Raw genomic sequence first — 55,640 nt, 5'->3', positions numbered from 1 at the left:
TGCGACGGACTTCGCCGGCCGCATGCCCATCGCCCCTCCGGCAAGCGCCTGGATGCGCGACGGAGTGGCAAGTGCACTCTGCTGAACCTCGAGCATGTCACCCTCGTACTGCTCGAGCTTGATCTCGCTGCGAAGCCGCGTGGAGTCCATCGAGGCTTGCGCGGCCCGCACCGATAGCCAGATGCGACCGAATCCGAGCGCAGCGACGATTACAACCACCACGGCGAAGAACACGAAGGCCTGAGCGGCTGCTTCATTGGCGTTCGCACGCGAGCGCGTGGACTTCTTCGACGACGGTCGCGACTTCACGACTCTGAGGCGCGGTCCACGAGGCTGTGCCCGGTGCGTGTCGTGCTTCAGCGCAGGCAGACCCATGGTTTCGCGCCCCCTCTCATCTCTCGTGCCCGCCCCCGATAGGCGATGCTTCCATCAGATCTTCTCGGCGACCCTGAGCTTCGCGCTCCTGGACCGCGGATTCGTTTCAATCTCCTCAGCGCTTGGCAGGATCGCCCGGCGCGTGAGAACTCGGAGTACCGGCTCGTGCCCGCAGGTGCAGACCGGGAGGTCTGGCGGACAAACGCACCCCCGTGCGAGATTCTGGAACGCCTGCTTGACGATGCGATCCTCAAGCGAGTGGTAGCTGATGACCGCTATCCGCCCCCCGTGCGACAGCCAGCGAACGGCTGCTTCAAGCGAGGTCGCGAGGACGTCGAGTTCACCGTTCACTTCGATGCGGAGCGCTTGGAAGGTGCGCTTCGCGGGGTGACCGCCCTCGCGGCGAGCCGCAGCCGGTATCGCCGACTTGATGATGTCGACGAGCTGCGACGTGGTTTCGATGGGATGGTGGGCCCGCGCGGCTACGATGAATGCTGCGATGCGCGTGGCCCACCTTTCCTCACCAAAGTCGCGAAGTATCCGGGCGAGGTCGGCTTCGGAGTAGGCTGCGATGACCTCAGCTGCGGTTTGGGTCTGACGACCCGGATCCATCCGCATGTCCAGAGGCGCGTCCTCCCGATAGGAGAACCCGCGCTCAGGGACGTCCAGTTGATGCGAGCTGACTCCGAGATCGAAGAGAAATCCATCGATGTACGGAATGCCCGCCTGCGGGAGCAAACGATCGAGCTCGCTGAAGTTGCCCTTGAGCAGGATCGTGCTCTCTGAAAGTTCATGCTGGCCGAGGCGTAGTGTGGATGCTGCTGCGGCAAGTGCTGCGTCATCTTGGTCAATCCCGACGAGTAGTCCGCCGGGGGCCACGAGTTCTTGAAGCCGCTTCGCGTGTCCTGCCCCGCCTAAGGTGCAGTCACAGACTATCGAACCGGGTTGCGGCGAAAGTTGCTGCGTGACCTCGGCCAGCAAAACTGGGGTGTGCCGATATTCCATTTTCAAGCCCTAGAGCAGGCCGGCGGTCGCCAGCTTGCTCGCGAGGTCCTCGATCGAACCCCCGTCGTCGCCTATGTAGGTGGCCCACCGCTCTGAGTCCCAGATCTCGATCCGGTTCCCGTTGCCGGTGACGGCGACGTCCTTCTTCAGCCCCGCGTAATCGCGGAGCTGCTGAGTGAGCGAGATGCGGCCCGCAGAGTCCAACTCGACCTCCTGCGCGCCGGAAGTGAGCTTGCGACGAAGGCGCCGGACTTCCTCGTCGAAGTCCTGCTTGGCCATGAGTGCACCCACGTAGCGGTCGTACTCATCGGTCGAGTAGACGGCGAGACAGCCTTCGAAGCCCTTGGCTACGACGAGCTTGCCGGTGAGCTGTGCACGGAACTTGGACGGCAGCGAGACACGGCCCTTCGCGTCCATCGTGTGCTGGTAGTCCCCGAGAAACATCCGTGTCACCTCCCGCCCTCTCGCATGTCCTAGGGAGACACTGCGTGCCACTGCCCCCCTCTGCACGCCATCCTATGCCACTCTATCCCACTTCGCAAGCCTTTCATGGGAATCTGTGACACATGTACCCATTTGTCCACACCGAGCTAACACCCGGTTCTCCCGCCGACACTCGACGCGTGCGTGTGACCGCCATCGATCCGCCAGATTGTTGCTTCGGAAAGGGCCCGTGAACCACCGTCCGTGTCTTCGCGTCTGAGTGTTCGAGTGGATGGATTGCTGGGATGACAACCGAATAGGCACGCAATCTCCACGCGCAGTTTGCCGAGCGACTGAGAGTACGCGTAGAATCGGGGCGAATCGTATCGGCGACTCGGAGGTGGACGGTCACATGACCGCTAACTGGGCTGGAGCTGTAGTCAACGTTCTGATCCTCGGGTTCTTCATGCTCGCGATCATCGGCATCGCACTGGGTGCCTATGCAGCGAGTGCGCTGAAGAAGGCCGAGGGCAGGAACGAGGAGAAGGTCTCCCTGGAGTCCTAGTCCTCCCGTGCCTGTTCTGTTTGCCGAGCGTCCTTCCGCGCGACTGCGGTAGGGCGCTCGTCGTTTTCCTGCGGCGATGCGCACGACGATGGAGGTGTTCGTGATGAGATCACGTACGACGCTCACCGTTCGCTCGCTCTGTTCAATTGTTCTTGTAGTCTCGCTGCTCGCTCTCGCCGGCTGCGGCGGGGCCTCGACACGAACGGCAATGGACGTCGGAACCGGCGGGGCCGCCGTCTCCCCAAGCTACGACCCCGGGGCAGCCAAGTCAGATGTGGGTGGCGCGCCGGTCGCCGACGAACTAGCCGTCAGTAGCACTACCGAGCCGTCCCCTACAGGTGACATGCTCGTGATCACGAACGCGGGTATCGGAATCGAGGTCAAGAACCTCGAGGAAGCCGTCGAGTCGGTCCGCGCGATCGCCACCAAGCACGGTGCCCAGATCGCCAACCTGTCGGTCTACTCGGGCAGCGAAACGGTCGTCACCCCCGAGCCCTATCCGATGGCGTCGTCTGGCGACTACGTAGCGCCCACACCCGGCGGCGCGTCGATCACTCTGCGAGTGCCGTCGGACAAGCTACCCGCCGCCGAGCGTGAGATCGGCGCCTTGGGCAAGGTCACCTCGCAGACATCGAGCCAGGATGACGTCACGCAGCAGCACGTCGACCTCAAGGCGCGCCTGAAGAACCTCGAGGCTGAGGAGACTCGACTTCGCGCCTTCTTCACCAAGGCCACCAAGGTCTCCGAGATGCTCGCCATCGAGCAGGAGCTGGCGCGCGTTCGGGGCGACATCGAGTCGATGCGCGCGCAGATCGACTACCTCGAGCGCCAGGCAGCACTCGCAACCCTGACCGTCACCCTGTCGCAGCCGGGCGCACTGGTCAGCCCCGCCGCCGGCGGATGGGGCTTCGCGGCCGCGATCCGTGACGGCGTGCGCGGCGGTGCTGCCGTCACGCGGGGGCTCATCACGGTCCTGCTCGCAATGCTGCCGCTCATCGTGCTCGGCGTGCTTCTGTTCCTCGCGATCCGAGCGATGGTTCGTGGTCGTCGCAGGCGACACGCCGCCGCATCGGCAGACGACTACGCCGCACAAGAAGCAGCGCTCCCGGCAGAGCACACGGACGACTCGCCGCAGGCCTGAGCGTCCCGCATCACCGCCACACACAAGAGGGGCACCGGTCACCCGGTGCCCCTCGTAGCGTGACGATGCAGAAGTGAGTCGCTAGCCCTTTTCCTTGTACGGCTTGCCCACGGCGGCAGGTGCAACCGCCTTGCCCACGACACCCGCCAGAACGATGACGGTCAGCAGGTAGGGCAGCATCAGGAAGAACTGTGACGGGATCTTGATGATATCGCTGAACAGTTGCAGTTTGAGTTGAAGCGCATCGGCGAAGCCGAACAACAGCGACGCGAGATACGCCCCTCCGGGAGTCCAGCGGCCGAAGATGTTGGCCGCCAGCGCGATGAACCCACGACCGTTCGTCATGTTCTCGGTGAACGATCCCACCTGCTCAAGCGTGAGGTTTGCGCCCGCAAGGCCGGCCATCGCACCCGAAATCAGCACGGCGAACCAGCGACCACGCAACACGTTGACACCGACGGTGTCGGCCGCGCGTGGATGCTCTCCAAGCGCACGGAGCCGCAGGCCCCACCGCGTTCGGTACAGCGCCCACGTGAGGTATACGGCCAGCCCCATGCCCACGTACACCAGCGGCGTATAGCCAAAGAGCACCGTGCCGAGCCAGCGCCAGATCACCGGCGCATCGGGCGGAACCACGTACAGCGGTTGGATCGTCTTGACCGGATCGGTGGTTCCCGGGTGGCCGAACACCGTCTCCATAAGGAATCCGGTGATACCGAGTGCAAGTATGTTGACCGCCGTGGCTGAGATGATCTGGTCGGAACGGAGATTGATTGACGCCCATGCGTGGAGTGAGGCGAAGACGAGGGACGCGCAGACGGCCGCAACGACGCCTATCCAGGCGTTACCGGTGAACAGGGTCGCCGCAACACCGGCGAACGCCGCGACGAGCATGAGCCCTTCCATCGCGATGTTGGTCACGCCGGAGCGCTCACAAATCGACGCACCGACGGCCGCGAGTGCAATCGGTGTCGCAAGCCGTACGGCTGAAGCGAACAGTTCGGGAGTGAGGATCTCGGCCAACACGTCACTCACCCCCCTTCCTGCGAACCCGGGCGACCGCCCACGTCACGATGGTTTCGGCGCCGACAAGGAAGATGATGGTTCCCTGGATGATCGCGATGACCTTCTGCGAGACCTCGGCTTCGAGCTGCATCGTGCCGGCGCCCGCGGACAGCGAACCGAAAAGGATCGCGGCGGCGATGACGCCGAACGGGTTGTTCTTCGCAAGCAACGCGACCGCGATACCTGTGAAGCCGAACCCCGATGAGAACTGGTCGAACAAGCGATAGTGCACCCCCATGACCTCGGCAGCACCCGCGAGTCCCGCCAGCCCACCTGAGATACACAGCGAGGTGATCGTCGTGCGAGCGACAGAGATACCGGCGGTCTGGGCAGCCGCGGGGTTGAACCCGACCGCGCGCGCCTCATAGCCCATGACTGTGTACTTGAGCACAAGCCACACCACGAGTGCCGCAACCACGCCGAGAAGAATGCCCGTATGGGCCCGGCTCGAACCAAGGAACGGCAGCAGGTCGGAGATGCGCGGAAGCTGGCTGGTGACGGGCAGCTCGGTCGTCTGCGGGATGCTGCCCTCTGCGCGCAGCGGTCCGTTGACGAGGAACGACACCAGGTACCGCCCGATGTAGGTGAACATCATCGTCGTGATGACCTCATGCGCCCCCAGCCGTGCCTTCATGAGTGCCGGGATGAACGCCCAAGCTGCGCCCGCCAGAAACGCTGCGAACAGCACGATCGGCAACGAGACGAGAATCGGCAGCCCGGCGACGGCCAAGCCCACGAACGCGGCGGCGAGTCCACCAAGGAACAGTTGACCCTCGGCCCCGATGTTGAAGAGCCCGGCGCGGAAGCCGTAGGAGACCGCAAGACCCGTGAACACCAGCGGAGTCGCCCGTAGGAGGGTCTCGCCGATCTGTCGCCATCCGCCGAACGCGCCCGAGAACATAGCCGAGTAGGCGGCGACCGGGCTCTCGCCCGACGCAAGGATCACAAGCGACCCTACAAGCAGGGCGATGAACACCGAGATGAACGGGGTCGCCACCCGAATCGCTCGACGGGCGGCTTCTTGCTCGAGCGCGAAGCGCTTCTCGGCGTCAAGCTCTTGTTGGGGCGTCAGCTTGCCTTCGTCACTCATCGCCGCCACCCCCCTCGACCTGTGCGGCCCGAGTGGAAGAGCCACCTGTCATGTAGACGCCCAACTCCTCTTTGCTCACGGCGCCACCAGCGAACTCAGCGACGACGCGGCCTTCGTACATGACGAGGATCCGATCGGACAGCGACTCGATCTCCTCGAGTTCCATGCTCACAAGCAGCACACCCTTGCCGGCGTCGCGCTCGGCGAGAATGCGGCGGTGAACGAACTCGATGGCGCCTACATCAAGACCGCGTGTTGGCTGTGCGGCGATGAGCAGCTCGGGGTCGCGTCCGAGTTCGCGTGCGAGCACGAGCTTCTGCTGGTTGCCGCCGGAAAGGTTCGCCGCAAGCACGTGCTCGCTTGGGGTACGCACGTCGTACTCCGCGATGCGCTCGGCAGCGACGCGCTGCATGGCAGCGCGATCGAGGATGCCGAACTTCGCGAACGGTGCGCGATCGTGATCGCCCAGAATCATGTTCTCGACCAGATCGAAGTCGAGAACCAGTCCGCGGCGGTGCCTATCGGCGGGAACATGCGAGACCCCTGCCGCGATGGTCGCATCAGGCGGCGCATGGGTGATGTCTTTGCCGTTGAGCGTGACCGTGCCGGATGTGGGACGCCGTAGTCCGACTATTGCCTCGACCAGCTCGCCCTGCCCGTTGCCATCGACCCCCGCAATCCCAACGATCTCACCCGAGCGGACCTGCAGGGACACGCCCTTGAGCGCCTCGAGCTTGCGATCGTCGAGTACGTTTAGGTCTCGCACCTCGAGCCGCACATCACCGGGTGTGGAGGGCTGCTTCTCAACTCGGAGTACGACCTCGCGACCGACCATCATCCTCGCGAGACTCTGTTCGGTTGATTGCGAGGGGGTCGTCTCGCCGACGACGCGCCCCATGCGCATGACGACGATCTTGTCCGAGAACGCCATGACCTCGTCAAGCTTGTGGGTGATGATGACCACCGCAAGGCCCTCGGCGACGAGCTCACGAACGATCTCGAACAGCTCACTGACCTCTTGCGGCGTGAGCACCGCAGTCGGCTCATCGAGGATGAGGATGCGTGCGTCCCGGTAGAGCGCCTTCAGGATCTCGACGCGCTGCTGCATTCCCACCGAAAGGTCCATCACCCGAGCGTCGGGGTCGACCTTGAGGCCGTAGCGCTCCGAGATCTGGACAACCTTCGCGCGGGCGGTGGCGCGATCGATTGCGCCGAAGCCCTTACGCACCGGCTCCATGCCAAGCACGATATTCTCGGTCACGGTCAGCGGCTCTACCAGCATGAAGTGCTGATGCACCATGCCGATCCGAAGGTTGATGGCATCGCGCGGCATGCGAATCTGCACGACTTTGCCGTCAACCGCGATCTCGCCGGCGTCTGCCGCGAGCAGCCCGTACGCGACGTTCATGAGGGTCGACTTGCCGGCACCGTTCTCGCCGAGCAACGCGACGACTTCACCGGGCGAGACGCTCACCGAGACATCCTCGTTGGCGAGCACGCCAGGAAACCGCTTCGTGATCCCCCGCAACTCGAGCACCGGGGGCAGTGGAGCCTTGCTGGGCACCGCGTCGGACTCGAGACCGGGCTCGGTGGTCATCGTTTCTCCCGTCAGGCACGAATCGGCCGCCCCGGCGCGCGCATGGCACTCGCCGAGGCGGCCGACCGATCAGGATCAGATCATCGTGAAACTGGTGCGGTATTACTTGGTCTCAGGAACCGTGACCGTACCGGCCTTGATGTCTGCGGTCGCCTTGGCAACGGCGTCCTTGACCTCAGCCGGCATCTTGGCATCCCAGTCGTGGAACGGGGCGAGACCGACGCCGTCCTCGGCGAGACCGAAGACCTTGTTCTCCCCGCCCTTGACCGCGCCATCGACAGCTTCCTTGACCGTCGAGAAGACGGCGTTGTCGACGCGCTTTACGGCAGACGTGATGATCGTGTCGCCGATGCCCGGGATGGTGTTGAACTGGTCAGCGTCGACGCCGATGAACAGCGCCTTGTTGTCCTGGCACGCCTTGGCCGAACCGTTACCGGTCGAGCCGGCGGCGGCGAAGATGATATCGGCGCCACCCTCGATGAGGCTCTTACCGGCCTCGATGCCCTTCTGGGCGTCGGTGAACGTGCCGGTGTAGACGCTCTTGACCTCAACGGTGGGATCGACGGACTTGACGCCCGCGATGAAGCCGGCCTCGAACTTCTGGACCGGCGGAATCTCCATGCCACCGACGAAGCCGACGACCTTCTTGTCGTTGATACGAGGATCGACGTCCTTCATGGTGGTCAGCTTGCCCGCGACGACGCCTGCGAGATAGCCGGCCTCCTGCTCCTTGAAGTTCAGGCCGACCACGTTGGCGCCCGGCTTCTCGAAGAAGATGTCGATGCCGCCGAAGGTGACGTCAGCGAACTGCGGGGCGATCTTGTTGACCGTATCGGTCATGAGGAACCCGACCGCGAAGATCGGACCGTAGCCGGCGGTCGCCAGCTGGTTGAGGTTGTTCTCGTAGTCCGTCGGCTCCTTGGACTCGAGGACCTTGATCTCGGTACCGAGCTCCGTCTCAGCGCGCTGCAGACCGGCATACGAGAGGTCGTTGAAGGACTTGTCGCCCAGACCACCGACGTCGGTGACCATTGCGGCCTTCACGTCGGTCTTCGGCTTCTCGGCCGGTGCAGGAGTCGTCGGCTCCGGCGCCTTGGCACATCCGCCGGCGAACGCCGCAATCAGACCAATCACGAGCATCACCGCTACGAGCTTGACCCACTTCGATCTCACGGAGATCTCCCTCCTCTAGTTTGGGGACTACCCACTCCCCTGATTGTAGTCCAACCGCCGTCAGTTGGCGGACCAATTATGGAGCGAATCGCGAGCTCAGCGAACACGTGCCCTGGGGTGTGTGGAGAGGTACTCCTCCCGCACGTGACGACGGTCCACATGCGTGTAGACCTGCGTGGTCGAGATGTCCGCATGCCCGAGCATCTCCTGCAGTGCCCGCAGATCGGCACCACCCTCAAGCATGTGCGTAGCGAAGGAGTGCCGAAGGGTGTGGGGATGCAGCGACTCGATCCCGACGCGCGCCCCGTAGGTCTTCACGATATGGAACACGCCGCCTCGCGACAGACGCCCACCGCGCACATTGAGGAATACCGCAGACGCACCGCTGCCACCCAGTGATGCCTTCGGACGTAAGGACGACCGTCCGTGAGCCACGTACGCGTCCAGCGCGTGACTTGCCATGCCGGCGACGGGGACGACCCGCTCCTTGCCGCCCTTACCGAAGACGCGTACGAGTCCGGCCGACAGGTCGAGGTCGGTCAAGTCGAGACCTGTCAGTTCGCTGACTCGCAGCCCGCAACCGTACAGCGTCTCGAGCATGGCCCGGTCTCTTGAGCCTGCGGGTGAGTCGGGAAAGGGCTGGCCCAGCAACCTGTCTACGTCTTCGATGGAGAGCACGTCGGGCAGGCGCTCTGGGACTTTGGGCAGAGGGAGTCGCGCTGTGGGGTGATTCTCAGTCACACCCTCACGCACGAGGAACTTGTGAAACCCCTTGACCGCTGAAACCTTACGCTCGACCGACGAAGGCGACAGTCCGCGCTCCCTGAGGGAAGCAATGAAGGCCGTGACGTCGTCGCGTGATACCGAGTCCGGCTCGCTCACGCCCCTGCTCGCCAAGACGGCGTCGTACTCGGAAAGGTCGCGCCCGTAGGCGGCGATCGTATGTTGGGACGCGCCTCGTTCGACCGAGAGGTGACCGAGGTACTCTGCGATGAGACTTTTCACGGACCCAGTATAGGTGCGCGGCTACTGAGCGGAGCCCTCCGGCGGGACCTCTACCGATGGCTTCGGCGTCGGATCGACGATCTCGGGCGCCTCAGGCGCCGGCTTCGGCGCCGGTGCGGGTGCCGGTGTGGGTGCCGCTGCGGGCTCTGCCGTCGCCAACTGCTCCCGAATCGCCGCCTTGATCGCTCTCACCGACTCTGCCTGCTCCGGGTCAGCCGGAGCGAGTGGGTTGTCCGCCGAGCTGAGCTTATCGGTGGCGAGCAGCGTCATCAGCAGGTTGAACGCGTTGGCGCCCCCACCGTCGCCCTCACCACCGCTATCGCCCATCTGGACGTACGTGGAGGGAACGATCGGGATCTTCGCCGTCTCGATCGCCGTGGCCAGCTTGCCCATGACCTCTTGGATGAGCTGGAGCTGCGGCCCGCCGTAGGCGCGCACCTGCTCTTCGATCGCGATAGCGCGCCCGATACCGACGCGCGCCTCCTTCTCAGCATCGGCCTGCGCGATAAGCCTGACACGCGTTGCATCGCCGTCGGCAAGCAACTTCACGCGCTCAGAGTCGGCTGCTGCCAGCGTCTTCACGCGCTCGGCGTCTTGCGTGGCGCGCTGCAGCTCGGCGCGACCGGAGTTCTCCTGAATCCTGATGTTGATCTCGGACTGCGTAAGGATCGTCTGCTGCTCGGCGACGGCCGTCGCCTCCTTCAGTTCGCGCTCCTTATCGGCGGCCACGCGCTGCTTCTCGTAGGTCTCGAGCTTCTCGACCGCGACCTGCCGGTCACGAAGCTGCATGAGGATCTGCTCGATCTTGTCGTCGCCCGGCTGCGAATGCGGCGTGCCGATGAGCACCTCTTCAAGCTCGAGGTTGTAGTGCTCGAACTTGGCCTTCATCTCGGTACTCGAACGGGCCTGGATGTCGGCGCGCTGCTGGAGGAGCTGGATAAGCGTCATGGTCTGGCCGATGTTCTTGAAGTACGCCGAGACCATCGGGTCGAGCGTCTGGTTGACAAGCATCTTGATATCGCCGAAGCGCTGGATGACGAGCGGCGCCTTCTTGTAGTCGATGTGGATAACCACCGAGAGTGGCAGCAGCGGCTCGAAGGCGTCCTTGGTGATCAGGCTCACCTCGGCGAGATTCTCGTCGTAGTTGTGCTCACCACTCTGGCCGAGGATCCACTTGAGGATGATGTTGGTCGTGGGAACCATGCTGATGGAGCCTGCGTACGTGTTGAACGCGTACTTGCCCGGCATGAGGGCTTCGCTCCAGACGCCGCGGTTGCCCATCGCGACCAACTCGCCGTGGCGGTACTCCTCGCCGGAGGTGTCCACGCCCTTAGGCCCGTAGTACGACACCACGACACCCGTGTAGCCCACAGGAACAACGATCTTGTTGATGAGTTCGACGGTGGCGAACAGTCGGTTGACGAAGTACGTGCCCTCTGTGAGCACCTGATACTGACGACCACGGAAACCGCCGCCGGCGAGGAACGCCTCGGGGTTCTGGAAGTTGTTGTGGTAGTTGGGATCGCCCTGCTGATCGCCCACGTTGGGGGCGATGATGTCGCCCATGGGCAGCGACGGACCGTCGTTGACCGTCACAATGCCCGTCTTGTCGTCAGCACCCTTGATGACGATCGGGTTGAAGCCGTCCACCGATGAGAGGTGCTGGGCCATCATCTGAATGGTCGCCTGTTCCTGGGCGGTGGTGCCCATCGGCAGGTAGTAGATCTGACCCTCGGTGATGATCACGAACTGCGCGAGGTTGAACGCGTAGGTTCCCTCTCGCAGAATCTGCCGCTGCGGACCTCGATGACCGCCACCCTCGATGAACGCCTTGACGTCTTGGAATGTGTTGCCCGGTATGACCGCGCCGAGTGTCTGACCCGGAGGTAGCGGGACGCCGTCACGCGCGAAGACGTACCCGATCTTGCCCTGCGTGATGGTGACGAGCGGCATCACGTGAACGCGGTACATGAGTGGCGTGCGGAAGTGGATGCCGCCTCGTAGCACATCGGGCTGGTAGCCTGCTTGGCCGCCCAGGGCGATGATCGCATCCTTGAGTGAACCCTTGGGGCTCCACCACTTCTCGACGATCGCCACGCGGTCATTGCGGATGACGCGGAAGCCGATCAGCCACAGCGACACGACGAATCCGATGAACACCGCCGTTACCGCGAAGAGCATCTGGAACAGGAACACCGCTACCCCCTCCGACTGGGCCGCGCCCTGCGCGACCATGAAGGAATTCATACCCGTTCGAAAGCCCACGACACGTCTAGCATACGACGAGACCGCCCCGTTGAAACGGGACGGTCTCGATTAGTTTGGATCTCTTCTGTGAGCGGGACTACGCGAGCAGCGACTCCAGCGGGGTGTACTCGAGGCCGTGGACCTCGGCAACCTCCTTGTAGACGACCTTGCCACCGAGAACGTTGACGCCCTTGGCCAGTGCAGCGTCATCCTTGACCGCCTGCTTCCAGCCCTTGTCGGCGATGGCGAGTCCGTAACGCAGCGTGGCGTTCGTGAGCGCCATCGTGGAGGTGTTTGGCACAGCACCCGGCATGTTGGCCACTCCGTAGTGCAGCACACCGTCAACAAAGTACGTGGGGTCGGCGTGCGTCGTCGCGTGCGTGGTCTCGATGCAACCGCCTTGGTCGACGGAGACGTCGACGAGCACGGCACCTGGCTTCATCTTCGGGAGCATGTCCTTGGTCACCAGGAACGGGGTCTTGGCGCCCGGCAGCAGTACTGCACCGATGACGAGGTCGGCAGCGTAGACTTCCTGCTCGACATTGTGCTTGCTCGAGTACACGGTACGGATGCGGTTGCCCCAGATCTCATCGAGGTAGCGCAGGCGATCGAGGTTGATATCCATGATGGTGACGTCGGCGCCCATACCCATGGCGACGTATGCGGCGTTCGTGCCCACGACGCCACCGCCGAGAACGACGACCTTCGCGGGGTGCGTGCCTGGGACGCCGCCCATGAGTACGCCACGCCCGCCGAACGGCTTCTGCAGGTAGGTCGCGCCCACCTGAGCCGCCATACGACCGGCAACCTCGGACATCGGGGCGAGCAGCGGAAGTGAACGGTTGGGAAGCTCGACGGTCTCGTAGGCGATGCAGACGGCCTTGGAGCCGATCAGGCCCATCGTCTGCTCGTAGTCAGGGGCGAGGTGCAGGTAGGTGTAGAGGATCTGGCCCTCACGCAGCTTCTCGATCTCGACGGCCTGAGGCTCCTTGACCTTCACGATCATGTCGGCAGCTGCAAAGACCTCATCGGCGGTTGCGATCATCTTGGCACCGGCGGCAACGTACTCCGCGTCCGGAAACGAGGAGCCCTCGCCGGCTGAAGCCTGAACGAGCACGGTGTGACCGTGCGCCACGAACTCGGCGACGCCGGCGGGCGTCATGCCGACACGGAACTCGTTGTTCTTGATCTCCTTGGGGACTCCGACGATCACGATCGCACTCCCTTTCACAGTTGGTTTCGTGTACCGGCGTCTTGGCGACGCAAGGGCTAGATACCCGCTTTCGGGTGTCAAGCCTCGACCAGTCTACACGCCCCCGAAATGAATGCAATAGCACTCAAACTGCATACTCTAAGCGCGGGCCTCAGTGATTATCCGATATTTTCGGCCTTGCCGAGCGTGCGGCCACCTCTCCGGCGGCATAGGCTGCGAAATAGAATGCAGGATCGTCTGCGAAGCCGCGCCGCATCGTCGTTACCGTCAGGCCGCGAAGATTGGGAGCGTCCTGTGTTCCGGCCCGTGCGTCCGCTCGTTCGTGCGTGCCCCAGATGCCGGCAGCCTGCAGCGCTGCGTCAACCCGCCCCGCGAGTTCGCCGGGCAACGTGGGGACCGCGACCAGGCAGCGCGTCATCGCGACGCGCGTCAGCGCGGCGATGCTGTGGTGACTCACGACGCGATGCCGTTCGCGTTCGTCTGCAAACGAGAGCCGTAGACACGCGATCGGGGTACCGCCGACCGCGGCGGCCGCGTTGAGCGCTTCTCCCTGCCCGATCCCGCCATGCCCGAACGGTGTCGCCGTACCCACGACGCCCGGCCCGATTGCGACGACGGCGATGTCGGCGAATGCGACGTGGCGCGCGGCCAGCAGCGCGGAGTGCAGGTTGATAGCCTCAAGCCCGCCTCCGAACGCCTGGCCGCAGCTGATCGTCTCGTCGATAAGGCCCGCCTCCACCGCCTGCGCGACGATGCCGGAGAGCGCCATGGGCAGGGCGGCCTGATCGGTCATGCAGTACGCGACCCGCAGCGCGGGATCCGCCTGCTTGATCGCAGCAGCCACGAGCGGAACCTGACTGTGGAGCCCGCAACAGACCACGGGCATCCCGTCCACGGACCTCGCGGCCGCCATCACTTCGTGAAACGGACTCTCTTGGGACTCGACGGCCAGAACGTCACGCTGCAGCGGCGTATAGCGCAGCTTCATGACGTGGCCGCCGCTACCCGAGTCGAGCGCGACTCCCCTTCCAGCGCCTTCGCGAGCAACGACGAAATGGGTGCCACCGGTGCCCAGCGCCAGATCGACGGCGGTCGTGTTGAGGAGCACGCGGTCGCCCGTCGCGCAGGTGCCCGAGAGGTCGGGGTAGTTGATCGCGCTGCCGCCCGAGCCGTCATCAAGCGACACGCTGAGACGCTGCACCGCCCCCCCATCGGAGACGACCGCACTCACCGAGCCCCAGACGAGTCTCACGACACACCCGATTCGCCAAGCCGAACGGCGGCGGCGACGCAGACCCTCGCAAGCGCATTCAGGTCCGCGACCTCGATCTGCTCGGCAGTGCCATGAACGCCCGACATGCCGCACGCCAAGGCGAGTGTGGGGATGCCCATCGCGGCGAGAACGTTAGCGTCCGATCCGCCGCCGGTCAGGTACGTCCACGGCGCAAGACCCGCATCGCACATCGCCGATACGACCACCGACATCTCACGACCCTCCTCGGGCTGCACGAAACCCTCGTACTCGAGGTTCCAGTCGAGCTCGACCTGCCCGCCGAAGCGCTCGGCCGCATCACGCATCGCGCGATCCATATCCGCTTTGACCTGCTCGACGCGGTCGCTGTCGAGGGAGCGGCACTCCCCGGTGATGTCGCACTGCGCGGTGACGACGTTTGTCGCGCGGCCACCGCGGATCGACCCGACGTTGGCGGTGGTGCGTTCGTCGAGCCGGCCAAGCTCCATGCTCGCGATGGCGTGCGCCGCCATGGTGATGGCGCTGACGCCGGCCTCGGGGGCAACGCCGGCGTGGCATGCTCGGCCGAGGAACCGCGCCGTGAAGGTGTAATGCGTCGGGGCGCCGACAACGATGCCGCCGGGAGCGCCGTCGGCATCAAGCACGAGACACAGATCACACGCCACGTCCTCAGGCCGCAGGTGCTTGGCACCATGCAGGCCGACCTCCTCCTGCACCGTGAAGATGATGCGCAGTGTCGGTCCTGGAGCACCGGACTCGGCGACCCGACGAACCACTTCGATGGCCGCAGCGAGTCCCGCCCGGTCGTCTGCACCCAGCACCGTCGGACCCGCGGAGTGCACGATGCCCTCGGTGACCACCGGCTCGATGCCACGACAGGGCTCGACCACATCGAGATGCGCGCTCAGAGCCAGCGTTCCCGGAAGTTCGCCCGGCAACAGCGCGATGAGGTTGCCCACATCCGAGCCGGTCTTCTCGGCGGCGTCATCGAACCACACGCGGCAGCCCGCCGCTTCGAGCGCGTCTCGGCAGTACTCGGCTGCAACGCGCTCGGAACCCGAGGGCGAATCGATGCGCACGAGGTCGAGGAAGGTCGACAGCAGACGTTCGTCGCTCATCGCCCGGCCCTCATCTGCGCTCAGCGGCCGTTCTTGTACGTCACAGCGGCGCCGATGAAGTCACGGAAGAGCGGTGCCGGCCGGGTGGGACGGCTCTTGAACTCGGGATGACCCTGATTGCCGAGGAACCACGGGTGGTCCGGCAGCTCGATCATCTCGACGAGCTTGCCATCAGGCGACAGTCCGCTGATGACCATGCCCGCCTCGGTGAGCTTGTCTCGGTAGGCGTTGTTTACCTCGTAGCGGTGGCGATGACGCTCGTAGATGAGGTCTTCACCGTACGCCTCATGACCCTTGGTGCCGGGAGTGACCTGGCACGGATAGGTACCGAGGCGCATGCTGCCGCCCATGTCCTCGACGTCCTGCTGCTCGAGCATCAGGTCGATGACGGGGTGCTCGGTGACCGGATCGAACTCGGCTGAGTTGGCGCCGGTGAGGCCAGCCACGTGACGCGCGAACTCGGCGACGGCAACCTGCATTCCAAGGCAGATACCGAAGTACGGCACCTTGTTCTCGCGGGCATAGCACGCTGCGCGGATCTTGCCCTCGATGCCGCGGATGCCGAATCCGCCTGGCACGAGAATGCCGTCCATCTTCATGAGAAGCTGGTCGACCTCCTCCGGGGTGAGCGACTCGGCGTCCAGCCAGTGCGTGTGGACCTTCACGTCGTGGAAGATGCCGGCATGGTCGAGCGCCTCGTTGACTGAGAGGTACGCATCAGGAAGCGCGACGTACTTGCCAACCAGGCCGATGTTGACCTCGTCGGACAGTGAGGCGGAGTGAGCGACGAACGCGTCCCACTCGGTCATATCCGGCGCGCCGCACTTGAGGTGCAGACGCTCGATGACCATCTCGTCGAGAGCCTGAGCGCGCAGATTATCGGGCACCTCGTAAATCGAGCGCGCGTCGAGCGCCGAGACAACGGCTCGGGGATCGACGTCGCAGAACAGCGCGATCTTGCGACGGATGCCGACGTCGATAGGACGGTCGGAACGGCACACGATGAAGTCGGGCGTGATACCGATTGAGCGCAGCTCCTTGACCGAGTGCTGCGTCGGCTTGGTCTTCAACTCGCTCGATGCCGCGATCCACGGCACGAGTGTCACGTGGATGTAGCAGACGTTCTCGCGACCCTTGTCCTTCTTGAGCTGGCGGATCGCCTCAAGAAACGGCAGCGATTCGATGTCGCCGACGGTGCCGCCGACCTCGGTGATGATGACGTCGGGCTGGGTCTGCTCGGCGAGGCGGTTGATGCGGTCCTTGATCTCGTTGGTCACGTGCGGGATGACCTGCACGGTGCCGCCGAGGAAGTCGCCGCGGCGCTCCTTGCCGATGAGTGTTTGGTAGACCGAGCCGGCAGTGACGTTACAGTCACGCGTCAGCGACTCGTCGATGAAGCGCTCGTAGTGCCCCAGGTCCAGATCGGTCTCGGCGCCGTCATCGGTCACGAAAACCTCACCGTGCTGGAACGGACTCATGGTGCCGGGGTCGACGTTGAGATACGGGTCGAGCTTCTGGATGGTCACCTTCATCCCCCGCGACTTGAGCAAGCGTCCGAGCGATGCTGCGGTGATGCCCTTGCCTAGCGAGGAGACGACGCCTCCGGTCACGAAGATGTGCTTTGTCGCCATGTGTGTGTCCCAGCTCCTTTAGCCGACGCGTGTTGACCCGACCCGTAGGTGATTCTACTTCTCTCCGGTTGCGATTGAGCGACCGGTTTCATCCGATGTTGTGTCTGTGCCCGAATCCGGCGCTTTCCTGCCAAGCGAATCGAGCCATCGAAGTGCCGCGCTACCCTCGATCACCGCCGAGAAGGAGACTTTCTCGGAGGCGAGATTGAGCAGCAACATGAGCGTTGCATAGATGGCGACGTTGGATGTCGACGTGAAGAGCGTCACCGCGGTCCAGCCGGCAAGCACCCCTGCCGCATTCGCTCCGGCGTCGCCCAGCATCGCACGCTCGCCGACATCGAACCGCCAGACCGCGATGACGGGTCCAAGCATGATCACGAGCAGCAGTGCGGGGATGCGCAACGCACCTGAACTGAGCAGCGCGGTCAACGCAATCATCCCGACCAGAGCCGAGTACACCTTGAGCGCCCGACCGGGACGCAGATCCATGAGGTTCAGCAGATTCGCCGTCAGGGCGATAGCGAATGTCGCGGCAACCCAACGAACAAGTGCCAGGGGTAGGCCGTGACTTTGAACGATGCGCATCGAATCCGTCAGCGCGGCTGCGGCTGACAAGAGTCCGATCCCCAGCAGCTTGAGACCGCCGGTGGTGAGGCGCCCCCGCGTGAGCGCCGCGAGGTGTCCACGGAAACCGCGCTCGGCAGACGTTCCGAACGAGTCGTCGATGAAGCCGAAGGCAAAGGCGCCGAGCACGAGCACAGTGGGAGCGAACACCATGAACGAACCACCGGTGGGCATAGGACCCCACGACGCCCAGATGAATGCTGCGGTGTCGAGCGCACCCGCAGCAACGGACATGCCCACGGCCCACATGACCCAGACGACACCCAGACCCAGCACGACCCGCCGGCCACGGTAGTTGGTGACACCGGACGTCATGTCAGCCTCGAGTGTCGGCACGAACATGCTCATCCCGACCCAAGGGATAACGACCGCGCCGAGCAGCGCGAACGCAACTGCGACCACGTCACTGACGATCGGAGTCATCGCGGTTCACCGCCTCGATGTCGCCCAAACGGGCCAACAACATCCACGCGAACGCGCCCCCGACGTACAGGGCCATGTAGGACGGGATGACGATTCCGGAGTCTTCAGTGAAGAAGGCGACGATGCCCGCGCCAATCGCTGCGGTCGCCACGGCAAACAGGGCCGCGTTGGCGGAGCGAAGACTGGTCCACACGGCGGGTCGGCGCCACCGTACCAAGGCGCCGAGCGCTGCGGCCGATACGAGGATCCACGTCAGTTCGGTACTGCCAAGCACCCGCGCGTTCGCGCCGGCCTTACGCACGATGATCGTCCACAGCGTTCCAACACCACCCCTGTCCGCACCTTCAAGCGCTCGTGCGAGGTGCGTCTGCGCTCCACCGCCGAACACGTCGACCGCGGCGAACACACCCACGACCATCACCGCACCCACGATGATCAGCCCGACGCGCCCCGGAGTCAGACGGACGCCCCTCAACAGCAGCGCAGCAAGCGCGAAGCCCGCGGTTCCCCAGATGGCGACACCGACGTTGGCACCCAGAGCCGGCGCGACGGCGACGCCCACGAACACGACTCCGAGCACAGCGACGCCCCAGGATCGCAGCATCTCCACCCAGCGGGCCCGTGGCCACGCGTCGATGAGTAGCGCGCAACCGACGACCAGCGAACCGAACACGATCGCCGCGGTCTCGTTGCCGATACCGTAGTAGCGCGCGCCGAGTAGCGCCGAGTAGCTGAGTGCCGACAGGAGCGAGAGGGGTGCCCCGACGAACTGCTCGGCCAGCAGCGTGAGTGACGTAAGGAGGCACAGCACGGCCACCGGCGCACGAATGGGAAGCCGACGCGACAACGCGAAGAGCGGCGCGGCGAGCGCGACGGTGCCAAGCGCGATCGCGGCCCCGGCTGCGGCACCCGAGCCAGGCGCCGGGAGCACGATCGCGGCGAGCCAGACCGCACATGGAATCGCCAGCGCCAGCAGCAGCGCTCCTCGGGCCGTCATCGCAAGCACCGTGACCGTGCCCGGCGTTGGGGATGCAAGGAGCGCGAGAGCCAGGGTCAACGCGAATGCGAGAACGGCCAGCACCACCATCGTGCGAGAGACCGCAGGCTTCACCTGATTGATCGCGACAAGAACGTCCGACTGCCGACTCAAGTAGGCGATACGCGAAGACGCATCTTTGTCGGTGCTCAGTGTGTTGATGGGACTGCCAAGCACCTGTACGGGGCGCTCGAGCCGGAGCGCCTCAAGCACGGTCGCAGTGATGTCAATGTTGGTCACCAGCCCCATCCGGTGCGTCGATGACGCTGTGGCGAAGCCTTCGAAGCCTTCGCCGAGCACGAGCAGCGGACCGAAACCCTCTGCATCTCCGCTTGGGTCGGCGAAGAGGGCCTGTGACGCGACGATGACCACGTCATCGGGACCACGGGCGTCTACCGCTAGGCCGACAACGTGGTCGAGCGCTGCGACCGCCTCTGCGCGCTGGCGCGCGGCGACCGTCGGATCCACCTGCCACGAGAAGTCGCGGGCGCGAGCGAGGTCGCCCGCATCGAGCACCACCAGTGCGGGTCCGCCGTGCGCCTCAACTCGCTGAAGTGCGCTCGCAAGCGCGTTCGCGAAGCGCATGGGGTCGGTCCCTCGCGCGTACGGAGCCGCGGTCGACGTCGCAAGCAGCGCCGCCGACACGTCGCCGAATGCGACGAGCCCCGATGCATCCATCGACGCGACGGCCGCGGGTCGCTGAAACTCGGGCGCATCGCTGTACCCGGTATCGGAGTTCCCGATGGCCGCAGTCACACCGCCCGCAGAGGTGATCGTCTCGCCGAGCGTACCCAGCTGCACGTCGACCGATCCTTTGCGATTGGCACGCTCGATGATCGGCAGCCCCAAGAACACGATGTCGGCATCGTCGGTCGAGTCCCCGACTGTGCGCCGGTACGACTCTGCTGCGGTACCACCGGCGACCGTCTCGCTCGCGTTGAACGCAGCAGGAGCCGCCCAATCGGGTAGCGCCCAGACGCCTGACGAGATCGCGAGCGCACCCTCGAGCGCTGTCGCCCCTGTGCCCGACTTCCGGACACGACTCCGGGCGTTGACGCTGGCGACCGCGCCTTGCTCGGCGATGCGCCACAGGGAGGGGGTCGACGTCGCTGTGACATCGGCCCAGGTCAGATACGGCGCGATGACCAGATAGACGGTTCGATCCTTGGATTGCGCTGCGGTTGCGGCTGCTGCGGTGGTGGTGAGAGGAGGGGCGGCTACGCACGCCACCATAACGGCGGCGAATATGGCGACTATCGGCCAGACTCGCTTCATTCCCGCTCCATGCGGCTGCACTGACACGAGTGTGTCGCGTTCGCCGCCTCGGTTCGACTAGGGGTGATCCGGTGCGGGCGCGCCGCGTCCGGGCAACTGTGCCCGAGGTCAGTATAGCGAATACTGCAGGGTGCGCCGCGAGCCGCTCGGGTACACTTGTGCTGGCCGGTGTGAAGCGGCCGATCCATTCAGACGCGGCCTTCTCGGCCGCCGAACCCGGAGGCGCGCACCATCAGCAAGCCGTCCATCGCCAGATCGACAGCGATGATGTCGACACTCACGATGCTCTCACGCATCACGGGCTTCCTACGCATCTGGGCCACCGCCTTCGCGCTCGGAGCGACGGGCCTGATGTCTGCGTACAGCGTCGCCAACAACATCCCCAACATGATCTTCGAGCTCGTAGCAGGCGGCATAATCTCGTCGCTCTTCATCCCGATGTTCATGGAACTGCGCGAGCAGACGGGCGACGACGCGGCGTGGGCGTTTTCGAGTCGCGTCTTCAACCTCGCGCTCCTGTGCCTTGGCGTCATCGGCGTCATCGGCACGATCTTCCCCGAACCGTTCATCTGGACGCAGACGTTCCGGATGTCTCCGCAGGAGGCCGCCAAGGTCGTGCCCGCGGCCACGTTCTTCTTCCGCTTCTTCGCCCTGCAGGTCGTCCTGTACGGCGCCGGCTCCATCATCTCGGGCCTGCTCAACTCCCGCAGGCAGTACTTCTGGCCGGCTGTTGGACCCGTGTTCAACAACGTCGTGGCCATCGGTGCGATGCTTGCGTTCGTGGCGCTCGGTGGCGACGTGTCGGGACAGGCGACCGCAGCCGGCCCGGCAGCGATCGTCCTCGCGCTCGGGACCACGCTCGCCGTCTTCGTCATGTTCGCGGTGCAGGTTCCGGCGGTGTTTAAGTCAGGCTGGAAGTACTCGGCGGGGCTGGGTCTTCGCGACCCTGCGGTGCGACGTATGCTGCGCCTCGCGATCCCGACGTTCATCTACGTGGTCACCAACCTCGTCGCGGTGTCGTTTCGCAACTCCTCGGCGCTGGCCGTGTCCGAGAAGGGCGTCTCGGTCCTCACCTACGCGTGGGTCTTCTACCAGCTCCCTTACGGCATCCTAGCTGTGGCACTGGCCACCGCCGTGTTCACCGAGCTTTCCGACTCGGCCGGCAAGACCGACATGGTCGCCTTCAAGCAGACCTTTGCGCGCGGGTTACGTGCAACCGGCGTGATGATGTTGCCAGCCTCAGCGGTGATGGTGGCGCTCGCGGTGCCGCTCGTGACGCTGTACCGAGTCGGCGCCTTCACAGCCGAGGACATCCCGCTCGTCGCGGGCGCACTGCGCTGGTGGGCAGCCGGGCTGATCTTCTACGCGCTCACGATGTTCCTGCTGCGCACGTTCTACTCGTTGAAGGACACGAAGACACCCATGTGGGTGAACCTTGCGCTCACGATCGGCGTGCAGATCACGCTCTACGTGGTGCTGTCGACCGGCGTCGGTGAGTGGGCCGGCATCGGCATCAACGGCATCCCCATGGCTGACGTCGCCGCATACTTCTGCATCTCCGTGACACTCGGGCTGCTGCTTCGTAGGCGGATCGGCGGCTTCGACTCGAGTGGTGTGACCTGGACGTTCGCGCGCATGGCGTTCGCATCAGCCATTGGTGGAGCCGCAGCATGGGCGATCACCTGGGCGTCCCCGGGTCTGGCGGGCAACCCCGGCGGGGCACTGATTCAAGTCACGCTCGGCGGAATCGTTGGCCTCGGCATCGCTTTCGGTGTCGGACGCATCCTCGGCGTGGCCGAGGTCGCCAGCGGTATGACGCTGGCGAGACGCACGATCGCCCGCCGGTTCGGACGAGGAGCATAAGGTGGACATCGCAGTCCTCATACCCGCACACGACGAGGCCGAGCGGATCGCTGCCACGGTGGAGGCCGCACTGGCGATCGATGGCGTGACGCGAGTCGTGGTCGTCGACGATGGAAGTGAGGATGACACCGCCATCCTCGCCGAGCGGGCCGGCGCCAAGGTCGTCCGCATGTTCGGCAACGCCGGCAAGGGCGGAGCGCTTGAAGCGGGAGCCAAGCGCGTCGAGAATGCGGACATCGTGCTCTTGCTCGATGGCGACCTCGGCGAGACGGCGAGTCAGGGTGCCGCCCTGCTCGGACCGATCGTCGCGGGCGAAGCCGACATGACGATCGCCACGTTCCCTCGCCCCGAAGGCAAGGCGGGCTTCGGCTTCGTGATGCGGCTCGCCCGGTGGGGCATCGTGCGCTACGGCGGCCCGTTCACGGCAAACGCTCCCCTGTCGGGTCAGCGCGCGATCACCGGCGAATGCCTGGCGCGAACCCGGCCCTTCCTCAGCGGCTACGGCGTCGAGGTCGGACTCACCGTTCGGGCACTTCGTGCAGGCTTCCGTCTGTTGGAGGTGCCGACCACGATGGCGCACGCCGCGACAGGCCGGGACGTGTCGGGGTTTGTGCACCGGGGCCGCCAGTTCGTGCACGTGTCACTCGCGCTGGCCAAACTCGCATCCGAGCGGCATCACGCCGGCGTGAGCGACGACCGGTCCGCCTAGACGCTCGCTACTGGTCGTCGGGCAAGGCCGGGAACGGCTTGATCGTGTTCGCGCTGAGCCCGAAGTACCCCTGCTCCCCGCCACTCAGCAACGCCACAAGGGTGAAGCGGCCGGGTTGCGTCCCAAGGGTGTCGAACGCGGAGAGTCGACGTGCGACTGCTGCCGCTGCCACTCCCGTACCACTCGTCGGGGTCTGGGCCCCGATCGCGTAGTAGCCGGAGTCCGCGTAGGCTCGGCCGATGTCGAGAGCGACAGCGTCGGGTTCCTTGAGGAACGCGGCGACGCTGACGAGGTCGGTCGCCACCTTCGAGCCCTTGAACCCGGCCACCTTGATCGCACCCGCCTTTACGAGCGCATCCGTCATCGGTCGTGGCTCATCAGGTGTCGTCCACTCCGCAGCGAGTGACGCCGGCAGGGATGGACGCAGGTCGGCGTCGGTCGCGACCACGGATCGCAGCGCGGAGACGACCTTCTCGTCGTTGAGTCCGAACTCGCGCTTCAAAATCGTCACGGTGACAGGCGTACCGCCCGCGGTTCTCACGTCGGCCGCTGCAGCCGCAGCGCCCTCCTTCTCCGCGCCACTCGTGAGTATCACGACTGCGTGACCCTTGAGTCGGTTCTTGGCCCAAGCGCTCGTGATCTGCTCGGAGTAGCTGTTCTGGAGGGCAACTTCCTTCTTCAGCCTCGAGTTCTCGTTCTTCAGCTTGCGGAAGTCACGCTGCAATCCCGAGACGAGCGCATCCTGCTGGCGCGAGAAGCTGCCCTGCTGGACGACGAGCCCGCCGAGAACGAGACCGATCGCGAGCGCAAGGAACACGGCGACGAGTGAGACGATGTGGTAGCGGAGGTTGTACATCGGGCGCAGCTCCTACGACGAAGGGGGTCAGGCGCCAAACCAGGCGCGGATACGAAGGATGATCAGTTCGATGAACGACCGAGCGGCGGGCGAGATGACGATGACCGCGGTCACCACGACCAAAGCGGCCAGTACGATTGGCATGAGCTGCGACGGGCTCGCCGAGGCGCGGTAGAGCTTGTTGACGCCCTTCGCGTCGACGAGCTTCGGACCGACCTTGAGTCGGACGAGGAAGGTCGACGCCATACCCTTCCGTCCCTTGTCGAGGTACTCCACAAGGTTCGCGTGAGTCCCAACCGCGACGATCAGGTCGGCACCCGACTCCCAGGCCAGCAGCAGCGCCAAGTCCTCGCTCGTCGCGGCAAGAGGCCACGCGACGCCTTGCAGCCCAAGCTCCTCCAGCCGCTCCATGCCCGGTGCCCTACCGTCCGGGTACGCATGCACGATCAGCTCCGCTCCGCTCGACAGAGCGGCATCGGTCACGGAATCCATGTCGCCGACGATGATGTCGGGCTTGAATCCCGCCTCGATGATCGCGTCGGCCCCACCGTCCACGCCTATGAGTACCGGGCGCATCTCTCTCACATAGGGCCGAAGCGCCTGCAGATCCGCCTTGAAGTCGTACCCACGTACCGCGACGAGTACGTGGCGACCTTCGATCGCGTGCCGCGTGCGAGGTACCCACATGTCGTCGGTCAGGATCGACTGCTCACGTTCGAGGTACTCGAGCGTGTTTCGTGCGAACCGATCGAGCTGGTCGCCGAGACCTGCCTTGGCGGCCTCCATCTTCGCCTCGATGTCAGACGTCGACAGTCGGGTGCCGGTGGCGATGACCTCTCCGTCCTTGAGGATGTCATCACCGATCACGACTACAGAATCGCCTTCGCGGATTCGCTCCATCACGGCGGGCCCAACAGCGTCGATCAGCGTCACGCCGGCGCGCGTCAAGAGCAGCGGGCCCACATTGGGATATGCACCCGAGATCGACGGTGCGACGTTGACCACGACTTCGACGCCGGTCTCGATAAGACCCTCGGCGCTCACTCGGTCCATGTCGACGTGATCGATGATGGCGACATCGTCCGAACCGAGGCGCTTGGTGAGGTCCTTGGTTCGCCTGTCGATGCGTGCGATGCCCTGATGGCGCATGCGACTCCCGGTCGTTGTCGGCGGGTCAGCGACGTTTCGCTCACGGTGAAGCGAGCGGGCTCACCACGTGCGAATGCTACCACAGGACAGGCACGGATTCGTGCTTCGCAGGCCGAGCACGGAGCCCTACCGCGCGGGGTGCTCGACGCTTTGGAGCAGCTCCTCGGCGTGTGCGAGCCCGGCATCGGAGTCGTTGCCTGACAGCATGCGCGCGATCTCGGCCACACGTCCCCCGCCGTCGACTCGCGTGACCGTTGTAGCCGCGTCCCCGCCGTCCATCTCCTTGCTGACGACCAGATGCGCGTCGGCGAAGACGGCCACCTGCGCCAGGTGGGTGACCACGATGACCTGTCGACCCCGTCCAAGTTGCGCGAGGCGTCGACCGACCGCTGTCGCCGTGGCGCCACCAATTCCCGCGTCGACCTCATCAAACACCAGCGTCTCGACCGAGTCAGCTGCGCCCAAGACACCCTTGAGTGCCAACATCACGCGCGAAATCTCGCCTCCCGAGGCGATACGCGACAAAGGACGGCACTTCTGCGCGGCAGCGGGTGCGTAGAGGAACTCGACCCGATGGGGCCCGTCCGCCGTCCACGCGTCAAACGGCAGCGCGGCGATGTCGACCTCGAAGCGCGTACCATCCATCGCCAACTCGGCCACGGCGTCGGCCAGCGCGGCAACGAACCCCGGCACCGCCTCTTCGCGGACAGCCGTCAGCCGGTCGGCTGCCGCCTGAAGCTGTGCTTGCGCCGCACCCACGGCCGCGTCGGCCGCCAGTCGCGCCTCGTCTCCGGCGTCGGCCGCTGCGAGCGCTTCGTCAGCCGCGTCGCGAGCCGCAATCACATCGTCGAGCGTTGGCCCGTACTTGCGAGTGAGGCCGCTGAGCGCCGACAGGCGCGCGAGCACTCGATCGAGTGCGTCCGCATCATGCTCGATGCCATCCCGATACGATCGCAGCTCGGCCGAAACGTCGTCGGTAAGTGCCGAGACCTCGCCCAAACGCGCTGCAAGCGCATCGAGGGCCGGGTCGACGCCTACGGTCTTGAGCAGCGTCGCCTGAGCGCGCGCGACGGAGTCGAGTGCGCCCCCGTCAGCGCGGAGTATGCGCGTGGCTTCACCCGCTGCCTCCGCGAGGCGCTCCCCGTGCTGCAGCGCCGGAAGTCGCGCCTCAAGCGCAGCGTCTTCGCCCGGCACCGGATCGACCCGGCCGATCTCCTCGGCCACGAATCGCAGGTAGTCGGCGTTCTTGGCGGCCTCGGCCATGCGCACGGCAAGTTCATCTCGGCTGGTGATGGCTGCGCGATGCGCCTCCCGCGCCGTCCGATACTCCTCCAGCGCGACTCGAGCCGACTCCCCCGCCCTGCGGTCCAGGTATCCCACGTGGGTGGCGGGCGACAGGAGAGCCTGGTGCTCATGCTGGCCGTGCAGATCGACGAGTGGGCCGATGCGCTCGGCAAGCGCGCCCACCGTCGCCATCTCATCGTCCAGGGTGCACCTGCTACGCCCGTCCGCGCTCACCCGCCGGCGCGCGATCAACTCGCGTTCGCCCGCACGGAAGCGACCTTCGACGGTGGCCTCAGGCGCGCCGTCGCGAACCGCTCCCGAATCCGCGCGTTCTCCCAACAGAAGCTTGAGCGCGCCGAGCAGGGCGGTCTTGCCCGCGCCGGTCTCGCCGCTGAGCACGGTCATGCCCGGCCCGAACTCGAGCCACGCTTCCCGGATGAGTGCGAGGTCGCGGACGTGCAGCTCGTCGAGCACGTCAGCCCCCGAAGAACTCGTCGGCGACGGTGCCGTAGAAGTGGCGACCGTCCAGCTTGACGAGCAGCACGTCGTGGCTGCCGCGCGTGACGGTCACGCTGTCGATCGTCTGGCGACACGGCACGAGTCCGCCGTCAACGATGAGGCATGCGTCCGAGCGTGAAGGGTCGGGCAAGGAGATCTCGACGACTTCGTGACTGCCGGTGACGATGGGCCGGGCCTTCAGTGTGTGTGCGGCGACCGGCACCACCACCATGCCATCGAAGCCAGGGGCGACGATGGGCCCACCTGCGGACAGCGCGTACGCCGTCGAGCCTGTAGCTGTCGACACGATGATGCCGTCGGCCCGGAACCGGGCGATCGGGTGACCGTCGATCCCCAGGTCCAACGCGATGACACGTGCTGACGCCCCACGGGAGACGACGATCTCGTTGAGCGCGCGGTACCTGCCCACGGGACGGCCATCCATGACGACCTCGGCGAGCAGCGTCGCGCGACGCTCGATCCGAGCCTCGCCTGCAAGCGCCGTGCTCACCGCTTCACGCATCGATCCGGCCGGTGCGCCCGACAAGAACCCGAGCCTGCCGAACTTGATGCCGATGACAGGCACTTCGACCGCGCCGAGGAGATGCACCGCCTTGAGAATGGTGCCGTCCCCGCCGAGGGCGACTACGAGGACCGGTTCTCCGATATCGGCAGGTGCGACACCCAGATCGGCCAGCCCAACGCCGCGCGCGTCCTCGGTGGCAAGGACAGGAGAGAACCCCTCGGCGATCAGCCACGTTGCAAGCTCAACGGTGGCGCCCACCGCTGCCGCGTTCTGTATGTTCGGTACGAGCAGAACCCGCACGCTCAGCCTCCCAGTTCGTCGTGAGCCGCTTGAACGACCGACTCGGCACTCGAACCCGCCGGATCGCCCGATCGCGCCGCCCACATCCAGAACTCGATGTTACCTTCCGGACCCTTGATGGGCGAATACGTCAGATCTCGGACTACCAGACCGCCCTCGCGAGCGGTTGCGACCGCCGCCTCCAGAACGTCTTGGTGTACGCCCGCGTCCTTGACCACGCCCCGTTTTCCCACACGCCCCTTACCGGCTTCGAACTGAGGCTTTACCAGCGCTACGAGATCGCTCTGCGGGGCCATGAGGGCGAGGAGATGTGGCATGACGACGCGCAGCGATATGAACGAGACATCGATGACTACGAGTTCAAACGGCGCACCGAGCACATCCGGGTCTGCGGCGCGTATGTTGAGGCGCTCGAACACCGTGACCCTGGGGTCGCTGCGTAGTGACCAAGCGAGCTGTCCGTAGCCAACGTCAACGGCGACGACGCTCGCGGCCCCCCGCTGGAGAAGACAGTCGGTGAAGCCGCCTGTGGATGCTCCCACGTCCACGGCGCGCACTCCCGCAACGTCGAGACCGAAGGTCGTGAGCGCTCCATCGAGCTTCTCGCCGCCACGTGAGACGAATCGACGCCGCTCGGCGACTTCGATAATGGCGTCCTCATCGACCGAGTGCCCGGCCTTGTTCACAACCTCGCCTGCGACGCGCACCTCACCCGCGAGCACCGCTGCACGGGCACGCTCGCGCGACGCGAAGAAGCCGCGATCAACCAGTAGTGCGTCGATGCGGCGCCGTGTCATGCACGTCTCCCTCAGCGTGTGCGGTGGCGGACTCTTCCGAAGTGAAACCGCTCAGCCGTCCGAGCACAGCACCACATACACCCTCTGCGGTCAGTCCGACATCCGCGAGAAGCTTCGCCATCGCACCATGCGTCACGAAGCAATCGGGGACGGCAAGCCGCAGGACGGGAACCTGAACATCCATGTCAGCCAGCGCCTCGAGAACACCGGAGCCAAACCCGCCAACAGCCGTGTTCTCTTCGATCGTAACCAGCAGCCGATGGCTCTTCGCCGCCCACGATACCGTCTCGTAGTCGAGCGGTTTGACCCAGCGGGCGTTGATGACACTCGCCGAGATACCCTGTGCGGCCAGCACGTCCGCGGCATCCTCAGCGGTGGCGACCATGCGGCCGACCGCGAGCAGCGCGACGTCAGTACCCTTACGCCGAATCTGGGCTTGCGCCGCGTCCCACGCCACCGGCTGCTGCGGCATCTCGAGTCCACTGCCGGCTCCGCGTGGGTAACGCAGCGCAACCGGGCCATCAGCTGCGATGGCGGTTCGAAGCGCCTCAGCAAGCTCGACCTCATCGGCCGGAGCGAGGACCATCATGTTGGGGATCGAACGAAGATAGGTGAGATCGAACACGCCGTGATGTGTGGGGCCGTCCTCGCCCACCAGCCCCGCCCTGTCGAGGCAGAACACGACGTGCAGGTTCTGCAAAGCGACATCCATCATCATCTGGTCGTAGGCGCGCTGCGCGAACGTCGAGTACACCGCGACCACGGGAATCATGCCGCCCAGTGCAAGGCCGGCAGCCATGCCGACCGCGTGCTGCTCGGCAATGCCGACGTCGTAGAAGCGGTCCGGGTACGTCGCAGCGAATCGATCGAGGCCGGTGCCTGACGGCATCGCAGCGGTGATCGCGACGATGCGGTCGTCACGCGCCGCCTCGGCAACTATCGAGTCCGAGAACGCCTCCGTGAAACTAATCGGCGCCCCGGGCTTGCTGTGCGCTTTGCCCGTCTCAATCGAGAACGGCGCGATGCCGTGGAATGCGTCCGGAGAGTCCTCGGCGTGCACGTAACCCGCGCCCTTGCGCGTCACCGCGTGGATGATGACCGGCCCGTCTGACGTCCTCGCCCGCTCGACAGCCTCTTGGACCTGCTCGACATCGTGCCCGTCGATCGGCCCGACGTACTTCAGCCCGAGTTCCTCGAAGAGCATGCCGGGCACGACGAGCTGCTTGAACGATCCCTTAACGGCCTCGCCAAGATCGACCATTGCGCGACCGATCGTCGTCGATGCGAGCTTGTTCTCGACGCCGTCACGCAGGCGGTTGTAGCGCGGGTCGAGACGAACACGCGCGAGATAACTGGCCAGTGCGCCTACGTTCTCGGAGATCGACATCTCATTGTCGTTCAAGACGATGACGACCTTGGCACCCAGATGCCCGATGTGGTTGAGCGCCTCGAACGCCATGCCACCGGTCATGGAGCCATCACCGATCACGACGAGCACCGTTTCGTCACCGCCGCGGGCGTCACGCGCCTGCGCCAAGCCGAGTGCGACCGAGAGCGAATCGGAGGCGTGGCCCGTGTCGAAGGCATCGTAGGGGCTCTCGCTTCTCTTGGGGAACCCGCACACACCGCCGTACTGGCGGAGGGTCGAGAAGCGTTCGCGCCGGCCAGTCAGCAGCTTGTGGACGTAGGACTGATGCCCCACGTCGAAGATGATTCGGTCCTTCGGGCAGTCAAGCGCACGATGGATGCCCAGAGTGAGTTCGACAGCTCCCAGGTTGGGCGCCAGGTGACCGCCGGTCTGCGAGACCGTGGTCACGAGCTCGGTGCGAATCTCGTCGGCGAGTTGCGCGAGCTCGGCCTGTGAGAGGCCCTTCACGTCACACGGTGCCTCTATGGAATCGAGGATTCGTTCTGGCACGCGGTTCATCACTTCCAGGTTTCGCGCACTCTGATCGTGCGGTTGTCTCTTACTCGTCGACCGATTCGCCGGCTTCATCGGACGCGTCCGAGTCGCTCGGTTCGGCGTCGTCTGTCTCGACCTGCACCGAAGCGTCGTCAGCGACCGTATCACCCGAGATGCCCTCGGCCACCGGGTCCGTTGACGCAACGGCACCTTCCGACACTTCACCGTCGCCAACGGATTCTCCTGCCGCGTCGTCCCCGACGCCACCCACGCTCCAGTCCGCGTGGTCGATCATCTCGGTGCAGGCGTTCGCCAAACGGACACCCTCCTCGAGCAGATCTAGGCTCTTCTCGAGCGAGGTGTCCTTCTTGCGCACCTGAGAGACGATTTCATCCAAGCGCGTACGCGCGGTGGAGAAGCTGTAGGACTCGTCACTCATTGGCGGGTTCCTTCTCGACATGTGTGGCATGGCGCTCGGCGATCTTGCCGAGAACCCCGTTCACGAACTTCGACGAGTCTTCGCCGCCGTAGACCTTGGCGAGTTCGATCGCCTCGTTGATCGCCACGCTGGGCGGGATGTCATCGGCGAAGAGGACCTCGTACGTCGCGAGCCGCAGGATGCTGCGATCGACCAACGGCATGCGCGAAACGGCCCAGTTCTCGGATACCTCGCTCAGGGTCGAGTCGATCTCAACGAGATGCTCTTCGACGCCTCGTACCATCTCTTTGCAGAAGTCATCGGGCTCGCCCTCTTCGGTCGAGTAGCTCTGCGTACCGAGAATCGCACCCACACCCTCCCCCGTGATCTCACGTTGGTAGAGGATCTGCATGGCCATACGGCGTGATCTGCTGCGTTCGAGCATCCGACTCCTACTCGGCGAAGACGATGCCGTCGACGTACACGTCGACGGCAGCCACCTTGGCGCCAACCTGGCTGGTAACGGCGTCGGCAACCGCGGTTTGAACGCAGTTGGCGACATCCTTGAGCTTGTGTCCGTAGAGCACCTGCACGTGCACGGTCGCGCTGATGGCGCCTTCGTCATCGACGGCGACGTCGACAGCGCGCGATGCGCCCTTGCGGGCACCCTTCTGCACGAGACCCGCGAGACCGGGTGCACCGACGCCGGCGATACCCTCGACGCCCTCGGCGGCCACGGTCACGATGGTGTCGAGCACGCTCGGCGCGACGCCGAGACCCTCAAGACGGAGCTCATCTGACATGCCCGTCACACTCCTTCGCTGTAGTGGCGGCTAGTCGCCGCTCATCTCGGTCTCGACGAAGTCAGTATAGACTTCGCCTCGCTGGAATGCGGCGTTCTCCACGACCGCCTGATGGAACGGGATCGTGGTCGGGATACCGATCACGATGAACTCGTCGAGCGCGCGGCGTGCCCGCGCAACAGCCTCATCGCGCGTCTCACCCCACACGATGAGCTTGCCGAGCAACGAGTCGTATGTCGGCGGCACCGAGTACCCCGAGTAGACGTGCGAATCGATGCGCACCCCGAAGCCGCCCGGCGGATTGAACACCGAGATTGTGCCGGGGTGCGGGCGGAAGTTGTGTGCCGGGTCCTCGGCGTTGATGCGGAACTCGATCGCATGGCCGCGCTTCACAATCGCATCCTGCGTGGTATGACGCATCGGCTCACCCGCGGCGATGCGAATCTGCTCCTTGATGATGTCGACACCGGTGATCTGCTCGGAGATAGGATGCTCGACCTGAACGCGCGTGTTCATCTCCATGAAGTAGAAGCGCCCGTCGGTATCGAGCAGGAACTCGATCGTTCCGGCGTTCTGGTAGCCGACGGCGCGAACGGCCTTCATTGCGGCCTCGCCCATCGCCTCGCGCAGCTCCGGCGTGACAGCCGGGCTCGGCGCTTCCTCGACGAGTTTCTGGTGGCGGCGCTGAATCGAGCAGTCACGCTCGTAGAGGTGGACCGCGTTGCCGTGGGAGTCCGCGAGGATCTGCATCTCGACGTGGCGCGGTCGCAGCAGGTACTTCTCGATGTAGACCTCGTCATTGCCGAACGCTGCAGCGGCCTCGGTCTTGGCCGCAGTGAGGTTCACCTTGAGCTCATCGGGATCGTGAGCGACTCGCATGCCTTTGCCGCCACCGCCCGCACTCGCCTTGATGAGCACAGGGAAACCGACCTGCTCGGCGAAGCGCAGCGCGTCCTCGTAGTTCTCGACGATGCCGTCGGAACCGGGAACAGTGGGCACACCCGCCTGCATCATCGTGTCGCGGGCGACCGACTTGTCACCCATCCGGTCGATGGCGTCGGGCGATGGCCCGATGAACACGAGCCCGGAATCGGCACACGCGCGTGCGAACGCCGAGTTCTCGGCGAGGAAACCGTAACCCGGGTGAACGGCCTGGGCGCCCGTGGTGAGCGCTGCCGAGATGATGTTGGGCATGCTGAGGTAGGACAGCGCCGATGAGGCCGGACCGATACAGACCGAGTGATCGGCCATGCGGGCGTGAAGTGAATCGCGATCGGCCTCCGAGTATACGGCGACCGTCTCGACGCCCATCTCTTTGGCGGCCCTGATGACGCGCAGCGCGACTTCGCCGCGATTCGCGATGAGAATACGATCGAACACGGAAGACCTCCGGGTCGGTTAGGCGGGCTCGTAGTAGAACAGCACCGTGCCGTACTCGACGGCCGCACCGTTCGAGACGGCGACCTCGCGCACCACACCGGCCTCCTCGGCCACGATCTCGTTCATGAGCTTCATCGCCTCGAGGATGCACAGCGTCGCACCCTCCGCGAAGGAGTCACCTGCGGAGACGAACGCTGCCGAACCGGGCGATCCCGCCTCGTAGAACGTGCCGACCATCGGCGCGGTGACGGTCTTCCAGCTCGCCGGGCGCTCGCCCGCTGCAGGTGCTGCGACGGCTGCGGACTCCGGCGTGACGGCTGCCGGGGCGCTGGTTGCAGCGACGGCGACCGGAGCAGCAGCAGCGAAGCCGCCCTTGCGCACCGACACCTTCATGTCGCCCTCTTCGATGACGATCTCGGAGATGTCTGAGGCCTCCACGACCTTGATGAGCTCTCGGATCTGGTTGACGTCCACGGAATCGGCCTCCTTGACGGTGTGCAGTTCTTCACTCATGAGGAAGACGGCCTTCTCGGCGCCATCCTTGTGTGCTGACAAGTACGTACGCGCCTCGTTGGGGAAGAGTGCGTACATCAGTACGTCCTCTTCGCTCTTGGCGAGATCGCCGATCTCGGCTTCGACTTCGGCGTAGGTGGTGGTCACGAGCGAACCGGGAGCGATATCGAGAGCGAGCGGCTCGAGGTTGCCGAGCACCTTCGCCACGATCTCGGGATCCATCGACCCCGGTGCCTTACCGTAGTAGCCGCGGACGTAGTCACGCATCTCCTGCGGGATGACGTTCCAGCGCTTTCCGGTGAGCACGTTCATGACCGCCTGCGTGCCGACGATCTGCGACAGCGGGGTGACGAGGGGCGGATAGCCGACCTCGGCACGCACGCGCGGAATCTCCGCCATGACGTCGGGGAGCCGGTCGAGCGCCTTCTGTATCTCGAGCTGGCTGACCAGGTTGCTCATCATGCCGCCAGGAACCTGATGGCTGAAGACCTCCATCGAGAGCAGCGTGGTGATGCCGCGCTTGAGATGCTTCTTCTTGCGGACAGCCTCCCAGTACTCGGCAATCTCGAAGAGTAGGTCGAGGTCGAGACCGGTGTCGTACGGGGACTCCATGAGCGCGGCGACGATGGTCTCGACCGCCGGCTGGCTGTTGCCGAACGCGAGGGCGACCACTGCGGTGTCGACAATGTCCGCGCCCGCCTCGGCCGCTTTCACATAGTTCATCGGCGCCATACCGCCGATGTAGTGGCAATGCACGTGGACCGGCAGGCCGATCTCCTTCTTGAGCGCGAGCACCATCTTCTCGGTGCGGAACGGCGTAAGCATGCCCGCCATGTCCTTGATGCAGATGGTGTCGGCGCCGAGTTCCTTGAGCTCCTGAGCGTACTCGAGGTAGGCGTCGAGGGTGTGCACCGGGCTCACCGTATACGAGATGGCGCCTTCGAAAAGCCCTCCGCACTCGCGTATCGCCTCGGCTGAGGTCTTGACGTTGCGGATGTCGTTGAGCGCATCGAAGACGCGGAATACATCGACGCCGTTGCGCTTGCTGGCGTTCACGAAACGCGTGACGATCTCATCCGAGTAGTGGTGATAGCCGACGAGATTCTGACCACGGAGCAGCATCTGCAAAGGCGTGCGCGGGCAGTGCTGCTTGATGGTGCGCAGTCGCTCCCAGGGATTCTCGTCCATGAACCGCAGGCACGAGTCGAACGTCGCGCCGCCCCACACCTCGAGCGACCAGAAGCCGACAGAGTCCATCTTCGGCAGGATCGGCAGCATATCGCCGACCTCCATGCGCGTCGCCCACAACGACTGGTGCGCATCGCGCAGCGTCGTGTCGGTGATTCGGACCGGTCGCATCGCCCCTCCTTGTGGGTGCAGTCAACTATCAGCCGGCGCGGAAATCCTGGCAGGCGCGCCGGTCGGGCTCGAGTGGAACGACAAGTATATACGACCTGTGGAGACACGGCGACGCACACGAGGCCATATGGGCCGAGCCGCTACCCGGTCGGGGCAGCCGGCGAGTGCATGCGTTCCGCTGCCCTGACGATGGGCTGCGTAAGCCGTCGGAACACCACCGCGACCGCTATCGATGCGCCGATCGACCCGATCAGCCACACCACGGCGAGCGGGAGCGACGATCCATACGGGAGCAAGGGCCGGAGCGCCGTCTTCACCAGCATGTGCACGAGAAACAGCTCGAATGAGACCGCTCCTAGCGCCATCATGGCGCGGTGGAGTCGCGGCCACCACCGCTTCGACGCTCGCTCGGCAAGCACGACGGCCGCACCGAATCCGACCAGCGTCGGCACGTCATCGAACATGTGGGTTGCCGCCGGCACCAGTTGTGAGACCGCGACCGCGCCGTAATAGCCGGCAACCACCGCGAACCCGAGCACCCACGACGGCAGCTCCCACGCCAGGACGCCGCGGCGCAGATAGAGCGAGGCCAGCACCATCCCTGCGCAGAACTCCCAGAGGTACTGAGGGAAGAAGCGTTGCACCGCGTGGTCGTTTTGGAGGCCGAGCGCCGTCACACCGATCCAGAACGCGACCGACGCTACCGTGGCGAGCGCCAGGAAACGGGCGTCCCCGAGTCTCAGTTGGGCCGTCTGAAGCAGCGGAAACAGCAGGTAGAACGCGAGAATCGTCGAGACGAACCAGAGTTGGCCGCCGAAGCTACCGATGATGTGCCCGTCGAACATCTTGAACCAGAACAGATGGCCGAGATAGGCGTACACACCGTCATGTCGGTAGTACGCGTGGACCTGGTTCACGAGAAAGGCGATTGTCACGAACACGTAGTACGGGACCAGAATCTTGACGAACCGTCGACGGTAGAACGCGCTCGGAGACGATGAATGGGGCGACAACGACAGCCCGAAACCAGCGAGCACCAAGAATACGTGCACACCCGCCGCCCCGAATCCGAACAGCGCGGAATAGCGCCCCACGACCGACGCGTCGGCATAGTGGAACAACACGACGCTCAGGATCGACAGACCCTTACCGAAGTCGATGAAATCGATGCGGCTATTCGCTGCAGGCACTAGACCCGGGTGATGTAGCGCCCGTCGCGCGTGTCGATCCGCAGCTTCTCGCCCGTGTTGATGAACATCGGGACCTGAACGACCGCGCCGGTCTCAAGCGTGGCAGGCTTGGTGCCACCCTGAACCGTGTCGCCCTTGAAGCCGGGGTCAGTCTCGGTGACCTCGAGCTCGACGAACATCGGCGGCTCGACCCCCATGTACTCGCCATCCGCGGTCATGATCTCGACCTCGTCGTTGTCCTTGAGCCACTTGGCCTGCTCGCCGACGAAGTCCGCATCGAGCTCGATCTGCTCGTACGAGGTGTTGTCCATGAAGTAGAACGTCTCGCCATCGTTGTAGAGGTACTGCATCTTCTTGTTCTCGATGCGAACGTCGTCGAACTTCTCGCCGGCGCGGAACGTGTAGTCGACCACGCGTCCGCTCTGGAGCTCCTTGAGCTTGGTGCGAACGAACGCGCCACCCTTGCCCGGCTTGACGTGCTGGAACTCGATGATGACCCAGCGCTTGCCTTCGTGGACGATGCACATACCGTTCTTGAAGTTGGCGGTCGTAACCGGCATGAGTTCTGTCTCCCTAATCGGTCGGCCCACGCGTCTGGGCGGGTATCACAGTTCGATAAGATCCTTCGTCGAGGTGGTCAGCACGCGCGCTCCGCCCGCGTCGACCACCACCAAGTCCTCGATTCTAACACCGCCGAAACCAGGCAGGTAGGCACCGGGTTCGATGGTGACGACGTTGCCTACCGCAAGCGTGTGAGTACTCCGGGCGCCAACCGACGGCTGCTCATGGATCTCGAGGCCAAGTCCGTGCCCGAGCCCGTGCCCGAAGTAGTCGCCATACCCTGCCGCGGCAAGCACATCACGCGCTGCCTTATCCACTCCCGCACAGGCCACACCCTCGGCAACGGCTGCCAGCCCCGCAGCGTTGGCAGCCAGCACCGCTTGGTAGATCTCCCGCTGACGCGCGCTCGCAGTACCAACCACCACGGTTCGCGTCATGTCGGCACAGTAGCCGCCAACGCGGGCACCGAAGTCCATCTTGAGGAAGTCGCCTGCCACGATCTCCCGTGCACTCGGATGCGCATGAGGGAGCGCTGAGTTCGGGCCGCTTGCGACGATGGGTGGAAACGCTATCCCATCCGAGCCCGTGGCGCGCATGTGGAACTCAAGCTCGAGCGCCACCTCACGCTCGGTCATCCCGGGCCTCACGAAGCCGAGCACGTGATCAAACGCCGCGTCCGTGATCGCCTGGGCCTGCCCGATGAGCTCGATCTCGTTGGCGTCCTTCGAGGCGCGGAGTCGTTCAACCAGTCCCGCCGTCGGTACGATGTCGCCTTCGAAGCGCTCGCGGGCGCCCTCCACGGTCGCATACGGCATCGTTGATTCGACGGCGACACGCGTCGCGCCGGCGCCGACAGCGACAGCCAGCGCCTCACTCCACTGATCGTCGACGACGAGGCGAACGTCCCACGGGCCTTCGAGCGCAGCCGCCCGTGCGGACTCTAGATACCGGGAGTCGGTGAATACAACGGATTCCGAGTCGGTTACCGCGAGCAACGCGGCCGGTTCCTCGTCCCATACGCCGATGAACCCCGTGAGATAAGACACGTTGGGTACCGACCACACGACCATCGCGCCGAGCGCTGCATCGTGCATCAGCACCCGCAAAGCCTCAAGTCGAGCATCAACCGCGACCATCAAGCCGCCCCTTCGCCGCCGTGGCACCTGCCGAGATTCTACGCCACGGCGCGACCGATACGACCTAGAGCTCCTGCCACGTGTCGATCTGCAGGCTCTCGCCGGTCAGCTTGGGGTAGAGCGGCGGCGGGTTGTTCGCCAGCACCGGATCGCGGTCGAAGTTTCGGATTGTGTAGCCCGACGAGAATCCGATCATCTGAACCATGGCACGTGCGCCCTTGAGCGTGACGGAGTTCTTGTAGTCAGAGGAACCGAGTGTCAGCGTGTCGGTCCACGCCTTGGTCGTCGTGTTGTACTTCTTCAACCCTGATGGCGCCTCGGGGCCGACACCGGCCGTCTGCGACAAACACGCAGCCTGGACCATCTGGTCGTCGGGCATCGTCTGGTACCACCACGGGAACAGCACCTGCAGCTGTGCGACAAGCCCACACGTCACATTGGCACCGCTCGTCGTGGGGGTGATGTTGCCCGGGCAGTAAACGTTCTTGCTCGTGGCGAACGTGACCGACGCGGAGTAGTTCCCCGTGACCCACACGTTGTCGTCGAAGAAGAAGACGCCGCTGTGCGGAATCGCGTAGACCTCGGCTGTGCCGGTGGTGGTGATCGCACCAAGCAGCGGGTCGCTCGGGTAGCCGGTTCTTGGCAGGTTCTTGTTTATCGCCTGGATCTTGGTGATGGTCACCGTGGCACCATTGATCACCGCTTGGTAGCCAAGGAAGCCTGAAGCGGCCTTGTACGTCGACTCGGCCTGCGCCGTAGACTTCATCTGAGCGAGGTCGTAGGTGAGCTGGCTGAAGTCGATGTTCTTGTAGTTGTTCTTATAGCCACCAGGATAGTTTGCGGCCGCCGACGTACCCCAGGTGCAGTTTGCCCCCAGCCCGGCTGTGGCCCTACCCGTAATCACCCCGGAGTTGCTGATACCCTCATTGCAGTGGACGTCGCCGTAGAACGTGGCGCCGGCGCCGATGCTGTACGGACCCTGATCGACGCAGACGATGTACTTCGCCCAGCTCGGGAAGCTGACGGATGCACGCACGGTACGCTCGGTACCGTCGTTCAGCGTCCCGACTGATGTGAGGATGACCACGTCCGACGAGTTCTGGCTCCGGGTGACGAGCCACTGTCCGTCCTCCGTGTTCACAGGCCCGAGGGTCTCGTGGGTCTGCCAGTAGCCGTAGTCGACACTGAGCTGATACATGTACTCGTTGATCCCGGCCTCGGCGACGTGCATCGCCTGATTGTGCTTCTCGCCCGAGACGGTTTGATTGCCGCGGTACGAGACCACCATCAGCAGCGTCGTGGCCAGCAGGAAGAGCACTGCCGACATGATGAGGACAACCGCGAGCGCCATGCCTCTGTCGTCAGAGGCCGCGCTCCGCAAACGATCGAAGCGAGTCTGCGCCTTCATGCTAATCAACCCGATTCTCTACTGTGCGGATGCGAACCATCACCCGGCTGGTGACAGTGACTGTCTTGGAGCCGGATTCGCCCACCGTGTCCAACTTCACTCCGATCATGGAGATCTTGGGTGTCGTGTTAAACGGGTCGGTCGTGGTGACCACGTTGAATCCATGCTTGATGGGCCCGCAATAGACGGTCGTGTTGCGGTCGACGCTGTGATAGCAGAACATCGTTCCAGCCGACGTTCCCAGCTTCTTGATCAGTATCGTGGGCGCACCCGGACTCCCGTAGCTATAGGGAACCTCAGAGGTTGTCGGGAGCGCCACCGTGCGCTTCAGCGAGTTCCCCTCGATGTAATAGCGGATCATCTCCGGCTTCATGTCCGCATTGACATCCGCTGAGAACTTCAGTTGGCTCGCCTCGGCGATCCGCACAACGCCGTTGTTGTCGCTCGTGTCCTGCATCGACTGCCGCAGATCGCGCGTCATCCGGTCGACCGCGCGCTGTGCCTCGTCCTGTGCGTAGGCGCGCGCCGTCGTCTGATCAGTCATCGAGGCGGCGGCATTGAACATGAAGTACGACGCCGTGATGATCACAGAGATCAGCATCGCGACGATCAAGAACTCCGTAAGGGTCAGACCGCTGTCATCATCGAGGAATCGCATTGTCCTCGCCTACCAGCTCGACTGGGCCGTGACGGCCTTGAGCGCGCCGTCCGTCACGACCTGCGGCTGAGGCACTGCACCGGATCCGCCGTACGGGGTACGTCGACTCACCCAGTAGGTGCCGCTCGGGAGATTGAACGAGGCGGGAATCGTGGCGGACTGAGCTATCTGAGTGTACGCATGGGTCGCACCCGGGGTGCTGCTCGTGTAGACGTAGATCGTACGGGGGTACGTGCCGTTGTAGAGCACTTCAAGGGTGGCGCGCATCTTGATCGTCAGCGTTCCCTGCGTGTACTCGGAAAGCGTGACGTTGCCCGTCGTGGTGACCCATCCACTCTTTACCGACCGCACCGTGTACGTCTTGTTCGTGCCGATTGCACCCATGTTGTTGCTGGTCGCCTGGCCGTTGGAGTCGGTGACGGCCGGGAACGTCACGGTTGACGGGCCGGTGGCGGTGATGGTGGCACCGACGACCTTCTGAGCCGTCCCGGTGTTGTTGGTGACGGTCACCTTGATCGTGGTCGGTGCCGGTGGCGAGAGCTGGATAGTGAGCGTCCCCTGCGTGTATTCGCTCAGGGTCACTGTCCCCGTCTTGCTCGTCCAGCCCGTCTTCGCGGCCGTCACGGTATATGTCTTGCCCGTACCGATGGCACCCATGTTATTGCTCGTTGCGACGCCGTTCGCATCGGTCAGCGACGCGAATACGACCGTCGTCCCTCCCGTCGCCGAGCACGTCGCGCCCGATATGGGTACTCCGCTGGTATCGGTGACGGTGACCCGAATCGTAGTCGGTGGCTGCGGCGAGAGGACTACGGTGACCTCACCTTGGGTGTACTGGCTCATCGTGACGGTACCCGTGTTGGTGATGTATCCCGCCTTGGCGACGCTGACCGTATAGGACCTGTTCGTGCCGATGGCCCCCATGTCGTTGCTGGTGGCCTGGCCGAGAGAATCGGTCGTAGCGCCGAAGGTGACGCCTGTCGCGGTACAAGTAGCGCCTTGAATCGCGTTGTTGCTGGCGTCCTTGACCGTGACCTTCAGGGTGGTCAGGCGGTTCATGACAAGCGAACTCGTGTAGGCGCTACCACCCGCGACGACGACAAGGTTGTCCACCGGCGTCTTCTTGCTGTACCCGCTGAGGGTGCCGCTGACGGTGTACGTCCCTTTGCGCAACTTCTCAAAAAACGCGTCACCATTCTCATCCGAGACGGCCGTACCGGTTCCCGATGGACAGCTCCAGTCAGCTGATCCGGCCGGGCCCGTGATTGTCACGGCAACTCCGGGCAACGGATTTCCCGAGTTGTCGGTGACGTGAACTGTGCCGCTGCTTGCTCGAACGCCCTGGACGGTCCAGATATTCTTCTGGTTCGCAATCACAGTAGCGCCCGAGACGGGTGACATATCAAGGTAGTGAGTCGAGCAGGTACCCGTTATGACGATAGAGCCTGTGGGCACCTTTCCCCAACGTACATAACCTGCCGAGCCAGTCGTCGCCGAGACGGTCGGCGAAGCGGTCGGCTTGATCGTGATAGTGGCGCCCGGTACGGGGTCGCTGGTGTCAGAGTCCACGACGTAGACGTACACGTCGCCCGTGTTGCCGGTGGCCTCTCCGACGACTGCCGACTCCAGGGTCACACTGGCCTCTCGCGGGTACGTCCACGAGACAGTGATGGTGACCTTCTTGTCGGTCGAGTACCCGTCAGCATCCCACACCCAACCCACGTCGGTAACCACCGTGAAACTGCGGTCTCCGGCGGCTGTGGGAACCGTGACGATCTCAGGCGTTTCGATGGTGCCCGTCGGAATGCCGCTCGCGGTCCCAAGTTTCGAGTACGACAGGTTGCGCGCCTGTTCCATACGGAGATTCGCAAGTTCAAGCCCGCTCTGCCGCATCGCGTTCGCTGCATTCGCGGTGCCGGCGTAGGCGATCACGCCCATCACACTCGTGGACACCATGAAGAGAATCACCGCAGCGATAACGAACTCCACCACAGTGAAGCCAGTGTCACTCTTCATGAACCGCTTCAGCCCCATCATCGTGCCACTTCCCTCTACCCATTCTACGCCGCACACCGCTGCGTAGCCGTGCCCTTCACACACGCGCTAGCTCACCAGTTTGGCGGCCGCGCGCAACCCAAGTGCGTACGATGCGGTACCAAACCCGCTGACCTGACCCGCGCACACCGGCGCGATAACACTCTCTCTCCGGAAGTCCTCACGGGCGGAAATGTTGGACAGATGAACCTCTACGACCGGAATCGCTATCGCCGCGACTGCATCGCGCAGTGCGTACGAGTAGTGCGTGAACGCTCCGGGATTGAACACAATCGCGGAAAACGTGCCCTCCGCCTGCTGAACCGCGTCGATCAGCTCGCCCTCGTGGTTGCTCTGCACGAACGCGACCTCGACGCCGAGTTCGCGAGCGAGGTCGTTCAAGTCGGACTCGATACCGGCGAGGCTTGTGGAGCCGTAAACCTCAGGCTCACGCGTGCCAAGAAGGTTCAGGTTGGGCCCGTTGAGCACAAGTACGCGCGTCATGGCGTCCTCCTGACCTTCGACTCCAACCAAGCGTCGAGGTGCTCGGCGATCACGGCGTCCGCGATCGGCTCGCACCTCCACGTTCCTGGAGCTTCCACCAGTACGAATCGCACCGTTCCACCTCGTGCCTTCTTGTCGGAATGCATTGCCTCAAGCACCAATTGCGGATCCAGCGCCTCTGTCATCGCTCCCAATCCGAGGGTATCGAGGATGGCATCCTGCCTCGCGACGAACTCCCTGCTCCCACCCGAAACCTCGACCGAGAGTCTCGCCGCAAATCGCATGCCCTCCGCGACCGCGATCCCGTGCGGAACCGCGCCGTAACCGGCAACCTTCTCGATCGCATGCCCGAGCGTGTGTCCGTAGTTCAAACACTCGCGCGGTCCTACCTCGGTTTCATCGGCAGATACGACGCTCGCCTTGAACCTGACGCACCGAGAAACTGCCTCGATAATCGTCCGTTCATCCCTGGAAACGAACCGCTCAGCGGCGGCCTCGAGCCAGCTGAAGAACTCCTCACCGTCTACAACTGCGCTCTTCGCCACTTCGGCGGTTCCACTGCGCCATTCGCTCTGCGGCAACAACTCCAGAGTATTTGTGTCCGCTATCACAATTGTAGGCTGTTTGAAGGCGCCTGCCAGGTTCTTGCCGGCTTTGAGGTCCACACCGGTCTTGCCGCCAACGGATGAGTCGACTTGCGCGAGCAGAGTGGTTGGAACCTGAGCAAAGCCAATCCCGCGCAGGTAGGTCGCCGCCACAAAGCCGGCTAGGTCGCCGACTACGCCGCCGCCGAGCGCGACCACGAAGTCAGTCCGCTCGAAGCGCAGTTCCGCCAGTGCCTCAAGGATCTCCCCAGCCACGGCCCAGTTCTTGGAGTCTTCACCCGGAGCTACAGCGAGGGGATGAACCGCGTAGCCTTCTTCGATGAGCTTTCGCTCCACCGTAAGACCGAACAGGTCTCCGACCGTCGTGTCAGTGACAAGCGCAATTCGCCCGGCCGTTGGCGCACCGATGCGCAGCAGCGCCCCAGCATCCTCGAGGACACCCGGCCCGATGACCACCTCATACGGCATCTCGCCGACCTTGACCGGGACGACAACCGGTCGGCCGCGCCGGGGCGCCGATGCAACACGCAGCACCACCTCATCCACGACCTCAGCAATAGGCCGACCCACAGTGTCGACCTCGTAGTCCGCTGCGGCTGCGTAGAGTTCGCGTCTTGAGTCCAACAACGACCGCGCGGCCAACTCAGGGTTCTCACCCGCGAGAAGTGGTCGCGTCGACGGATCAGCAATTCGCTTGAGAGCCTCATCGGCAGTCGTAACAAGATGGACCACGGTTCCAAGCTTGCGCATGCGCGTGACAGACGTCGGCATCGTGACAAGACCGCCCCCGCATGCGACCACTGAGTCACAACGGTCCGCGATCGACCCAAGGGCCTCGAGCTCGAAGGCGCGAAACGCCGCTTCGCCATCACCCTCGAAGATCTCGACGATTTCTCGGCCCTGCTGCCCCGCGACTACTTCGTCCAGGTCGATGAACGGCCGACCCAGTCGCTCAGCCACGAGAGGACCAACCGTCGACTTGCCGGCGCCCATGAACCCGATCAGGAATACGTGACTCATCGGCTGATCCGGGAGAGGTAGGCATCACGCGCTACGAGCATGTCCTCAAGGCAGTCCCCACCGAACTTCTCCATGTAGGCGGTTGCCAGCACGATCGCGACCTCGGCCTCACCCACGACGGCCGCCGCCGGGACCGCACAGATGTCGCTGCGCTCCTTGCTCGCGTCCACCGGCTCAAGGCTATCGAGATCCACGCTCGCGAGAGGGCGCATCAAGGTCGGAATCGGCTTCATCGCGGCGCGCACGACGAGCGGCTCACCGTTCGTCATGCCGCCTTCGAGTCCGCCGGCACGGTTCGTTGGCCGATGAAAGCCGCTCTCGGCATCGTGATGAATCTCGTCATGGGCCTGGCTACCGGGCACCGCCGCGGCCGCAAACCCCAGACCGAACTCGACGCCCTTGATCGCAGGAATCGAGATCACAGCACCTGCAAGCCGTGCATCGAGACGACGCATCGCCTCGGCGTACGATCCAAGGCCTGGGACGAGCCCGGTAGCGGTCACCACGAACACCCCACCCAGCGACTCGCCATCAGCGCGGGCTGAGTCTATGCGTGCCTTCATGGACTCCGTGGCGTCAGGGTCCGGGCATCGAACGGCGCTTGACTCGACGACCTCGGGATCGACTGTCGATGGATCGTCGACCAGGGGCATGACCACCCCGCCGATAGCCTCGACGTAGGATCTCACCGACACACCCATGGCACTCAGGAGCGCCTTCGCGACACCACCCGCCGCGACGCGCGCGGCCGTCTCGCGCGCGCTCGCACGTTCAAGGATGTCTCGGGCGTCGTCCGATCCGATCTTCAGCACGCCTGCCAGGTCGGCATGTCCCGGACGTGGGTGCGTCTCGCGAATCCCGTCAGGGCGCACGCCTGAGGTACTCATGACATCAAGCCAGTTCTCAAAGTCCCGATTCGCCACAGCCAGCGCAACCGGGCTTCCAATGGTCTTGCCGAACCGAACACCCGAAAGGATCGTCGCGCGATCGGTCTCGATGCGCTGCCGGCCACCTCGACCGTAGCCGCCTTGACGGCGCGCAAGATCACGGTCTATGGCGTCAGTGTCGATAGGGATTCCCGCGGGCACATCAGTGACGATCGCGGTGAGCGCCCGCCCATGGGATTCGCCTGCAGTCTCGTAACGCATATCCGGGCCTTTCGTTCACTTGGTGGTCGAAGCCGGCCGGGTGCGACCGGCGGACATGCTCGGCCACGCGGCCGGACGCGCTACTTGTCCCAGGATCCGGTGTAGCCCTGGCCCACGGTGAGGGTGATTCGACTGTCGCCGTACAACATGACGACGGAATCGGAGTAGATGGTCACGACCTCCCATGGCGATTGGGCGACCTGGTCGCCCTCACGGCACTCGTACACCGCGCCGTTCCACTCGAACGTCGCGACTCGCTCACCCGAGTCCGTGTGAATCGACTTCAGGATGAGGGTGTCGGTCGCGCCGCTCGCCGTTGGTGATGTGTCGCCACTCGAGCCGCCGCTACCGGAATCGGCGTCCGTACTCGACTGTGCGGGCGTGACCGTGGGCGCAAAGACGTTGCGGAAGGTGAATGTCTCGTCCAGCGGCTGCTCAGGCGGGTCCGTGGGTACGATGCCCTCGGTCGCCGGGTTGGACGGAGCTGTGGCGGTGGTCGAGGAGCTAGGAGCAACCTTCTGAGCGGCGGAACCGAAGAGGAAGAAGAACGCGAGAGCGCCTACCGCAATCAGCACCAAGAACAACAGCACACCGCCGACCACGAGCTTGCCAGCGGTGGAGGAGAGAAAGCCTGAAGTCGCCGAGGCAGGCTTCTGATCTGGTCCCACCGGCGGCTGCCCATTCGTGTTGTCGGCCATGTTCCCTCCCCTACTGTGCAGTCGAAGTCGCGGACGGAGTCGCGGTCTCGACCGCGGCAGGGATCAGATACGTCTCAATTGAAATCACAGAGCTCACCGCATACGCAGGCACCTTGGAGTTTCGGCGCTCAGGCAGTGCCCCGCTTCCGGCCACAGTCACGTTCGTACCGACGACCCGGACACCGCGATCCAACTTCATCAGTGACTGCAGGTAGTCGACGGTATCCGCCCACGTCCCAAGCACCTCGATCGAGATCGGCACTGCGGCATACCCCGTCAGCTGAGTGGGCTGTGTCGGAGTGACGCTGATGACCTGAACGCCGCTCTCGTATGCGGAGTCCTGCAGCTCGATAATGAGCGAGGGCAGGTCGGGCGTCTCGGGAACCTCATTCATGAGCCCAAGCCACTTGGCGTTGGTTTCGATCGCGCGGTCCTTGAAGCCCTGCCGCTGCTCGAGTTGGAGCTTTGCGGCGTCGGCCTGTGCTTCAGCCTCAATGACCTGCGTGTTGAGCTTGCGCACCTGCTGAAACTGCGGGTACACAAGCGCTGCAATCAGGGCGACGAGTACAAGTACGGCCGCGACAATGGTGATGACCAGACGATCACGAGGAGAGATGGACATCACTCAGCACCCCCCGTTGGGGCTACTGTCGAGGTCGATGGCGTGCTCTGCGAGAACTTCGCCGACGCCGTGAACTGAACCACGGGTGTGCCTGTGTCGATAGAACTGGATACATCCCAGTTCTTCCAGGTCTGATTCGCTGCATTCGTGAGCCACACGTCGGTGACCTCTGAAAGCTCATTGAGCCGCACAAGCGTCTTTGCGACCGACTTGTAGGCGACATTCATGCTTTGGCTGCTCGACCGAGGCGTGTTGGCGACCATCGACAGTCCGTTGGCCTGGTCGACACTCATTGAATCGAGCCACACCTCGTCGGGAAGAACGAGGGACACCTCTTCGACCACACGACCGAAGTTGAAACGACCGGCCAACGCCGTCTGGACGATCGCCTGTCGGTCGGTGAGCTCCTGCTCCTTCTTCTCAAACACGTCGAACGCCTTGCCCTGTTCGGCGTACTGCTGCGCTCGATCCTTGGCTGACTGCAACTCATCGCTCTTCTGCTGCACGGAGAAGTAGAGGCCGGCCGCAACGAGCAGAACGATGAGCACGAGACCAAGCGTGATGATGAAGACGTACCTGTACCAGCCTTGGAACCTCTGGCGATCAAGTACCTCCCGAGGGAGCAGGTTGATGCGAAGCATCTACACCACCCCTCCCAGCGCCAAGCCGATCGCTGCAGCACAGCCCGCGCGATCCGGCAGCACGGAGGACTCGACTGAGCCGCTCATCTGCAACCCGGCCAGCGCGTCCCCCAGCACGACCTCGGTCTGGAGACCGCGTCCGAGGTACACGGGCAGGTTCCGAAGCTCGGCCCCGGTGCCTGTGAGGTAGATCCGACCGATGCTTCGAACCTGCACGGCCTGGGTGAGATAGTAGTCAAATGACCTGCGAACCTCGGCGATGAACTTGTTCGCTTCGCGCTCGAGCGCATCCTGCACCGCGGAGAGCGTGGCGGCATCGAGATCCGGGTGCGACTCGGCCGGCTGATCGATATCGGGCAGCCCCGCCCTGGCCTTAAGGTTCTCGGCTTCGTCAAACGTCAGATTCATGACGTTGGCAATCGCTTGCGTGAACTGGTTTGCGGCAAGCGATGACACGCGAGTGAAACGCGGAAGCCCACGCTCCACGACCGCGATGTTCGTCAGCCCGGAACTGATGTGGACGATACCCACGGCCTCAGCCGGGTTCTCGGCCTCCTCGGAGAGCCACTTAGGGGTGGCCCCCAGCAGGGCGCGAACCAGCGCGAATGCCGTGACGTCGACCTGCGCGAGCTGAAGACCGGCGCCTTCGACCGCGGAGACGATGTTGCCGATCATGTCCCGCTGGGCCGCGACGAGGAGAACTTCCATCATGTGCTCGTCAGCCGGGGTCATGTAGTCACCGATGATCTGGAAGTCGATGATCGCTTCCTCGATCGGAATCGGGATGTAGTCTTGGGCTTGGTACTGAATCGCACCCGCGAGTTCGGCGCGCTCCATGTACGGCAGGTCGACTAGGCGAACGACGACCTTCTGGTTCGAGACCCCGACAGCAACCGACTTGTTGCGCACGCCGCTGCGGTGCCACAACTCCTTGATGGCCGCGGAAACGGCTTCGGGATCCACGACTTCGCCTTCAACGACCGCACCGAAAGGCATCGGCGCAATCCCGTACGCGGTCAGTGAATGCGAAGCACCGCCGGCCTTGATCTGCGCGGCGCGGATGAAGTCGGTCCCGATGTCCAGACCGACAGGCGGTAGTGCGGCACCGAACGATACCGGGGCCAACGCGTCCTCCCTCAACTGCTACAACAAATCCACGACTACTACTGTGACGAATGACCCGTGGAAATGATACCACAGAGTGTATCGCAATCATGCTCGTCAAGTCCCCACCAGCCCCGAAAACAGCCAAGCCACGAATCGGACTCGCTCATGCATCTTCTCGGAACCGTGGGTCGGTGGCTTCCGGGCTTCTGCGCAGAGTATCGTCACTTCGTGGCTTCGGCTGTAGTGCGAAAGCCCTGCGGCCTTCACTCGTGTGAATGAACTTAGTAGTGCTGGTGGGCCGGCGCTCCCATCGAGCAACTGACTACCGTGCCCTGGTCATCGATCTCATACGGGTTCATCGCGGCGTCGCACGGACATATCGGCGCTTCAGCGATGTACACGGGAACCGCCCATCCTGCGCCGTCAACCGCACCTCCGGCAGGCATTGCGCCGTTCACGGACGCGTACGTCTGCGCTGCGCCCTCGATGGAGCGCTGGTTCGCCCAACACGACTTCATCTGGGCGTTGGCCTTGGCGGCGCCGAGTACCGGAATGGCGATCCCCACAAGAATCCCGACGATGAGTACGATGACCATGATCTCGAGGAGTGTGAATCCCTCGTCTGCTGTGCACTTCTGCATGTGTTCAACCCTCCTATCTCCTTCCGTCGCTGACTCGGATCGTCGAGATGTTACGGCTCGATTATCGTCAGGCGATACAGAGGTCTGGAGGAGCCAGGCACACGCGCGTGTGACCGAGCGCACACACCTAGAACGTGAGGATGTGCAGGTACCAAGCGACGAGGGGCACGCCGACAAACGTCACAATCACGGCCGAGGCCGCCAGAGCAGGCCCGAACGGAAACGTGTTTCGCAGCCCATCCGGTGAAGTCCGAGCCGAGATCAAGCCATACACCGCCCCGATGAGGCTTCCGATGAAGAGTGTCAGCAGCGCATATGGGCCGAGGAACAGACCGATCGCCCCGAGCAGTTTGACGTCTCCCATCCCGAATCCGTCCACGCCACGCACCTTCTGATACGCAAGTGCGATGAACAGAACGAGCCCTGCAGACGAGAGCGAACCCGCGACAGCGAACGCGGCCGGGTTTGACAAGACCCCGCCGCCCGGACCGATGAGCGGAGCCGCCGGGATACCGAAGAGTGAGAGCCCGACGCCTACCGCACCGATGAGCGCGAGCAGCCCGACAAGCGGGTTGGGCAGACGCTTTATGTCCAAGTCGATGAATGCCAGAAGCACCAGAAGGTAGAAGAACGCGGCGCAGAAGCCAGCTTGGACCGTCGGGCCGAACTGGATGGCCGCCAGAAGCCATAGAACACCGGTCAGCAGCTCGACTGCCGGATATCGTGCAGAGATCTTCGTCCCACACGCACGGCAACGTCCGCGCAGCAGCATCCACGAAAGAACGGGGACGTTGTCATACCAGGCGATGGCGGTGTCGCACACGGGGCAATGCGAGCCGGGTGTCGACAGTGACTCGCCTCTCGGAAACCGCCAGATCACGACGTTGCCGAACGAGCCGAAGATGAGCCCGAACGCGAAGGCACACATGTTGAAGAAGATGTTCAGGATTCACTCCAAGTCGCGGGTACGCGCCCATTCTAGCGTGTGAACGCGCGAGTGCCGCCCCAAAGGCGGCCCGGGGCATGCGACAGGGCCGGCAGCTTAGCTGCCGGCCCTGAGGGCTTCGTGCTTGGATGGAACTCGGTCGGCCTAGAAGTGACCGTGAACCGGATCCCCGTAGCCGCAAGCAGCGACGGTGCCACTCGTACCGAACGAGTACGCGGCCTTCGAGGCGTCAGCCGGGCAGAACGGCGCGACCTTGATGTAGGTCGGCGTCAGCGCAGCCGGGCTTGCAGGAAGCGTACCGTCGTTGTCGGCGGCGTAGGTCTGTGCCGCACCCTCGATCGTGCGCTGGTTCGCGAAGCACGACTTCTTCTGGGCGTTGGCCTTTGCAGCATTGAAGACCGGAATAGCGATAGCAACAAGAATACCGATAATGAGCACGACGACCATGAGTTCCACGAGTGTGAAGCCCTCGTCCTTACGGAACATCTTCATGACCCCGCACCTCCTTCCCCCCTACTGGGGATTGTGGGAGCCTTTTGCTCCCAACCCTGACAAGTAGTGTATCGGTGCCCCGAGCGTGGACTTTAGAACTTTCTTAGCAAGTTCTCAGGACGCTCCCCCGACACATCCGATATGAGTTGTGTTCCCTGTGATCAATGAACACAAACTCAGTCATCCAAGGCGCCGACCAACGCGTCGACAGCCTGTCCTGCTGAATTGAACGACTAGTTGACGAGCGTGATGACCTGAAACATCGGGAGGTACAGCGCGATGACCATGCCGCCGACGATCACGCCGAGCGACGCCATCATGAGCGGCTCGATGAGTGACGTGAGACCGTCCGTAGCGACGGCGACCTCTTCATCGTAGAAGTCGGCGATCTTGTTGAGCATCGCGTCGAGCGCACCGGTCTCCTCGCCGACCGCGATCATCTGAACGAGCATCGACGGGAATACCTTCGATTCGGAGAGCGGCTTCGCGATCGTCTCGCCTTCCTTGATTGCATTGCGTGCGTGCTTCACGGCGTTGGCGACAACTTCGTTGCCCGAGGTATCCGCGACGATATCCAGCGCGGAGAGGATCGGTACGCCCGCTGAGACCAAGGTGCCGAAGGTCCGAGTGAACTTCGCGAGGGCGATCTTGCGGGTCAGCGGTCCGAATACGGGCATGTTGAGCTTCGCGCCGTCCCATATTGTCTTTCCCGGTCCGGCCGACCACCACTTGAACAGCGAAACGGCGGCGAAGATGCCTACGGCCAGTGCGATTCCCCACACGCTCGTCACGAGGTGGGATACATCGACGAGCATCTGCGTGATCGCCGGAAGCTTCCCGCCCATATCGGTGAACATCTTCTCGAACGTCGGCACGACGAAGATCATCATGGCCGCCAAGACAACGAGGACAAGCCCGCCCATTGCAATCGGGTAGGTCATCGCCGACTTGATCTTGTTCTTGAGCGCCTGCTCGGACTCGAGGTGATCGGCGAGGCGGCTGAGCACCTCGTCGAGCACACCACCCGTCTCACCTGCACGAACCATGTTCACGAAGATGGCCGGGAACACCTTTGGGTGCTTGCCGAGGGCATCGGACAGCGACTGCCCGGCCTCGACATCCTTGCCTATCTGCGTGATGACGACCCGAAGTGCCGCACTTTCGGTTTGGGCCGACAGGATCGAGAGACACTTCGTAAGCGAGAGGCCCGCGCTGATCATCGTCGCGAACTGCCGCGCGAAGATGGCGACTTCCTTGGGTTTGACCGATGAAGCGAACTGGATGTCATTCAAGGCGGCGAAGCCGCCCTGCGTGTCGAGCTCGAGGATGATATAGCCCATCTGGGCCAGCCGATTCTGAACGGCCTCTTTGCTGTCGCCTTCGAGCTTGCCCTTGACGACCTTGCCGGCCTTGTCACGAACCGAGTACACATACGTCGCCATGATGACCCCCAATCCTGCGACAGCTGCTCGCTGCCGAGCTATACGATGACCCGGACGACCTCTTCTATCGACGTCTGGCCCATGCGGACCTTCTCAAGACCGTCTTGCCTCAACGTTCGCATGCCCTGTGAGATCGCGACTTCGCGAATGGCTTCAGAAGTCGCCTCCTCAACACACAGCTTACTGATCTCCTCGGACATCATGAGGACTTCGTGCACACCGATCCGGCCGCGGTAACCGGTGCCGCCGCACTTCTTGCAGCCGACGGCGCGATACACGGCCTCCGGGAGATTATCGGCATCGTAGCCCGCGTCTATGAGCACTTCCGACTTCGGGCGCCACTCCTGCTTGCAGTCGCCGCACAGCTTGCGCGCAAGGCGCTGGGCAAGAACGCAGTCAACCGCAGATGAGACCAGGAACGGCTCGACGCCCATCTCTATGAGTCGGGTGACGGCGCCGGCCGAGTCGTTCGTGTGGAGTGTTGAAAGCACGAGGTGACCGGTGAGCGCCGACTCGATGGCGATTTGAGCCGTCTCCTGATCGCGAATCTCACCGATGAGGATGATGTCGGGTGAGCAGCGCAGGAAGGAGCGCAGCGCTCGCGCGAAGGTGAGTCCGGCTCGGGAGTTGACCTGGCATTGATTGACTCCGGGCAGTCGATACTCGACGGGGTCCTCGGCTGTGATGATGTGCCTCGCCGGGTCATTGAGTACGTTGATGGCGGCATAGAGCGATGTCGACTTGCCCGACCCCGTGGGCCCGGTCACGAGAACTGTGCCGTAGGGTTTCGAGAAGGCCGACTGGAAGCGATCAAGCGACGACGGCAAGAACCCGAGGTCCTTGAGCTCGAGCAGAATCGCGTCCTTGCGAAGGATCCTGAGAACGACTCGCTCGCCGTAGACCGTGGGTAGAGTGGACACACGGAAGTCGACGGTGTGACCTGACACCACGACCGCGCAGTGCCCGTCCTGCGGTTTGCGCGACTCGGCTATATCGAGCTCAGACATGATCTTGAGCCGCGAGATGATCGACGTCTGGATCGACTTCGGTGCGGGCTGCATCGCTTCGTGAAGCACACCGTCGATGCGGAATCGAACACGAAGATCGTGCTCCTGCGGCTCGATGTGAATATCGGAAGCCCTGTCGGCGACCGCTTTCTGAATGATGTAGTTCACCAGCTTGACCGCCGGCGCTTCGCTCTCGACCTCGGTCAATCCCGCGAGATCGTCGTTGCTCAGCTCGTCCGTGCCGTGGAACAGGTCGCTTTCCTCGGACTCTGCCTCTCGGTAGTACTGCTCGATGGCTGCGACGATATCGTCCTTCGTCGAGATCGCGGGCCTGATCTCGTAGTTCGTGATTATGCGCAGGTCATCCAGCGCGAGGACGTTCTGCGGATCGGCCATCGCAACGACCAGATGATCGTCGCGAATCTCAATCGGCATCAGGATGTAGCGACTCGCCATCTCACGCGAGACGAGACAGACGGCGGCAGGCTCAGGCCGCACCTCGGCGAAATCGATGTACTCGATGCCGATCTGATGCGCCATGACCGACAGGATGGCGCCTTGGGTCGCGTATCCAAGGTCAACAAGGATGCGCCCGAGCGGGCTGCCGGTCGCGCGATGCACTTCGAGCGCATCGTTGAGTTGCTTCTCGGTGACAATCCCTGCTCGCATGAGCAGTGCGCCGAGCCGCTGTCTCGCTTCCGCCATCTACGACCTCTTCTACGACTGCGGAGACGCGCACTCGATCGTGAAGCCCCCAGCGCGCGCAACCATCATACGACGATTGAGGCCCGGTGACACCTGACCACCTCAGGCGTCATCCGTTGCGGACCGAAGGTCCTCGAGCAGAGCGTCCGCGTATCGTCTGAATCGATCGTGAGTCGCCGTGCCGGCCTTCACGCCAACCCGATGGTCGCCGAACCACATCTCGATCGGAGCCACGAGTTCATAGTCGGACGGCGGGCCTTCGGTGGAAACCGCCGAGGCGCCGGCCAACGGACCCAGTTTGGTCTCGGCGGGTGGGGCAGCGCTGAGGTCGACCGTATGCACCACGGCGCGTGGGCGGGCAGGAAGATCATCCTCAGCGGAGTGGACCGCCGGGTTCTCCAGCAACGGCTGCGGCTCAGGTTGCGGCTGCGGCTCCGGTTGCGGCTTCGGCGATTCGGACACGGCCGGGGATGCGCCCACCTCTGAGACCGTCGGGGGCTCCCAGACAAGCTGCTCCCGATCCTCAAGCGCCTCGTCTGCGCTCTGGGTGCGCGGCTCAACGACCTCAACGCGATCCGGCGCCGCCACCACTTGTTCAAAGGAGGCGTCGCCCGAAGGTGCGAAGGGAAGAACCAGGATGCCGTCCGCGTCGGGGGCGCCCAGCGGCGACACCCACGCGACAGGCTCCGGATTCGGCGCGGCCACCGCGACGACCGCCTCGAGGGGCTCCGGATCCTCTGCAACCGGCTCGTACGTTGCGACGCCGGCCGGTTGCGGCACGGGGTCCGCGTCGGCACGCCCTACCTCCGGAACGCTGAGCAGCCGAGTCAGAGGCGACTGACTCTCCACAGGTGCATCCGACTGCGGTTCCGGAGTGGTCGCCACGGTGACACTCGGAGGCATGATGGGCGGGAGCACCGGAGCGGGCGCACTGTACGCGACCGGCGCATCCAGCTCGGTCGGGCCTTCGCCGGACGTGATCACCTGAGGTACGCGCAGTTCGCGCTCGGCGGTGACCTCGAAGGCGGCGATGCGCGTATCCAGCGCCGCAGGCGGAAGGTGCTCCGCGGGCGCCGGGGTCTCGGGGGGCATCCAGACACCCGTGCGCAGCGGACTGAACAGCGCAGCATTCGGGCTGTCCTGGTCGATGGTGACCTCGACGCCAGCGAGGCTCATGTCGAATTCGGAGCCGCCTTGCGCGGTCACATCTGCCCACTCCGCCTCTGAAGCCAGGGGTGCGGTCTCATCGAAGTGGGAGCGTTCGCCGCCTCGGATCATCGTCCAGATCGTGGCGATGATCGCGATGACCAGTAGTGCCGTTGCGCCGCCGAGTATGAGGACCCGCGGATCCATGGTCACGAGCCCATACTCTCCAGGATCTCGTAGAGCAGGCCGAGAAGTACGGCCTTCACCGAGTCCCGGTTACGCGCGTCAACGGGCAGAAGCGGAACTCGATCCTCAAGGCCGAGGTCGGCCCGAACCTGCTGAATCTGCTCGGTGTCGTCTGCGGCGACCTTGTTCGCGGCCACAACAAAGGGGACATCCGACATCTCTCTGAAGAAGTCGATCATCCCCTTCGCGTCCTCGAGCGTCGATGGCTCGGACGCGTCGACGATGAGAACGAAGCCGAGCATGCCTTCGGAGAGGGTCTCCCACATGAAGGAGAAGCGCGACTGCCCGGGCGTGCCGAAGAGATAGAGCACCACGTCATCCGAGACCGTGATACGACCGAAATCCATAGCGACCGTGGTTTCGCCGGATCCCTCAGCGGATCCGTCGGAGATCTGGCGCTCGGTCGAAAGCACCGTGATCTCGCTCACCGACTTGATGAACGTCGTCTTGCCCGCATTGAACGGACCTGTGATGACGACCTTGACCGACTGCATCCTGGACGACTCCCCTACAGACTCTTGATACCGTCGATGATCTTGAGCAATGTATCCCGATCCACGCGCGTATCCCTACTCAGTGTCTCTGTACCACTCTCGGGAATGCGATTGACGCTCGCGGACGGTCGAGACGGTCGACCCACCCCCGTAAGAGCCGACAACTCGTCAGTCAGGCCGCCGTCGAAATCGATATCGCCACCGCCGATGTCATCGAGGAAGGAGTCAGTCGAGATGACTCCCGCCGGCTCGACCGTCGGAGCGACTTCGCGCAGCAGCTCCTCATCGAAGTCGAACGCGGCATCGGGCATCGATTCGTAGAGGGGTGGCGGAGTCATGCTTGAAGGGGCGACCTGCGCTGCATCCGACTCAAGCGAGTCGAGCAGCTCCGAGAAGTCGGGGGTCTCGGCGGTCTCCACGGAGTCGACGATGTCGGTCTCCACTTGGTCGACGTCGGGTGCCGGCTCAATCTCGACGACAGCAATCGGCTCGGCTGCGGCGACATCTTCAGCGGGCAGCGCGTCCGGAATCGGCACAACCGCAACCAGCGACTCGTCGGCGCCGAACTGGCGA

50 protein-coding genes and 1 pseudogene are annotated in these 55,640 nt (G+C 64.1%); 4 read left to right on the top strand and 47 right to left on the bottom strand.

What is annotated here, in order from left to right:
- From HGB10_04845 to mraZ, 3 genes are all read right to left on the bottom strand, one after another.
- Positions 1–375: hypothetical protein (locus HGB10_04845; protein ID NTU71129.1), on the bottom strand; the 375-nt coding region annotated here is incomplete at its 3' end.
- A gap of 54 nt (positions 376–429) precedes the next feature.
- The gene (gene rsmH / locus HGB10_04840; protein NTU71128.1) at positions 430–1,380 is read right to left on the bottom strand and encodes a 16S rRNA (cytosine(1402)-N(4))-methyltransferase RsmH; all 951 of its coding nucleotides are present in this window, start codon (positions 1,378–1,380) and stop codon (positions 430–432) included.
- 9 nt (positions 1,381–1,389) lie between these two features.
- Positions 1,390–1,824, bottom strand: a complete 435-nt coding sequence (mraZ, locus tag HGB10_04835) for a division/cell wall cluster transcriptional repressor MraZ (protein ID NTU71127.1) — start codon at positions 1,822–1,824, stop codon at positions 1,390–1,392.
- Between the two features lie 391 nt (positions 1,825–2,215).
- Here mraZ and HGB10_04830 point away from each other — a divergent pair, with 391 nt between their 5' ends.
- Together HGB10_04830 and HGB10_04825 are read left to right on the top strand one after the other, a co-directional pair.
- Positions 2,216–2,368, top strand: a complete 153-nt coding sequence (locus HGB10_04830) for a hypothetical protein (GenBank protein NTU71126.1) — start codon at positions 2,216–2,218, stop codon at positions 2,366–2,368.
- Positions 2,369–2,471: 103 nt separating this feature from the next.
- Positions 2,472–3,509 carry a DUF4349 domain-containing protein gene (locus HGB10_04825; protein NTU71125.1) on the top strand — a complete coding sequence of 346 codons (1,038 nt, stop codon included), beginning with the start codon at positions 2,472–2,474 and terminating at the stop codon, positions 3,507–3,509.
- 81 nt (positions 3,510–3,590) lie between these two features.
- On the opposite strand, the gene HGB10_04820 is transcribed toward HGB10_04825, so the two are convergent.
- From HGB10_04820 to HGB10_04765, 12 genes and pseudogenes are all read right to left on the bottom strand, one after another.
- Positions 3,591–4,535, bottom strand: a complete 945-nt coding sequence (locus HGB10_04820) for an ABC transporter permease (GenBank protein NTU71124.1) — start codon at positions 4,533–4,535, stop codon at positions 3,591–3,593.
- A gap of 1 nt (position 4,536) precedes the next feature.
- Entirely contained in the window at positions 4,537–5,664 is a 1,128-nt protein-coding gene (locus HGB10_04815) for an ABC transporter permease (protein NTU71123.1), read from the bottom strand.
- Positions 5,657–7,261: an ABC transporter ATP-binding protein gene (locus HGB10_04810; protein NTU71122.1), complete on the bottom strand. Its 1,605-nt coding sequence runs from the start codon at positions 7,259–7,261 to the stop codon at positions 5,657–5,659. Before HGB10_04810 ends, HGB10_04815 begins: the two co-directional genes overlap by 8 nt.
- A gap of 102 nt (positions 7,262–7,363) precedes the next feature.
- A complete protein-coding gene (locus HGB10_04805; GenBank protein NTU71121.1) occupies positions 7,364–8,401 on the bottom strand; it encodes a BMP family ABC transporter substrate-binding protein in 1,038 nt (345 codons plus the stop codon).
- A gap of 129 nt (positions 8,402–8,530) precedes the next feature.
- Positions 8,531–9,439, bottom strand: a complete 909-nt coding sequence (gene xerD / locus HGB10_04800; protein NTU71120.1) for a site-specific tyrosine recombinase XerD — start codon at positions 9,437–9,439, stop codon at positions 8,531–8,533.
- Between the two features lie 243 nt (positions 9,440–9,682).
- Positions 9,683–11,620 (bottom strand): annotated as a pseudogene (locus HGB10_04795) (flotillin family protein).
- 163 nt (positions 11,621–11,783) lie between these two features.
- On the bottom strand, positions 11,784–12,899 hold the full coding sequence (gene ald / locus HGB10_04790; GenBank protein NTU71119.1) for an alanine dehydrogenase: 1,116 nt from the start codon (positions 12,897–12,899) through the stop codon (positions 11,784–11,786).
- A gap of 151 nt (positions 12,900–13,050) precedes the next feature.
- Complete coding sequence (locus HGB10_04785; protein NTU71118.1) at positions 13,051–14,130, bottom strand: DUF3866 family protein; 1,080 nt, start codon at positions 14,128–14,130, stop codon at positions 13,051–13,053.
- Between the two features lie 17 nt (positions 14,131–14,147).
- A complete protein-coding gene (locus HGB10_04780) occupies positions 14,148–15,269 on the bottom strand; it encodes a M20/M25/M40 family metallo-hydrolase (GenBank protein NTU71117.1) in 1,122 nt (373 codons plus the stop codon).
- 20 nt (positions 15,270–15,289) lie between these two features.
- Positions 15,290–16,900, bottom strand: coding sequence for a CTP synthase (locus tag HGB10_04775; GenBank protein ID NTU71116.1), 1,611 nt, complete (start codon positions 16,898–16,900; stop codon positions 15,290–15,292).
- A gap of 54 nt (positions 16,901–16,954) precedes the next feature.
- Positions 16,955–17,947, bottom strand: coding sequence for a hypothetical protein (locus HGB10_04770; GenBank protein ID NTU71115.1), 993 nt, complete (start codon positions 17,945–17,947; stop codon positions 16,955–16,957).
- A complete protein-coding gene (locus tag HGB10_04765; GenBank protein ID NTU71114.1) occupies positions 17,928–20,258 on the bottom strand; it encodes a hypothetical protein in 2,331 nt (776 codons plus the stop codon). The genes HGB10_04770 and HGB10_04765 overlap by 20 nt, the downstream gene beginning before the upstream one ends.
- Before the next feature lie 282 nt (positions 20,259–20,540).
- On the opposite strand from HGB10_04765, the gene murJ reads away from it, so the two are divergent.
- Together murJ and HGB10_04755 are read left to right on the top strand one after the other, a co-directional pair.
- On the top strand, positions 20,541–22,121 hold the full coding sequence (gene murJ / locus HGB10_04760) for a murein biosynthesis integral membrane protein MurJ (GenBank protein NTU71113.1): 1,581 nt from the start codon (positions 20,541–20,543) through the stop codon (positions 22,119–22,121).
- Between the two features lie 7 nt (positions 22,122–22,128).
- Entirely contained in the window at positions 22,129–22,830 is a 702-nt protein-coding gene (locus HGB10_04755) for a glycosyltransferase family 2 protein (protein ID NTU71112.1), read from the top strand.
- 7 nt (positions 22,831–22,837) lie between these two features.
- Here HGB10_04755 and HGB10_04750 read toward each other — a convergent pair whose 3' ends face one another.
- The 32 genes from HGB10_04750 to HGB10_04595 all read right to left on the bottom strand — a co-directional run.
- Positions 22,838–23,686 (bottom strand): copper transporter, encoded by an 849-nt coding sequence (locus HGB10_04750; protein NTU71111.1) that lies wholly within the window; start codon positions 23,684–23,686, stop codon positions 22,838–22,840.
- Between the two features lie 27 nt (positions 23,687–23,713).
- Positions 23,714–24,835, bottom strand: a complete 1,122-nt coding sequence (locus HGB10_04745) for a hypothetical protein (protein NTU71110.1) — start codon at positions 24,833–24,835, stop codon at positions 23,714–23,716.
- A 126-nt stretch (positions 24,836–24,961) separates the two neighbouring features.
- On the bottom strand, positions 24,962–26,593 hold the full coding sequence (gene recN / locus HGB10_04740) for a DNA repair protein RecN (GenBank protein NTU71109.1): 1,632 nt from the start codon (positions 26,591–26,593) through the stop codon (positions 24,962–24,964).
- A 1-nt stretch (position 26,594) separates the two neighbouring features.
- A complete protein-coding gene (locus tag HGB10_04735) occupies positions 26,595–27,443 on the bottom strand; it encodes an NAD(+)/NADH kinase (protein NTU71108.1) in 849 nt (282 codons plus the stop codon).
- 2 nt (positions 27,444–27,445) lie between these two features.
- Positions 27,446–28,240 (bottom strand): TlyA family RNA methyltransferase, encoded by a 795-nt coding sequence (locus HGB10_04730; protein NTU71107.1) that lies wholly within the window; start codon positions 28,238–28,240, stop codon positions 27,446–27,448.
- Positions 28,206–30,158 carry a 1-deoxy-D-xylulose-5-phosphate synthase gene (locus HGB10_04725; protein ID NTU71106.1) on the bottom strand — a complete coding sequence of 651 codons (1,953 nt, stop codon included), beginning with the start codon at positions 30,156–30,158 and terminating at the stop codon, positions 28,206–28,208. Before HGB10_04725 ends, HGB10_04730 begins: the two co-directional genes overlap by 35 nt.
- 49 nt (positions 30,159–30,207) lie before the next feature.
- On the bottom strand, positions 30,208–30,582 hold the full coding sequence (gene xseB, locus HGB10_04720; protein ID NTU71105.1) for an exodeoxyribonuclease VII small subunit: 375 nt from the start codon (positions 30,580–30,582) through the stop codon (positions 30,208–30,210).
- On the bottom strand, positions 30,575–31,006 hold the full coding sequence (gene nusB, locus HGB10_04715; GenBank protein ID NTU71104.1) for a transcription antitermination factor NusB: 432 nt from the start codon (positions 31,004–31,006) through the stop codon (positions 30,575–30,577). Before nusB ends, xseB begins: the two co-directional genes overlap by 8 nt.
- Positions 31,007–31,013: 7 nt before the next feature.
- Positions 31,014–31,364: an Asp23/Gls24 family envelope stress response protein gene (locus tag HGB10_04710; protein ID NTU71103.1), complete on the bottom strand. Its 351-nt coding sequence runs from the start codon at positions 31,362–31,364 to the stop codon at positions 31,014–31,016.
- Positions 31,365–31,394: 30 nt separating this feature from the next.
- Positions 31,395–32,744, bottom strand: coding sequence for an acetyl-CoA carboxylase biotin carboxylase subunit (gene accC, locus HGB10_04705; protein ID NTU71102.1), 1,350 nt, complete (start codon positions 32,742–32,744; stop codon positions 31,395–31,397).
- Positions 32,745–32,762: 18 nt separating this feature from the next.
- Positions 32,763–34,616: an acetyl-CoA carboxylase biotin carboxyl carrier protein gene (gene accB / locus HGB10_04700; protein ID NTU71101.1), complete on the bottom strand. Its 1,854-nt coding sequence runs from the start codon at positions 34,614–34,616 to the stop codon at positions 32,763–32,765.
- Between the two features lie 140 nt (positions 34,617–34,756).
- Positions 34,757–35,806: an acyltransferase gene (locus HGB10_04695; protein NTU71100.1), complete on the bottom strand. Its 1,050-nt coding sequence runs from the start codon at positions 35,804–35,806 to the stop codon at positions 34,757–34,759.
- Entirely contained in the window at positions 35,806–36,366 is a 561-nt protein-coding gene (gene efp, locus HGB10_04690; GenBank protein ID NTU71099.1) for an elongation factor P, read from the bottom strand. The genes HGB10_04695 and efp overlap by 1 nt, the downstream gene beginning before the upstream one ends.
- 45 nt (positions 36,367–36,411) lie before the next feature.
- Positions 36,412–37,503, bottom strand: coding sequence for an aminopeptidase P family protein (locus HGB10_04685; protein ID NTU71098.1), 1,092 nt, complete (start codon positions 37,501–37,503; stop codon positions 36,412–36,414).
- A gap of 64 nt (positions 37,504–37,567) precedes the next feature.
- Positions 37,568–38,854: a hypothetical protein gene (locus tag HGB10_04680; GenBank protein ID NTU71097.1), complete on the bottom strand. Its 1,287-nt coding sequence runs from the start codon at positions 38,852–38,854 to the stop codon at positions 37,568–37,570.
- 58 nt (positions 38,855–38,912) lie between these two features.
- On the bottom strand, positions 38,913–39,569 hold the full coding sequence (locus HGB10_04675) for a hypothetical protein (protein ID NTU71096.1): 657 nt from the start codon (positions 39,567–39,569) through the stop codon (positions 38,913–38,915).
- Between the two features lie 9 nt (positions 39,570–39,578).
- Positions 39,579–41,585, bottom strand: a complete 2,007-nt coding sequence (locus HGB10_04670; GenBank protein NTU71095.1) for a hypothetical protein — start codon at positions 41,583–41,585, stop codon at positions 39,579–39,581.
- Positions 41,586–41,672: 87 nt separating this feature from the next.
- On the bottom strand, positions 41,673–42,107 hold the full coding sequence (gene aroQ / locus HGB10_04665) for a type II 3-dehydroquinate dehydratase (GenBank protein ID NTU71094.1): 435 nt from the start codon (positions 42,105–42,107) through the stop codon (positions 41,673–41,675).
- Entirely contained in the window at positions 42,104–43,732 is a 1,629-nt protein-coding gene (gene aroB / locus HGB10_04660; GenBank protein ID NTU71093.1) for a 3-dehydroquinate synthase, read from the bottom strand. The genes aroQ and aroB overlap by 4 nt, the downstream gene beginning before the upstream one ends.
- Entirely contained in the window at positions 43,729–44,880 is a 1,152-nt protein-coding gene (gene aroC, locus HGB10_04655) for a chorismate synthase (protein ID NTU71092.1), read from the bottom strand. Before aroC ends, aroB begins: the two co-directional genes overlap by 4 nt.
- A gap of 80 nt (positions 44,881–44,960) precedes the next feature.
- Positions 44,961–45,578, bottom strand: coding sequence for a hypothetical protein (locus HGB10_04650; protein ID NTU71091.1), 618 nt, complete (start codon positions 45,576–45,578; stop codon positions 44,961–44,963).
- A gap of 10 nt (positions 45,579–45,588) precedes the next feature.
- A complete protein-coding gene (pilO, locus tag HGB10_04645) occupies positions 45,589–46,200 on the bottom strand; it encodes a type 4a pilus biogenesis protein PilO (GenBank protein ID NTU71090.1) in 612 nt (203 codons plus the stop codon).
- On the bottom strand, positions 46,200–46,841 hold the full coding sequence (locus tag HGB10_04640; GenBank protein ID NTU71089.1) for a hypothetical protein: 642 nt from the start codon (positions 46,839–46,841) through the stop codon (positions 46,200–46,202). Before HGB10_04640 ends, pilO begins: the two co-directional genes overlap by 1 nt.
- Complete coding sequence (pilM, locus tag HGB10_04635) at positions 46,842–47,966, bottom strand: type IV pilus assembly protein PilM (GenBank protein ID NTU71088.1); 1,125 nt, start codon at positions 47,964–47,966, stop codon at positions 46,842–46,844.
- A gap of 263 nt (positions 47,967–48,229) precedes the next feature.
- Positions 48,230–48,589 carry a prepilin-type N-terminal cleavage/methylation domain-containing protein gene (locus tag HGB10_04630; GenBank protein ID NTU71087.1) on the bottom strand — a complete coding sequence of 120 codons (360 nt, stop codon included), beginning with the start codon at positions 48,587–48,589 and terminating at the stop codon, positions 48,230–48,232.
- Between the two features lie 127 nt (positions 48,590–48,716).
- Complete coding sequence (locus tag HGB10_04625; GenBank protein ID NTU71086.1) at positions 48,717–49,517, bottom strand: prepilin peptidase; 801 nt, start codon at positions 49,515–49,517, stop codon at positions 48,717–48,719.
- Between the two features lie 162 nt (positions 49,518–49,679).
- The gene (locus tag HGB10_04620) at positions 49,680–50,027 is read right to left on the bottom strand and encodes a prepilin-type N-terminal cleavage/methylation domain-containing protein (protein NTU71085.1); all 348 of its coding nucleotides are present in this window, start codon (positions 50,025–50,027) and stop codon (positions 49,680–49,682) included.
- 233 nt (positions 50,028–50,260) lie between these two features.
- Positions 50,261–51,469, bottom strand: a complete 1,209-nt coding sequence (locus HGB10_04615) for a type II secretion system F family protein (protein NTU71084.1) — start codon at positions 51,467–51,469, stop codon at positions 50,261–50,263.
- A gap of 38 nt (positions 51,470–51,507) precedes the next feature.
- Positions 51,508–53,181: a Flp pilus assembly complex ATPase component TadA gene (gene tadA / locus HGB10_04610; GenBank protein ID NTU71083.1), complete on the bottom strand. Its 1,674-nt coding sequence runs from the start codon at positions 53,179–53,181 to the stop codon at positions 51,508–51,510.
- Positions 53,182–53,283: 102 nt separating this feature from the next.
- Positions 53,284–54,534: a hypothetical protein gene (locus HGB10_04605; GenBank protein NTU71082.1), complete on the bottom strand. Its 1,251-nt coding sequence runs from the start codon at positions 54,532–54,534 to the stop codon at positions 53,284–53,286.
- A 2-nt stretch (positions 54,535–54,536) separates the two neighbouring features.
- Entirely contained in the window at positions 54,537–55,067 is a 531-nt protein-coding gene (locus tag HGB10_04600) for an ATP/GTP-binding protein (protein ID NTU71081.1), read from the bottom strand.
- A 14-nt stretch (positions 55,068–55,081) separates the two neighbouring features.
- On the bottom strand, positions 55,082–55,640 hold a 559-nt coding region (locus HGB10_04595; GenBank protein ID NTU71080.1), incomplete at its 5' end, for a hypothetical protein.

The organism is Coriobacteriia bacterium (assembly GCA_013334745.1).
Lineage (GTDB): Bacteria > Actinomycetota > Coriobacteriia > Anaerosomatales > JAAXUF01 > JAAXWY01.
Note: the sequence above shows the minus strand (reverse complement) of the source record. Positions and strands in the feature narration are given on the sequence as shown.

Excerpts from the sequence above, each read along its gene's own strand:
- rsmH (NTU71128.1), bottom strand. The coding sequence starts at position 1,380 with ATGGAATATCGGCACACCCCAGTTTTGCTGGCCGAGGTCACGCAGCAA.
- mraZ (NTU71127.1), bottom strand. The coding sequence starts at position 1,824 with ATGTTTCTCGGGGACTACCAGCACACGATGGACGCGAAGGGCCGTGTC.
- HGB10_04830 (NTU71126.1), top strand. The coding sequence starts at position 2,216 with ATGACCGCTAACTGGGCTGGAGCTGTAGTCAACGTTCTGATCCTCGGG.
- HGB10_04825 (NTU71125.1), top strand. The coding sequence starts at position 2,472 with ATGAGATCACGTACGACGCTCACCGTTCGCTCGCTCTGTTCAATTGTT.
- HGB10_04815 (NTU71123.1), bottom strand. The coding sequence starts at position 5,664 with ATGAGTGACGAAGGCAAGCTGACGCCCCAACAAGAGCTTGACGCCGAG.
- HGB10_04810 (NTU71122.1), bottom strand. The coding sequence starts at position 7,261 with ATGACCACCGAGCCCGGTCTCGAGTCCGACGCGGTGCCCAGCAAGGCT.
- HGB10_04805 (NTU71121.1), bottom strand. The coding sequence starts at position 8,401 with ATGCTCGTGATTGGTCTGATTGCGGCGTTCGCCGGCGGATGTGCCAAG.
- HGB10_04780 (NTU71117.1), bottom strand. The coding sequence starts at position 15,269 with ATGAGCGACGAACGTCTGCTGTCGACCTTCCTCGACCTCGTGCGCATC.
- HGB10_04775 (NTU71116.1), bottom strand. The coding sequence starts at position 16,900 with ATGGCGACAAAGCACATCTTCGTGACCGGAGGCGTCGTCTCCTCGCTA.
- HGB10_04770 (NTU71115.1), bottom strand. The coding sequence starts at position 17,947 with ATGACTCCGATCGTCAGTGACGTGGTCGCAGTTGCGTTCGCGCTGCTC.
- HGB10_04765 (NTU71114.1), bottom strand. The coding sequence starts at position 20,258 with ATGAAGCGAGTCTGGCCGATAGTCGCCATATTCGCCGCCGTTATGGTG.
- murJ (NTU71113.1), top strand. The coding sequence starts at position 20,541 with ATGCTCTCACGCATCACGGGCTTCCTACGCATCTGGGCCACCGCCTTC.
- HGB10_04750 (NTU71111.1), bottom strand. The coding sequence starts at position 23,686 with ATGTACAACCTCCGCTACCACATCGTCTCACTCGTCGCCGTGTTCCTT.
- HGB10_04745 (NTU71110.1), bottom strand. The coding sequence starts at position 24,835 with ATGCGCCATCAGGGCATCGCACGCATCGACAGGCGAACCAAGGACCTC.
- HGB10_04730 (NTU71107.1), bottom strand. The coding sequence starts at position 28,240 with ATGACACGGCGCCGCATCGACGCACTACTGGTTGATCGCGGCTTCTTC.
- xseB (NTU71105.1), bottom strand. The coding sequence starts at position 30,582 with ATGAGTGACGAGTCCTACAGCTTCTCCACCGCGCGTACGCGCTTGGAT.
- nusB (NTU71104.1), bottom strand. The coding sequence starts at position 31,006 with ATGCTCGAACGCAGCAGATCACGCCGTATGGCCATGCAGATCCTCTAC.
- HGB10_04710 (NTU71103.1), bottom strand. The coding sequence starts at position 31,364 with ATGTCAGATGAGCTCCGTCTTGAGGGTCTCGGCGTCGCGCCGAGCGTG.
- accB (NTU71101.1), bottom strand. The coding sequence starts at position 34,616 with ATGCGACCGGTCCGAATCACCGACACGACGCTGCGCGATGCGCACCAG.
- efp (NTU71099.1), bottom strand. The coding sequence starts at position 36,366 with ATGCCGGTTACGACCGCCAACTTCAAGAACGGTATGTGCATCGTCCAC.
- HGB10_04685 (NTU71098.1), bottom strand. The coding sequence starts at position 37,503 with ATGGTCGCGGTTGATGCTCGACTTGAGGCTTTGCGGGTGCTGATGCAC.
- HGB10_04680 (NTU71097.1), bottom strand. The coding sequence starts at position 38,854 with ATGGCGCTCGCGGTTGTCCTCATCATGTCGGCAGTGCTCTTCCTGCTG.
- HGB10_04675 (NTU71096.1), bottom strand. The coding sequence starts at position 39,569 with ATGCGATTCCTCGATGATGACAGCGGTCTGACCCTTACGGAGTTCTTG.
- HGB10_04670 (NTU71095.1), bottom strand. The coding sequence starts at position 41,585 with ATGAAGAGTGACACTGGCTTCACTGTGGTGGAGTTCGTTATCGCTGCG.
- aroQ (NTU71094.1), bottom strand. The coding sequence starts at position 42,107 with ATGACGCGCGTACTTGTGCTCAACGGGCCCAACCTGAACCTTCTTGGC.
- aroB (NTU71093.1), bottom strand. The coding sequence starts at position 43,732 with ATGAGTCACGTATTCCTGATCGGGTTCATGGGCGCCGGCAAGTCGACG.
- aroC (NTU71092.1), bottom strand. The coding sequence starts at position 44,880 with ATGCGTTACGAGACTGCAGGCGAATCCCATGGGCGGGCGCTCACCGCG.
- HGB10_04650 (NTU71091.1), bottom strand. The coding sequence starts at position 45,578 with ATGGCCGACAACACGAATGGGCAGCCGCCGGTGGGACCAGATCAGAAG.
- pilO (NTU71090.1), bottom strand. The coding sequence starts at position 46,200 with ATGTCCATCTCTCCTCGTGATCGTCTGGTCATCACCATTGTCGCGGCC.
- HGB10_04640 (NTU71089.1), bottom strand. The coding sequence starts at position 46,841 with ATGCTTCGCATCAACCTGCTCCCTCGGGAGGTACTTGATCGCCAGAGG.
- HGB10_04630 (NTU71087.1), bottom strand. The coding sequence starts at position 48,589 with ATGCAGAAGTGCACAGCAGACGAGGGATTCACACTCCTCGAGATCATG.
- HGB10_04625 (NTU71086.1), bottom strand. The coding sequence starts at position 49,517 with ATGTGTGCCTTCGCGTTCGGGCTCATCTTCGGCTCGTTCGGCAACGTC.
- HGB10_04620 (NTU71085.1), bottom strand. The coding sequence starts at position 50,027 with ATGAAGATGTTCCGTAAGGACGAGGGCTTCACACTCGTGGAACTCATG.
- HGB10_04615 (NTU71084.1), bottom strand. The coding sequence starts at position 51,469 with ATGGCGACGTATGTGTACTCGGTTCGTGACAAGGCCGGCAAGGTCGTC.
- tadA (NTU71083.1), bottom strand. The coding sequence starts at position 53,181 with ATGGCGGAAGCGAGACAGCGGCTCGGCGCACTGCTCATGCGAGCAGGG.
- HGB10_04605 (NTU71082.1), bottom strand. The coding sequence starts at position 54,534 with ATGGATCCGCGGGTCCTCATACTCGGCGGCGCAACGGCACTACTGGTC.
- HGB10_04600 (NTU71081.1), bottom strand. The coding sequence starts at position 55,067 with ATGCAGTCGGTCAAGGTCGTCATCACAGGTCCGTTCAATGCGGGCAAG.